The sequence below is a fragment of the Rhodococcoides corynebacterioides genome (assembly GCF_019834675.1).
In the GTDB taxonomy this organism is placed as follows: Bacteria; Actinomycetota; Actinomycetes; order Mycobacteriales; family Mycobacteriaceae; genus Rhodococcoides; species Rhodococcoides corynebacterioides_A.
On record NZ_JABUBU010000006.1, the window covers coordinates 1 to 57671 of the forward strand.

Here is a 57671-nt window from a genome sequence, read left to right on the forward strand (position 1 = left end):
TCCCCCTCGCCGCCCCGCTCCGCCGGCCTCGGTCGGTCCCCCGCCCCGCGCGCGACGTCGCCCCCGCTGGGGACGACGCATCGGCCTGGCGCTGGGACTCGTCGTGGTGCTGCTGCTCGGCGGCCTGATCTGGGCCGACACGTCGCTGAATCGGGTGCCCGCCCTCGCGAACTACGACGGCCGTCCGGCCGCGACGCCCGGCACCACCTGGCTGCTGGTGGGTTCGGACAGCCGCACCGGCCTCACGCCGGAGCAGGAGGCGCAGCTGGCCACCGGCGGTGACATCGGGACCGGCCGCACCGACACGATCCTTCTGATCCACGTGCCGTCGTCGGGACCGACCACCATGGTCTCGCTGCCCCGCGACTGGTACGTGCCGATCCCCGGCTACGGCAGCGACAAGCTGAACGCGTCGTTCTCCCTCGGCGGCGCACCATTGCTGACGCGCACGGTCGAGGAGGTCACGGGCCTGCGCATCGACCACTACGCCGAGGTCGGCTTCGGCGGGTTCGCCGACATGGTCGACGGCCTGGGCGGCGTCGACCTGTGCGTGCCGTACGACATCGACGATCCCCTGGCGGGGCTCACCGTCTCCGCGGGCTGTCAGGAGCTGACCGGGTCGCAGGCCCTCGGCTTCGTGCGCACCCGCGCCACCCCGCTCGGCGACCTCGACCGGATGAACAACCAGCGACTGTTCCTGTCGTCGCTGCTGTCGAAGGCGACGAGCCCGACGACGTTCCTCAACCCGTTCCGCCTGGTACCGCTGACGCGGGCGCTGGTCTCGTCGCTGCAGGTGGACGAGGGCGACCACATCTGGAACCTCGCGTCGCTGGGCTGGGCGCTGCGCGGCGAGACGGTGACCACGACGATTCCCATCGCCGGGTTCGAGGACGTCGACGGCTCGGGGAACGTGGTGCTCACCGACCGCGAGCGGGCGAGCCGGTTCTTCGACCTGGTCGCGCAGGATCAGCCGCTGCCCCCGGACCTGCTCAGCGGAGGGTGACCTGCCGGCTGCGCAGTCCGTCGCGGGCGCGTCGCTGATCGGGCGTGAGGTCGGAGGTGTCGGCAAGAGTCTCGTCGAGACGGCGGCCGAGCTCGGCAGTGGCCTCGGCCCACTCGTCGGGATGACGCTCCGGATCGAGGTCGAACACGGGCACCAGCAGGCCGTGGGTGCGGAACGATCCGGCGAACCGCGAGCCCTCACCGACGTGCAGGTCCCCGCGCGCCGACAACCGCGCGAGGGCGATCATCAGGGCGTCCTCGTCTTCTGGGCGGACCCAGCGGATGTGGGCCTTGTCGCCCGCGTCGACCCACCAGGCGGCGGACACGCCGTCGGCCGCCAGCCGCGCCGACGGCAGGATCGCGCCGTTCGCGCGCTCGATGGTGGCGGCCACCTCGGCGTCGGGCTCGACACCCTCGGGAACCCACCAGGAGAAATCCTTGTGGACGGTGATCTCGAGGGGCCGGTCGGCGACGAGGTCGCGCAGAGCCGGAGTCTCCTCGCTCGGCGACGACGCCTGCAGCGACGTGCCCGGCTCGGCCGTGCGGGTCCACTCCACAGACGCCGCGAGGTCCGCGGACAGATCGGCGGAGAACGTCTGCACCTGCATCGCGACGAACGCGTGGCGCGCCTCGTCGTCCCGGACGAGCGCACCGACGGCGCCCGGCAGGACGGTGGCGATCGTGGTGGGCCGGTCGCCGTCGGTCAGCGGCAGCGGCGCGGTGGCCGACGCGACGAACTCGCGCATCGCCACCAGATCGCACTCGAACGCCACGCCCTCGAACGGCCGCGTCGGCGTCGCCGCCAGCGCCTCCCGCTCGGCCTGGCGCTGCGCCGTCAGTTCCGCGCGGCGGCTGTTCGGCTTCGGTCCACTGTTCCTCTTGCTCTTGCCCACAGCCGCAGAACCTACCGTGTCTCCGGGTCACCGGAGGCCAGGCACCGGGCTCTCGTCGAGCCAGGCCAGCACCTGGCCGGGATGATCGGTCGCGATCCACCGCACCCCCAGGTCCTGGCACAGGTGCGCGTCCTCGGCGGTGTTGACCGTCCAGCAGTACGTGGCCCGACCCGCCGCGGCCGCGCGGTCGACCATGGCGGGCCGCTCGCGGAGGGTGCGGATCGACGGGCCGATCGCCGTCGCCCCCACGGTGGTCGCCGCACCGCCGCCAATGTACCGAGAAGCGTTGCCCAACAACACCGTCGGCAGCATCGGCGCCGCTCGGCGAACCCGCCACACCGCCGTCGGCGCGAAGGACATGACCACCGCCCGCGACAGCGACGCCGACGGCGGCCGGCCGATGCCGAACCGGTGCAGTTCTGCCAACACCGCGTTCTCGATGAGTCCGCCGTAGCGCACCGGGTGCTTCGTCTCGACGAAGATCCGCGCCGGCTTGGCCTTCCACTGCAGCACCAGATCCACCAGATCGGAGAACAGCAGGACGTTCGCCGGGTCGTCGGCCGTGCCGTAGTCGTGGCCCGCCATCGCCTCGTAGGTCAGGGTGCTGACGATCCCCGAGCCGCTCGACGTGCGATCGATGCGGCGGTCGTGCACGCACACCACCCGGCCGTCGCGCGTCAGGCGGACGTCGCATTCCACGCCGTCGGCACCCTCGCGCAGGGCCTGCTCGTAGGCGACGAGGGTATGTTCCGGCCGCATGCCCGACGCCCCCCGATGCGCCACCACCAGCGGTGCCAGGCTCATCCCACCGCCTCCGCTTTCTCCGTCGTCTCGGTCGGGTCGGTCTGCTCGGCCCGGTCGGCCTGTTCGGTCGGGTCGGCCCTCTCGGACCGGGGCGGCGCGACGACCCACCGGGTGGGGACGCGGTGCTCGCCGCCGGCGGTGCGGTCCTCCGCACGGCGCAGCAGGACCACGGTCGTCGCCGCCAGCGCGGCCCCGACGACGTCGGTCACCATCGCGGCGACGACGCCGTTGGCCTGCGCCTGGATCCCGTCGCCGAAGCGGAAAGCGGTGGCGATCGCCAGCATCGCCCAGTTGATCACCCACAGCGCCCACCACCACGGGAGGACCGGACTCATCCGCGTGCCGTGCCGGGAGACGCGGGCCAGCTCGGTGAGGAACACCCCCGGCATCACGAGGTTCACGATCGGCACGAGCGATCCCAGGTACAGGGTCCGGGACCGGCGGGGGTCGGTGGCCCCGACCGCGGCGTAGGCCTCGGACCGCGCCCGACACAGCCACGCGACCGACGCGACGGCGGCCGCGACCCCGAAACCGACGGCGAGGGCCCCGAAACACCACACGGCGGCGTCGGACAGTGCGAGCACCACGGGCTCGACGAGGCGTTGGCGGTTGACGAGCAGCACGGCATAGCGCCCCAGCTCGGCCAGTGCGGCGGCGAGCAGAACGACGACGGCGAGGCCGAGCAGGCGTGGCGCGCGATCGGCCCAGCGGTCTGCGCGTCCGACCACCGGCGTCGGGGACGCGACGACCGTGGGCAGACCCCAGCGCGGCATCTCGGCGTAGGACGGAGTCGGTCCCGCGGCGACGCGGCGCGCCGGTCGACGGCCCCCCGGCGAGGTGGCGACCCAGCGGAAGTTCCGACGCACCGACCCGGGCTGCGCGCCCACGGGCACCGGGGACAGCAGGACGCCCCGGCACCGCGGGCACCACTGCAACGGTCGAGGTCCGACGTCGATGCGGTGCCGACAGCGCGCGCAGATCTGGGAGTAGATCATCGGGACGACCGGTCGCGGGTCAGTAGACGGTGGCGGGTCGGCCGGCGTCGTCGACCACCGGAAGCTTAGCCTGCTGCCAGGCCACCATGCCGCCGTCGACGTTCACCGCGTCGATCCCCGCGCGCTGCAGGTACTCGACGACGCGCGCCGAACGCCCGCCCTGGCGGCACACGACGTACAACTCGCCGTCGACGCTGATCTCGGCGAGTCGCGACGGGACGTCACCCATCGGAACGTGGACGGCGCCGGGGGCGTGGCCCTGCTGCCACTCGTCGTCCTCACGGACGTCGAGCAACGTGGCCTCGGCACGCTCGGGCACCTCGGCGACCGACACGGACGGAATGGACGGACCGAACCCCTGGCTCACACCGTCGATCCTGTCACGCCGCGCTGGGCTGTGCCACGGTCCGTCGTAGGGCCGGCCGCTGCGGCGTACGCGGTGAGCTCAAGGGTGGTGATGATGTGGTCGATGCCGTGCAGCGTCTTCCGCCGGAAGCGGTCCCCGGCCGCCCGGTCACTGTCGGCGATGGTCTGCAAGTCGTAACGTTGCGCTCGGCCGACCCACCGCACGCCGCGGGCGAGGTCGTGGCCGTCGCGTTTGTTCGAGGTGAAGAGAGCAGGCCCGGGGGCCGAGACAGGGCGTTAGTCGCCAACGCCGCCGTCTTACCCAAGCTAGGGCCGGCGACGGCGAGCAGGACGTCCTCCCAGGACATGAACACGTCCTTGCGGCCGACGACCGTGCGCCCCACCACGACTCCGATGTCGCGAGTCTCGAAATTTCGGTCGGTGACCTCGGCCAGCTCGGGCCGCAGCCGCCGCGCCTTGTCGCGGGCCTGTTTGCCGGTCACCCCTGTCAACTGCGAGGGCGAGGCCATCAGCTTGGCTCGGGCGTCGATCGACGCGCTCGGCCCGCGCCGCTGCCGCCGCAGGTACCCGACGAGGAACACCAGAGCGAGGACGGCCAGAGCGCCGAGAACCAGCAGCACTGTGGACACGGTCGGCCACACCAGTTTCCCGGTAGCGACCTCGATAAGCGCCTGGAACGGGTTGCCGGGGGTCGATGCACCGGTGCCGGTGAGGGCGTGACCGGCGCGCAATGCGCCGTAGGCGGCGGCGACCAGAGCGATGAAGCCGAGGACGAGGGCCAACTGGATCGCCGACGCACCGCCGGAGGTTCCGGCACCCTTCGAGGTGGGGGTGCGGGTGGCGCTCACAGCGACACCTCCTGGTCGAGGGTGGTGGCCTGTGCGAGCGCCGGGGCAGGGCGGGACGGGCCGTAGTCCGCGTCCACCGCGGGTGCGGAGAGGGCGACCGGCCCGGGGGATGCGAGCTCGGCGGTGGTGACGTCGGTACCGGGACGCACTCCGGCGACGGTGTCGGCTTGGGCGTCGGCCATCACTGCCGCTTCCTGCTCGGCGTCGACGGCGGGGTCGGAGACGAATGCATCGACGCCGGGATCGTCGACGGTCTCGAGGTCGAGTTCCTCCTGCAGCTCGTCGAGGTCGATGCCGGCGTCCTCAAGAACCGAGTTCCAGGCATCGGCGTGCGCGATCGCGGTGGTCCAGGCGTGCATGGCCTCGCCGGTGCCCTCCGCGTTGTAGTGGGCTGTGGCGGCGGCGGACACCTCGCTGGCGATGCCGGCCCGGATCGCGGCATGCAGCAGACGATCCGAATCAAGGTCGCTCTCGCGAGCCACGTCTCGACGAGCGCGTCGGTAGGCGGCAGCGGGACGTTCGGTGCGGTGTGCGGCATCGCGGTCGGTCTCGGCGGCGCGGGCCTGTGCGAGGCGGTCACCGATGTCGCGGCGTGTCAGTGCGTCGATCGCAGCCTGCACACCGATGCGGTAGCCGACCCGAGTCAGGGTGTGGCGCTGCGCCGCCGACAAGCGGGACGAGGACGAAGGACGGTCGAGAAAGGGGAGCTTCATGGGACGGAGGGCCTTGTCTGGGAGCGTCGGCCAGCCCGCGACACCACACTGCACGCGCAGCCCACGATGAACCCCGTGGGCGGCGACGGTGATCGCTGCTGGGTGGACGCTCGACCGTGACCCTCATCGACGGTCGAACGATCACATCGTAACGCCGTTCGTTCTTATGTCCACGGGAGCAGCAGCCGGTGACCCGAGTATGACCGAGGTCACAGTGATTTGGTTGTCGGTTCTGTCCTTACGGATGAGGGTGACGTCGGCGGTGTAGGTGGTGTCCCATCGAGCTCGACTAGGCGCATGGACCCTAAGCACTGTGCTTCTTGGACCGTGAGTCTTCCCGGGCGCGCCCGGGACACTGCCTGCAGGCTCCGCCGTCCACCTCGACAGGAGCACACACCGAACGTTTGAGAGGCAGCAGTCCATGCAGTCACGCGCGATCGACTTCGCCGCAGCAGTAATTCGTTGGTCCCCACAGAACGGCACCGCCTTCACGGGTGCGGACGGCGCCCTCCTGACTTTGCTACGGAAACGCAACGTCGGGGAGGGCCCTCTGTGGGTCATTCACGAGGACGACGCGACCATCACCGGTGCTGTGGGCCTGCTCAAGTCCCTGTCGGCCGGCGGCCGCTCGGAGGTAATGAGGAAGGGGATGTCACTCGGCCATCGCGAAGGATGTGTCGTGTTGGCGTTCCCAAGAATTGCACGCCTCTCGGAAGTCTCCCGCGGCCTGCAACCAGGCGGAACAGTGGTGGTGTTCGAGTACGGTGCCCCACCCGCGATCGACGGTCGGATGGCGGCGACGGGCGCCTACGACTTGCGGACCGGGGAGACTACACCATTGCTTGACGAGGAATTGCGGGAAACCTTCACGTCCATGCTGATGTGGAAAAGAGAGATCGGGGAGGGTGCGAGACGTGGACGGCAGAGGCACCTCGTGCAGAGACCTCTCGCGCGAATCAAGCAGGCTGGTCTCGACGAAGACTTCGTCGTCACCTACTGTGCCGCATTGGGCCTGTACGACCAATATTTCGATCGGCTTCGCGAGCACTACAGACAAGCGTGAACGCCCGTCGTTCAGCGGCGTGATCCACACGCCCGGCCGACTCGTTGCCACTCAGACGCTCCTGCTCAAGTGTCCTGAACTTCGAGTTTACCGTGTGCAACCATCCGCTGAGAGTGAGCATCCGACTCCTTGAGAGAAGCAGCACCAGCAATGGGGGGGCACTGGGTTGGTCGCATGAGAGCCCACGCCCGCCGCCGAGTCCTACACCTGACGGGACGAGAAACTTACGACTACGGATGTCTGTCTCCCGAGGCGGAACGAATGCGGTTTGCCGTGCTGACGCATCCGCGCCGTGCCCGGCTAAGGTCGCTGGGCCTGTGCTGTCAGGCATAATGCGTTGACGGGCAGGTAACCAGGAGGGAACGCTATGGCGGCGCAGGGCGGCTCAACGCAAAGTACAGCTGGATACGCAGCCTTCGAAAGCCGCGACGACCTGCAGGCTTACGGCGACAACGCACTTCTGCTCTTCGTGGCTCAGATGCGACTCGGTTTCGACGACGTAGACACTTTTGCGTCGAATAGCTTGACGGACGGCAACAACGACAAGAAGTGTGACCTCGTCGCCGTCTCCGCCGACAAACAGCGCATTGTTCTTGCTCAGGGCTACATGACTTCTAAGGTCCCGCTAGGAGCGGCGCCTGCGAACAAAGCTAGCGACTTGAACACGGGAGTTAGTTGGCTGCTGGATGGCGACCTCGACAAGCTTCCGGAAACGTTGCGCGGTGCGGCGGAGGAAGTTCGAGACGCGCTGCACGGTGGAGAAATCCGCGAACTTCAGCTATGGTACGTGCACAACTGCGTCGAATCCAGCAACGTCGGTACAGAATTGGCGCAGGCGATAAAGACGGCCAACAGGGTTATCAAAGCGACGTTCCCGGACCTCGACATCGACGTATCGGCAACTGAAATCGGTCGAAGCGCATTAGAGGATGAGTACGCACGCATGCAGGCACCCATCCTCGTTTCCGAAGAATACACCTTCAAGGTCCCTGGCGGTTTTGAATTGTCCGCTCAGGATTGGAGCGCATTTTCGACCGCAGTAGCAGTTGCTGACTTGCGAGCCCTCTGGGCCGACCACAAGGCTAGCCTCATGTCACCGAACCTTCGAGACTATTTGGGCGTGGTCCGGTCGAGTGGAAATATAAATTTTGGAATCAAAGAGACGGCAAAAGGGCAGCCAGACAACTTTGCGATTTATAACAACGGCATCACCGTGTTGGTGAATGATTACGTGCACGTCGTCGACGACGACGGCAAGCACACTCTTCGAGTAAAGGGTGTGGGGATTGTGAACGGGGGTCAAACCACTGGGGCTTTGGGAAGCCTAGATGCAACGGAAGCCGGAACAGCCCATGGGGCCAGGGTGATGGCCCGTTTTGTCAAATGCACGAATGAGTCCGTGCTGGGAGACATTGTCAAATACAACAACACGCAGAACAAAGTAGAAGCGACTGACTTTCGTAGCAAAGATGCCGTGCAGGATAGGCTGCGAAAGGAGTTCTCGCGGATACCTGAAGCCGACTACCGAGGTGGCCGTCGAGGAGGCACGACCGACGCTATCCTCCGCATGAAGACGCTCGTTCCGGACTCGTCCGTGGCCCAGTCTCTTGCGGCCTTCCACGGCGAGCCCAACCTTGCTTATAACGAAACGCGGAGTATCTGGGACAATGACGCCGTGTATTCGTCTGTCTTTCGCGATACAGTCACCGCGTCTCACATCGTCTACGCTTACGGTCTACTAAAGGCGATCGAAAAGACAAAGAAAGACATGCTTGCCATCCCGGAAAATTCCCGAACGCGCGCTCAGAAACAGCACGCTGCTTATTTTAGCGCCCGGGGTTCGAACTACTTGTTAATGGCGGCGCTTGGTTCGTGCATCGAAACGGTTCTCGGTGTGGCCATCGCAGATCGATACGCACTGAGTTTCAAGAAGAATCTGTCGCCGGCGGATGCGACTAAGGCCTGGCAGCCCGTCGTGGAGTTGGCAACAGCTTTATCGTCAATGTTGTCGCCGGCAACAGACCGTGGTTTAAAGTCCCAGGATCGGGTCAGAAAAGCGATTGAAGATTTTAGTGCGATGTTAGAGGTAGCCAGGTCTGCTAATCCTGGTCCCTTCGATGCGCTGGCGGATATGACCTATACGGGCGTTTGACCAACGCTTGCTGCACTAGTCCGTTGTCGGCCACGCCACGAACACCGCCAGTTCGCCCCGCCGACGGTACGGGGGCACCGTATAGGCCACGGGCGCAGGTTGCGTAGACCAATCTTCGCAGCCAGAGAGAATATTCTTCATGTCTGCCCAAAATCTCGTACCAAAGCAAAATTGCAATCAAAATTGCTAAAAACCGACGAACCACGGACGTCGGCTGCTTTCTCCAGCGCGACTCAAAATCCGGCTTGTCTGGCTCGTGTACGTCGAAAAAGAGAACGTAATCACGTCGGTGCCATGCGCAGGGATGTTGGGCTTACCTTTGGCGTCCGGTTTCGCTGTTTCGGGTCATTAACTTTTCACGCTGTCGACTAATTAGGGGTCGAGCCTTCCGTTCCCACAACAGTCCGGCGTCGCGCATTGCCTCTGCGCGTTTACTCTCAAGGGCTTGTCGACCCTTTTCTTTCCACAGCCTCTCTGCATGAGGCCTCGCCTCCACCATCAAGTCCTTGGCTACGCCTTTCACTATTTCAGCTAGGAGCATGGTGGCTTCTGCTTGGATGCCGGTTCGCAGCTTCTGGGGGGCTTCCCACTGCTGGCGGTCCTTGCCGCTTGTTTCGGCTGGCTCATCGGCAGCAGAACGCTCGGGCTCATGCTCCGGGATGAACCTGGCACTTCCCTTGAGCCTGCCGTCGCTGTCGTAGAGGTTGTTGTGATATCCACCCTCTTTCTTGTTGCCAGGGGTGAGATTTTCGTCGTCCCACTCGAGTCGACCTGTCATGCTAGTTGTCACGCGACACCTCGGGCGTCAAGGCGTGCGGCGTCGTGCGCCTTGGGGGATTCATGCATTCGATTCTACTGGCGGAACACGTCACAGCGCAGCAGTTGGTTTAGCAAGGGAGGGGCGTCCATGATCCGACGCGAGATCAAGATTGAGCTGGAGTTCGAAGACACCGATGCCCATGCTGATGATCGATATGCCGACACCGCGAATGCTATCTGGATGCTCGTGAAGGCGATCGCCGAGCCCGATCGGTTCAACTTCTTTGTCGATCACGATGGGTCGAGGGCGGGCCGAGAGGTAGGCAATAACCTCAACGCTCGTTGGGACGAGTACGGGAAGAAGGCACGGTGGGGCTAAGAGTAGTGCGTGTGCAGCCTTCCTGGGGACGAGGGAAGGTCGCATGCCTGCGGTCGGGGCCGTGCCCCAATTGTCGCGCGGTTCGAAACAAGCGCGTTGCTCAGCCGGAATAATTGGTCGTGTACCAGTGGATATGTCATAATCTCTAATATCGGCAACATTTTCGTTATCCACCTGTGGGTGTATCGGCCTCGAACGGCATGGCGCACCGTGGCCGGCGTCACCGGTTTAGTCCTCGTGAGTCACGTGTCCGTCTTCGATGCGCGTTGAGCAGCTTTCCGGGCTCTCCCTGCTTCGGTGCGCCCCTGAGGAGGACGTAGAACTCCCGCCTCCAGAACGTACTTGCGCACAGATGCGAGCGAGGTCCGGCCGATCTTTGTCAACTCGTCCCAGGTCCAGCCTTCCAGGTAGCACGCAACAAGAACCTTCCCCCGCTCAACCCGGGCAACTCTCAGCCGTTCTTCGAGTTCGACGACCTGGTCGCCCAACTCGGCGAGAGCGTCGATATTCTTTCGCGTCAGACCCACCCTCTAATGGTATATCAACGCTTTAGGTGCGTGCCGTCCTGGAACGGCATAGAAGTGCTGGTCAAGCTGGTTGGGTCGCGCGGCCACATCGGCTCTCGACCATCTTGTACATGGCATTGATGCGTAGCGCATACCGTCGTCAACGTCCTACACGTTATTCTCCGGGTGGTCGGAGGCGGCTTTATCCGCCGTCCGCATCCTGCGCGACTGATAGAGGTACTGCCCAATCAGCCGGATGAAGTCGTCGGTCCGTTCGTTCTCGCCAGCCAGTGCTCCGGTGAGTTTGCCGAATGCGCCCTCATCCAGCACAGCGGCGTCGGTCAGGGTCTCTCGTAGTTCCCGCGATGCCAAGAACTGGTCGACGGCGTTGTGGTCGATCTGGTCGGCGATGCGTTGATCCTCTTCGGCCAAGCCTGCGGCCGCAATGACGAAGCCGGCGATCTGCGGGTGGCGAACTCTGCGCCGAACAGCGAGTTGATTCGCGCGACGACGTCCGACAGCAATGCCTGTTGCGGGCCGGACCCGACGCCGGAAATGCCGGACAACCCCGGCGTGTCCTGATCGCCGTGGAGGCCGATGTCGGAGCTGCCCTGGTCGACCTGGCGAACGCGGCGCAGTTCGAGCCCCGAGATCTCGGTGTCCGCTCCCGTCTGGTCGGAAGGAAGGAGTCGCACGAGCTGACGGAGGAACTCCGCCAACTTCTCCAAATCGCTGGTGGCGTAGTCGACGACGTCGGACATGAAGTCGTACAGGCGTACGTAGGTTCAACAGTCCTCGCGGAAGGCCCGCAGCTCATCAAGGGTCTGGCTGTCCTGCTGATCCTCGGCCTCGGCCCAGCGCTGGGCGAACTCGTCGCGGGCGGGGGTCACGGCAGCCGCCAGCGCCGCGTGCGACTGTGTCGGCGTCCACCAGGCCTTTGCGTAGTGCTCGACATCTCTGGGTGTGAAGAGCCGTGCGTGGGCCAGCTTGGTTGCGAGTTGGTGTACCAGGTTTGGGTCGGTGGTCGTCTCGACATGTGCTTCGAGGAAGTACGTCAAGAACGCCTTGCGTATCTCGGCGGGATCCTTGACGAAGTCGAGCACGAAGGTGCCGTCCTTCAGTTCCCCCGACGGAGCGCGGTAGGTGCGGTTAGCTATTGCTTTATTTTTCAGAGGCCCGAATGTCCGGGGGGCAAGGGGGTGGCGCGGCAGACCTCGGAGGCCACTGGGCTGCTCCTGCGGTAGCGCACCTAATGCCCTTTACCTCACCTATGGCATCTCTGCCATAGAGGCCGATAATCGCCTGAACTGACCATAAGGACCCCGCCCTGAACCCGTTCAAGCCCCGCTCCGGTCTCCGCCCACCCGCCCTGGAGGGGCGCACACGGCAACGCGAGGAGTTCGATCTGCTCGTCGCGCGCAGCATGAACCGCATCCACGACCGAGGGATGGTGTTGTCCGGGCTACGCGGGGTCGGCAAGACCACTCTGCTCAACAGTCTGGGCGAGCACGCCGAGCGTCAGGGGTGGCTCGCGATCGGCATCGAAGCGCCACCGAACGAAGCAGGTTTCGCGTCGCCCCGAGAGCACCCTTCGACGACGAGGACGCCCACATCGCCGTCGACCGACGAAGGTCGGCGCGCGCTCGACGACGGCTTCTTCCCCCCGATGGGACCGCTCCAGCGAAGCGAACGCCGCTACCTGCGCACCGTCGCCGACACCGGCGGGGGCACCGCCCGTCGGTGCGCGGCCTGCTTCATTGGCGCGCTCGCACGCCGCGCAGGGCTGTGCCACGGTCCGTCGTACCTCCGACCGCACGACCGACCCGGCCGACGAGTTATCCACATTGTCCACAGAAAAATCCACAGAAACCGGCCTCGAACCCGTTCCGGTCCGGGTTTCGGACCGGAGAACGCGCCCCGGCATCGTGCGCCGTCCAACCCCGACGTCTCTAGAGTCGAGTCATGGACCTTCGCATCTTCACCGAACCGCAGCAGGGCGCGACGTACGACGACCTCCTCCGGGTCGCCCGTGCGTCGGAAGACCTGGGTTTCGACGCGTTCTTCCGCTCCGACCACTACCTCCCGATGAACGTGGACGGCCGGCCCGGGCCCACGGACGCGTGGGTCACCCTGGCCGGACTGGCCCGCGAGACGTCGACCATCCGCCTGGGAACGCTGGTCACCTCGGCGACCTTCCGCTACCCCGGCCCCCTCGCGGTCTCGGTGGCCCAGGTCGACGCGATGAGCGGTGGCCGCGTCGAACTCGGGCTCGGCGCCGGGTGGTACGCGGAGGAGCATGCGGCGGGCGCCATCCCGTTCCCGCCGGTCGGCGAGCGGTTCGACCGCTTCGAGGACACCCTCGCCATCGTGACCGGCATGTGGGCCACGCCCGAGGGCGAGACCTTCGATCACCAGGGACACCACTTCTCGGTCACCGGGTCGCCCGGTCTGCCGAAGCCCGTGCAGGACTCGGTGCCCATCGTCATCGGCGGCGGCGGGAAGAAGCGGACGCCGGCGCTGGCCGCGCGGTACGCCACCGAGTTCAACCTGCCCTTCGCCGACGCCGAGACCACCGCGACGCAGTTCGACCGCGTCCGGGCGGCCTGCACCGAGGCCGGGCGCGACCCGTCGTCGATGACCTTCTCCAACGCCCTCGTCCTGTGCTGCGGGTCGTCCGATGCCGAGGTGGCCCGACGGGCCGGGGCGATCGGGCGCGAGGTCGACGAGGTGACACGGAACGGGGCGGCCGGATCGCCCAGCCAGGTCGTGGACACCCTCGGCCGGTTCGCCGAACTCGGCTCGACGCGTGTCTACCTGCAGGTGCTCGACCTGCACGACCTCGACCACCTGGCACTGGTGGCCGAGCAGGTCATGCCGCAGGTGGCGTGACCTTCGGGTCGGCGCCGGGAGACCCGCTGCCGGCGAATCGCTTGGCGATCCACGCCGACGCCGGCGTCTCGACGTAGCGGTACACCAGGTCGGACAGGATGCCGACGACGAGTGCGAAGACCGCGACGGCGACGGTGGGGCCGAGGTGCGGCTCCACCCACTCGTAGATGCGGTAGAGCACCAGCGTGTGCACCAGATAGATGGTGTAGCTGCGCGTCGCCAACCAGTGCACGACGCGACTGCGGCCGAACGCGGTGTCGGTGGGTGCGATCAGGACGACCGCGACGATGAGCACCAGCACCGTCCACAGGTGGCCGCGCTGGCCGACGTGGAACGCGTCGACCGTCATCGCGAACTGGATCACGGCGAACTGCGCCAACGCCGCCGCCACCAGGACCCGCCACGACGCGGCACGGGCGAACGCGAAGTACGCGATCTGACCCAGGAACACCGTGGGCAACGTCGCGGCGATCTTGTCCAGCATCGGCACGGTCCAGTCGTACGGAACCAGATCGGTGTAGAGCAGGACCAGCCAGCAGAGAACCGCGCCGATCGTCGGGACCAGGACCGGACGCGTCGTCAGCACCCGCCGCAGCGCGACGGCGTAGCCGTAGAAGACGAACTGCACGATCAGCGTCCACGTGACCCCGAGGACGACCACCTCGGGTCGCAGGAAGAACCCGCCGAGCACGAAGCTCATCGCGGCCTCGGCGTTGCTGATGCCGACGGTCTGGGAGAACATGCCGTTCACACCGAGTCGAACCAGCACGACGGCCGCGAAGATGGAGAGCCAGAAGACCGGCAGCAGCCGCGCCGCGCGACCGACCAGGAACGAGCGAGGCGAGTGGCGCGCCACCGACGCCGTCGACACCAGCCCGGTCAGCATCATGAAGAACGCCACCCCGACGAACGAGAGGTGGTGGTTGAGCCCACCGTGATCGACGAGTGTCGTGGTCACCAGGTCGATCACCCACCAGGTCCCGCCCACGTCGTCGACCAGGTAGTACGAGATGTGGGAGTACACGACGGCGAGGACCGCGACCGCGCGCAACACGTCCAGACCGGGGAAGCGAATGCTCCGTAGGCGCGGCGGCCGGGCGGGCGCCGTCACCTCGTCGGAGTCGCGGGCCGGGGACATAGCACCCGATCGTAAGGTTCCGTTCACGTGCGGGTCGAATTCGCGGACGTGCCCCTCGGCCATCTGGTAACGGGCCCTTCGGCGCCCGAGCCGGGGCGAGGTGTACGAATGACGGGGTCCGGGTAGGCCAGACCCCGACGGGTCCGTCCGACCGACGGGCCGAAACCCATCGTCGGCTCCGACGTGCGAGTCGACGGACAGCAGGAGAAGGGAACATTCGTGTCCGAGTACACATTGCCCGACCTCGACTACGACTACGCCGCTCTCGAGCCCCACATCTCGGGTGAGATCAACGAGCTGCATCACTCGAAGCACCACGCCACCTACGTCGCCGGGGTGAACACCGCCCTCGAGAAGCTGGCCGACGCGCGGGACAAGGACGACCACGGCTCGATCTTCCTGCTCGAGAAGAACCTGGCCTTCCACCTCGGCGGCCACGTGAACCACTCCATCTGGTGGAAGAACCTCTCCCCCAATGGTGGCGACAAGCCCGAGGGCGAGCTCGCCGCGGCCATCGACGACCAGTTCGGGTCGTTCGACAAGTTCCGCGCGCAGTTCACCGCGGCCGCCAACGGCCTGCAGGGCTCCGGCTGGGCCGTTCTCGGCTGGGACACCCTGGGCAAGAAGCTGCTCACCTTCCAGCTGTACGACCAGCAGGCCAACGTGCCGCTCGGCATCATCCCGCTGCTGCAGGTCGACATGTGGGAGCACGCCTTCTACCTGCAGTACAAGAACGTCAAGGCCGACTACGTGAAGGCGTTCTGGAACGTCGTCAACTGGGCCGATGTCCAGCAGCGCTTCGCCGCCGCCACCTCGCAGACCTCGGGCCTGATCTTCCCCTGATCGCCCCCCGTCGAGGGTCACTCGAAACGCCGTCTCCGCACTCGCGGAGGCGGCGTTCTCGCGTCGTGGGGGGGTCGACGGTCCGAGGGTCGACCGCCGGGCCTGGCACTCGGTCCCTCTTGTGTGCCAGATGGGGCGCGTGGTGTTCTTCCCTCCCCGGACCGGAGGTGCAGTCATGGACGTACATCGCGGGCCCATCGCCGTCGCGCCGTTCCAGGCGGGCGGCACGCTGCGCGGCTTCGTCGTCTCGGGCCGCTGGCCCGACACCACCAAGGAATGGGCGCAGCTGCTCGCGTTCACGGTGCGGGTGGCGTCCACGCCCGGACTGCTCGGTACCACCACGGTCTTCGGCGTGCGGGAGGAGCTGCCCGACGATCCCGCCGAGGGCACGGTGGGCCTGGTCGTCGCCGAGGGCCCGGTGGTCGGTGACGCCGCGGTCACCCCGGAACGCTTCGCCCACCATTCGCCGGCCGCGCTGATGATGCTGCACCCGCCGTCCGAAACCATGCCCACGCTGCCCGAATGCGCCGGCGCCGCCTCCGGGTGCGTGCTGCTGCCCGGTCTGCCGCACCTCGGCCTCGACCACCGCGCCGCGTGGGTCGAAGCGGAGGCCGACGGCACCGTGACGTCGTTGATCAGCCGAGTGGGCCTGGACCCGGGCAGCGATCCCGACACCGCCGTCCTGGCGATGTTGCTGGCCGCCTGAGCCGGTCGGAGACGACGGATACAGTCGAGGTCACCCGCCTCCGCCGGAAGGATCCGTCTCGATGACCGACAACCGCTCCGCCCTCGACCTCGCCGGGATCGACGACCTGCTCTCCGCCGACGAGAAGGCGGTGCGCGACTCGGTGCGCGCACTCTGCGAACGCCGGGTCGAGCCCTACGTCGGCGACTGGTTCGAGCGCGGAGAGATCGACGACATCCGCGGACTGGCGAAGGAACTCGGTGCGCTCGGCGTTCTCGGCATGCACCTCACCGGGTACGGCTGCGCCGGCATGAGCGCGACGGAGTACGGACTGGCGTGCCTCGAACTGGAAGCGACCGACTCGGGGCTGCGGTCGCTGGTCTCGGTCCAGGGCTCGCTCGCGATGTACTCGATCTGGAAGTACGGCTCCGAGGAGCAGAAGACCGAGTGGCTCCCGCGGATGGCCGCCGGCGAGGCCCTGGGCTGCTTCGGCCTCACCGAGCCCGACGCAGGATCGGACCCGTCGTCGATGCTGACCCGCGCGCGTCGGGACGGCGACGACTGGATTCTCGACGGACGCAAGATGTGGATCACCAACGGCAGCGTCGCCGACGTGGCCGTGGTGTGGGCGAAGACCGAGGACGGGGTGAACGGCTTCGTCGTCCCGACGTCGACACCGGGCTTCTCCGCGCCGCGCATCGAACACAAGATGTCGCTACGCGCGTCGGTGACCAGCGAACTCGTGCTCGAGGGAGTGCGGTTGCCGGCGTCGGCCGTGCTGCCCGAGGCGCGCGGGCTCAAGGCTCCGCTGGGCGCGCTGAACGAAGCGCGGTACGGCATCGTCTGGGGTTCCCTGGGCGCCGCGCGGGCCTCCCTACAGGCCGCGCTGAGCTACGCCTCCGAGCGCACCCAGTTCGGTCGACCACTTTCCGGGTTCCAGCTGACCCAGCAGAAGTTGGTGGACATGAACCTCGAGCTGACCAAGGGCCTGCTGCTCGCGCTGCACCTCGGCCGGCGCAAGGATGCGGGCACCCTGCGCACCGAGGAGATCAGCCTGGGCAAGCTCAACAACGTCCGTGAGGCGCTCGACATCTGCCGCACGTCCCGCACGATTCTGGGCGCCAACGGAATCTCGCTCGAGTATCCGGTGATCCGGCACATGAACAACCTCGAGTCGGTGCTCACCTACGAGGGCACCGTGGAGATGCACACCCTCATCCTGGGACAGGCGATGACCGGGCAGAACGCCTTCCGCTGACGGGCCCCCGGAGCACTGCGGGGCGGGTTCCGACACGTGTTTCTTCGGCCTCCCGAACTGCGATTTCCGAAGTTGCACACTCCTGACCAGCACTTTAGCGTGGTGTGCAGCGAAGGGGAGTAGCCCCCAATCGTCGAGTCGACATACTGGCGCGGTGCCCGCACGGGCCGCTCCCGGCTCGGCGAACCGGCCGATCGGCGGGTGGGCGAGACCTTCGGTCCGATGACCGTACGGTGCCGCACCCCGGCACCGAGCGCCGGCCGATCTCTCCCCTCGCGGAGGCCGACGCGCCTGCCCACGGAGGTATCAGTGCTCGCCGCCCTGCTGCTCAGCTTCGGCGTCATCTTCGTCGCCGAGCTCGGTGACAAGTCCCAGCTGATGGCGATGACGTTCGCCCTCAAGTACCGCTGGTGGGTCGTGGTCGGCGGCATCACCCTCGCCACCACGGTCGTGCACCTGGTGTCGGTGGCCGTCGGTCACTCGCTCGGCGTGGCGCTGCCCACCCACCTCATCGGCATCGTCGGCGGTGTCGCGTTCCTCGTGTTCGGCCTGTGGACCCTGCGCGGGGACAGCCTCGACGAGGACGAGAAGGGCAAGGCCGACCGCGTCACCAAGTCCGCGTTCATCGCCGTCGCGTCGGCGTTCTTCCTGGCCGAGCTCGGCGACAAGACGATGCTCGCCACGGTCACGCTCGCGGCGGACAACGACTGGGTGGGCGTCTGGATCGGCTCGACCCTCGGCATGGTCGCCGCCGACGCGCTGGCCATCGTCGTCGGCGCCACGCTCGGCAAGCGCCTCCCGGAGCGGCTCATCACGCTGGGCGCCGCCACCCTATTCTTCGTCTTCGGTGTCTGGCTGATCCTCGAGGGCGTCTTCCCGACGTCGTCCATCGGCATCGTCGCCGCCGTGGTGGTCCTGGCCCTGGGCAGCGCGTTCACCACCTGGCGGATGCGCACGCCGGTCGCGGCCGAGACGGCGGACTCAGCGGAGTCCCGTTCCCGCTGACGCTGCACGCGCTCACGGACAGTGCACCGTCGGCACACGCAGGAGCCGTCAGCGGGACCCGGTCCGGCGGTGCAGCTCCCGCATGACCGGGACCAGCTCGTCGGCCGGACCGTCCACCTCGAGGCCCGGGGCGACCTGCTGGATCGACAGCGGCGCCACCGGCCCGGCGGGCACACCCCACTCGCGCTGCCAGGCGCCGAGCTGCGCTCCCGACACGGCGTACACGATGCGCCCCAGACCCACCCAGGCGTGCGCGGCCGAACACATCGCGCAGTGCTCCCCCGAGGTGTAGACGGTCGAGGCGGCGCGCTCGGCCGGCGTCAGGTGCTCCGTCGCCCACTGCGTGATGGTGAACTCGGGATGCAGGGTGCGGTTGCCCCCGCTCACCCGGTTCCGGTCCTCGAACAGCACGGTGCCGTCGGCGCCGACCAGCACGGAGCCGAACGGCTCGTCGCCCGCCTCGAGCGCCTCCTCGGCCAGGGCGACGCAGCGGCGCAGGAGGACCAGATCGTCGGCAGTCGGGGTCATGACCCGAGTGTGCCCCAACCGACTAGGGTGCATTTCGGTAAGTCGTCACTAACTCGGGTGGCGGCTGCACGACGAGAGGATCGACTCATGGAGATGGCAGGATCCGCAGCACTGGTCACCGGCGGCGCATCGGGACTGGGCGCCGCCACCGCGAAGCGCTTCGCCGAGAACGGGGTCACCGTCTTCGGTCTGGACCTGCAGTCCTCCATCGACAAGGCCGGCGACTCCGTGCCCGACGGCGTCACGCTGATCGCCGCCGACGTCACCAGCGACGAGGAGGTTCGCGCGGCCCTGAAGACCATCGGCGAGGCCGGGGTGCCGCTGCGCATCGTCGTCAACTGCGCCGGTGTGGGCTGGGCCGGTCGCATCCTGTCGAAGAAGGGTGCGCACGACCTCGAGCTGTTCCGCACCGTCATCACCATCAACCTGCTCGGCACGTTCAACGTCATGCGCCTGGCCGCCGAGCACATGCAGTCCCTCCCCACCGTCGACGACGCCGGTCAGCGCGGCGTGGTCATCAACACCGCGTCGGTTGCGGCGTTCGAGGGCCAGATCGGCCAGATCGCGTACTCGGCATCCAAGGGCGGCGTGCACGGCATGACCGTTCCCGCGGCGCGTGACCTCGCGCAGGTGGGCATCCGCGTGAACACCATCGCGCCCGGCATCGTCGACACCCCGATGCTCGCCGGCGTCACCGAGGAGTACCGCCACGGCCTCGAGGCCGGCGTGCCCTTCCCGTCGCGCCTGGCCCAGCCGGCCGAATACGCACAGCTCGCGCAGATGATCGTCGAGCACGACTACCTCAACGGCGAGACCATCCGCATGGACGGTGCGCTCCGCATGGCCCCGCGCTGACCCTCCCGAAAAGCTTTTTTCTCGCCGCCACCCATCCACGGGTGCAGTAGGCCCGAAGACACCCTGAGGCGTCCCCTCGCTGCCGACCCCCGACTCGCAGCGAGGGGACGCCTCTCTCGTGTGCCGACACTCAGCGATACGTGCGGGCCAGCTCCGCCGCCGTCGGGAGGCGGAGCACGTCCTCCCCGTCCATCCACACCCGCAGAGCGTGGGTGGCGCGGACGTCGTCCTCGTTGTACTCGAGCAGCCGCTCGCGCTGGGACAGGTCGGTCTCCGTGGGGGCGCCGCCCTCGGACCCGGGCGCGTCGTCGTACCCCACGGCCGCGCGGTACCAGGCCATCGACGCCTCGCCGCCCGCCTCGTCGTCACGCCAGGTGAACCCGGCGACGGGCGCGACCTTCTTCAATCCCTTGCCATCCGGACACACGAAGTTCTGCGACACAGCGATGTACATGTCGACCCACTCGGGGCCGTCGATGAACTCCCGCACCTGCGCCTCGGTGGGCACGCCGTCCATCCCGGCGAACCGACGCGCGGACCCGATGAGCCACTTGTCCTCCGCGGCGCGGGAATAGCAGTAGGCGGCGAAGGTCCGGCCCGACTCGTGCGCCTCGGCCCGAACGCCCATGAGCCACGTCCAGAACTCGGCGAACGAGCGGGCCTCGTCCATGGTCGGCACCGGCTCCCACGTGGTGAACGCCCGGTACCGCGGGGCGGACCCGTCCCGCCGATCGAGCAACGTGCCCCACATGTAGGCGCCGTGCTCCTGGAAGCTCTCCATGTCGACGTCCACCTCGACGTCGGCCCGCTGCACCGCGACGGTCTCCGTGCGGCGCACCAGCGGGGCCTGCGCCACCCACGCCTGCGCGACGACGACGGCTTCCGCGAAGTCCCCGTGCGGCCACTCCTCGGGCGGTGCGTCGGACGTCCACGCGGCGAGTTCGTCGATGGTGTGAATCCCCGCGGCGTACAACGCCTCCGCGCGCGACCCCGCGGCGACGAGGCTGACGTCGCGGGTGCGGCGGAGGGTCTCCCCGCATTCCGACCACCAGGGACAGGACCGGCATTCCGACACCTTGACGGGGGCGGTGACGGCCTCGCCCCGGGCGACGGCGACGCGGTCGGCGAACCGCGCGTCGTACGTCGGGCCGACGGCGAGCAGATCGTGCACCAGGACGACGTCTCCCCCGAACCCTATGACGCCGCCGACCGCCGACCGCCCGTCCTGCCCGAGCGAGGCCAACATGCGGTGCACGTGGACCGCGCCGAGCTGGTCCCGCAGCTGCGGACGGACCTTGCGCGCCGCGTCGACGCCGGGCTCCCACCGGCCGAAAGGACTGGTCACGGCGCCGGACCCGGGGTCGGTCACCTTGTGGTTGACCACCAGCACGGGGATGTAGCCCCCGCTGGGGTCGGCGAGCAACAGATCGCACCGCCCGCGACGGCCGGCCGCGGCGTCGTCGGCGAACGTGGCGTTCCAGACGTACCGCGCACCGTCGGTGAGCGCCCGAGTGGTCCGCCGCACCCGCTCGGCGTGCGAGACGTCCGCCGGCACGACGGCCCAGCCCTCCGGATCGGCCGCCACGAGCATGTCCTTGACGACCAGCCGGTGCACCGCCGCGGCCTCCCGCCGCATCTGCACCCCCGTGTCCTCCGGAACGTCGGCGATCAACGGCCGGTACGCGGTGTCGAGATACACCCGGTGCCGACAACGCGTGAGCGTGGCGGCGTCGATCATCGCGGAAGTGGGCACTCACGCAGCGTAGATCCACCCGCCGACACGACCACCCCGACCGATAGGCTGGTGCGCACGAGGCGCCGTCGCGGCGCCGCAGGTGGGCGCCCGGCGCGCCGTCGGAGACGAAGGAGCAGGAACGACCATGGGTCTGCTGACAGGAAAGTCACGACGCGCCACCCGGAAGGCCACCCGCAAAGCGGAGGCCAAGGCTCTCCGGCACAAGGCCGGGCTGGAGGCCAAGTACTCCGCCCGCAACGAGCGCAAGCATCTGAAGAAGCTCGCGAAGAACGACGCCAAGGCCCTCGCCAGCCAGCAGAAGACCGACGAGGCCTACCGCAAGGCCCTCGCCGCCCGCGAGCAGCGCGCCCGCGAGGGCAAGGTGAACGCGGCCAAGGTGCGCAAGTGGGTCGGTATCGGCCGCGTCCTCGCGCCCGTGCTGGTCCCCATCGCGTACCGGGCGGCGACGGCGATCCGCGGCCAGCTCGACCAGTCGCGGGCGTCACGCCTGGGTGTCGACGTCACCGAGCTCGGCCGGTACACCGGGCACGGCGCGAAGCTGAGCGCCCGCATCGTCGGCGCCGAGAAGTCGCTGAAGGAACTCGAGACCACCCACCGCGACACGGAGACCGGCCGCTTCGTCGAGGCGTCCCGCGCCCGGCTGGGCGACCTCACCACCGCCGTGCACGCCGCCGAGCAGATGCCGCCGAAGCGGCGCAGCCTCGCCCACGGCGCCATCTCCGACGAGATCGACGGCATCGAGGCCGACATCCTCGCGCGCCTCGGCGTCCGCTAGGACCTCTCGTGACCGAGCGACGACGCGCGTTCCGGGGGGCCGCCGTCGGCGCTCTCACCGGGGCGCTCGCCGTCGCCGCCCACGCCACCGCGGACGGCGAAGACCCCGACTCGACGTCGCTGACGCTGGTGGCCCTGGTGTCCGTCGGGCTCGGGCTGACGGCGTCGACCGTCGGGACCCGGCGCGACGGCCGGATGCCGGTCGCGGGCTGGCTCGCCGCCGGGCAGGTGATCGCCCACCTCGTCCTGGTCCTGGCCACGGGGCACGCCCACCCGGTGAGTGCCCCCATGCTGACGGCGCACGCGGCCGCGGTCGCGGTCGGTGCCGTCCTCGTCGCAGCGGCGGATCGCCTGGCCGCCGTGGTGGGCTCGGTGCTGCGGTCCGTCCGCTTCGTCCCGCGGATTCCGGCTCCGGCCGCCGGCCCACCGCTCCCCGGTCACCTCTCCGCCGTGGTGCCGGTGCCCCTGCTGCCCGCTCTCTCGAGGCGAGGACCGCCGAGCGCCTGACCGCTCCCGGCATCCCGTCACTCCTCGTCTCGAAAGACAACCTCATGAATCGCACTGTCACGCGTGCCCTCGGCACGGGTGTTCTCTCCGCCGCCGCCCTGATCGCCGCCGCGGGGGTCGCGTCCGCCCACGTCACCGTGGTCGCCCCCGGCGCGGCGCAGGGTGGGTACACCGTTCTCACCGTCCGGGTCCCCACGGAGTCGGACACCGCCTCGACGACGTCGGTGTCCGTCGACCTCCCCGACCTCACCTCCGCCCGCACCGAGCCCATGCCCGGCTGGACCGCCACCGTCGAGCGCTCCGCCGACGACAAGGCCACCGGCGTCACCTGGACGGCCGACCCCGGCAACCCCGGTGTGGGACCGGGCCAGTTCCAGCAGTTCGTCCTGTCGGCCGGCCCGCTGCCCGAGGAGGACACCGTCTCCTTCCCGGCACGGCAGACCTACAGCGACGGGAAGGTCGTCGCGTGGGATCAACCCACCACCGACGGCGCCGAGCCCGAGTACCCCGCGCCCACACTGGAACTCGCCGCGGCGAGTGCCGACGAGCACGCCGGTCACGGCGGGCATGCGGCCGGTGCGTCCGACACCACGACGACGGCGACGACCACCGCGGCCGCGTCGGAGTCCTCCGACGACACCGCGCTGTGGGTCGCCGGCGTGGCGCTGGTCCTCGGGGCGCTCGGTGCGGCCCTGGGACTCGGCAGCGTGCTGCGGGGTCGACGCTCGTGAGCCGGCTCCGCACGGTGCTCCTGCTCCTCGCCGCGATCGCTCTGGTCGGAATGCCCACGGCCTCGGCACATTCCGTGGTGATCGGCAGTTCCCCGGAGGACGGCAGCACCGTCGACACCGCCCCGACGACGGCGTCGGTGACGTTCAACGAGGCCGTGCAGGAGCAGTTCGCCTCGCTGACGGTGGTGGGCCCGGACGGCAACCTGTGGTCCGAGGGCGATCCCCGCGTCGAGGGGCCGACGGTGACCGTCGACCTGCGCGAGCTCGGTCCGGCCGGGACGTACACCATCGCGTACCGCGTCACCTCGGCCGACGGCCACCCGGTGAGCGGCACCCGCACGTTCGAGACGACGACGGCGGGGTCCGGCACCCCCGGACCGGCCGCGAACGCGTCGGCGTCGTCGGAGTCCGGCGGCGGAATCCCGTTGTGGCCGTTCCTCGTCGCGGCGGGCGTGGTGTTCGTCGGCGCGCTCGGGTTCTCGCTCCGCTCGCGGCGGTGACCCGAGCATGACCGGAGCCGGGACGACGGAGGGCGTCCGCGAGCGGTGGTCGCCCCTCGCCGTCGTTCCGGCTGCGGCACTCGGGGTCCTGGTCGCCGTGCTGCTCGCCGGCGGGGACACCGATTCCGTGGACAGCGCGGTGCGCGCGGTGGCCGACCTGGCCGCCGCGACCACCCTGGGCCTCGGCGTGGTGCTGCTCGCCGGCGCCACCTCCCGGCACGTCGACGACGCCCGCGCGTGGCGCGCCGTGGCGGTCACGGCGGGAACGTGGTTCCTCGCCGAGATCGCGTTGCTGCTGTTCGGCGCGGCGCGGTCGCGGAACGTCGCCGCCGACGACCTCACGACGACGGTGTTCGCCGACTACCTCGGCGGCGTCGTCGGGGGCCGGCTCGGCGTCGCCGTCGTCCTGATCGCGGGTCTGCTCGCCGTGGGGGCGGTGGTCGTGGTGCGGACCGGTGCCGACGTCTCGGGCGTCCTGGTGGTGGTGCCGGTGGGGGTCGCCGTGGTGATGCGCCCGATCACGGGCCACCTCGGGCAGCAGGCGTTCGGGGCGCCGACGATCGCCCTGCACGTCCTGGCCGCATCGGTCTGGCTGGGCGTCCTGCTCGCCCTCGCCCTGACCCTGCGGAGCCGCGGCGGGTGGGCGGAGATGCTGCCGCGCTACTCACGGGCCGCCGGATGGTGCGTGGGCGTCGTCGTCATCACCGGGGTGGTGGCCGCCACCGGCCGACTCGGCTCGGTCTCCGCGCTGATCGACGACGGCTACGGGCGGCTGGTGCTGGCCAAGGCTGCGCTGGCGATCCTGCTGGTCGCGGGCGGGTGGTGGCGTCGTCGCACGTGGGTGTCCACCATCGGCGATCACCGGACGGCGGCGTCGGTCTCCGTGGGCCGCGCGGTCGTCGAATGCGCGCTCATGGCCGTCGCGTTCGGGGTCGCCTCGACCCTGGCGACCACGGGCTGACCGAAGACCCGGCTCACCGAACGGCACCCCGGTTCCGCGACGGCACCCCCGATCGGGGGCGCAGGAACGGATCCGGGGTGCCGGTGGGCGTCAGGCGCGGGCGGGTTCCACAGACGGCTCCGCGCTGGGCAGCAGTCGCACGAGCACGTCGGACAGCGTGATCACGCCGAGCACCGCCCCGGCCGACCCGCGCACCACCGCGAGGTGGTTGCGCGTCGACCGCATCTCCGCGAGCGCCGTGTAGACGGTGCGATCGGCCGCGAGCTCGAATGCCGGGCGCACGAACTCGTCGATCGGCCGAGTGTCCTCCGCCTGCAACGTGTCTCGCACGTGCACCACGCCCACGACGTCGTCCTGCGCGCGCACCAGTATCCGTAGGTGACCCGTTCGGAGCGACGCGGCACGGACGTCCGCGACCGTGGCACCGACGGACACCGCGGTGGGGTCACCGCCGCGCAGCAGGTCCGCGACCGTCAGGCTCTCGAGCTCGAGGGCGCTGGTGATCTGATCCGAGTACTCCCGGTTCAGCGACCCCACGCTCACGGAGTGCGCCACCAGCTGCGCCAGATCGTCGGGGTTCTGACCCGACACCACCTGGTTGGCCGGCTCCACGCCCGCCTTGACCAGCAGCCAGTTCGCCATGTTGTTCAGCGACACCAGAATCGGGCGGGTGAACCACATGAAGACGCGCATCGGCACCGCCAACAGCGTGGCCGACCGCTCGGGGTGCGCGATGGCCCAGGACTTCGGGGCCATCTCACCCACCACGAGGTGCAGGAACGTGATGATCACCAGCGCGAACACGAACCCCAGCACGTCCGCCGCCCAGTAGGGCAGGCCGGTCGAGGTGAAAAGCGGCCGCAGCCAGTAGTGCACCGTCGGCTTGGAGAACGCACCGAGAGCCAACGCGCACAGCGTGATACCGAGCTGCGAACCCGCCAGCAGCACCGTCAGTTCCGCCGAGCTGCGCAGCGCGGCGCGGGCCGAGCGGCTGGTGGCGGCCGCGTCCTCGAGCCGGTGACGCTTGGCCGCCAACAGCGCGAACTCGACGGCCACGAAGAACGCGCTGAGCGCGACGAGCGCCGTGGTGACCACGAGGAAGACCAAGGGATTGCTCATCGGTTGTGCTCCGTTCCGGCGGCCTCGATCGCGACCTCGTCGGCGCTGCGCTCGCCGAGTTCGAGCGTCACCTGCGAGGGCACGTGGTTGTCGATGTCGCGCACCGTGGCCACGAGGTAGCGGCTGGGCGGCTCGTCGTCGCCCGCCAGCTCGCCGTGGTCCATGGGCAGGTCGATCTCGACGGTGTCGCCCACCTCGGGCAGGGACCCGAACTCGGCGATGACCAGGCCCGCGACCGTCTCGTAGTCACCGGACGGCAGATCCCGGCCCAGGGAGCGCTCCACCTCGTCGAGGTGGACGTCGCCCGCCACCGTCCACACGCCGTCGGCGTCCTGGACGGGGTCGATCGTCAGCTCGTCGTCGTGCTCGTCGGTGATCTCGCCGACGAGTTCCTCGGCGAGGTCCTCGATGGTGACGACGCCGGTGAACGAGCCGTACTCGTCCACCACGCAGGCCATCTGGTTCTTCGACGTCCGCAGCTCACCCATCGCGTCGGGCAGGAGCTGCGATTCCGGCAGCACCAGCGCGGGACGCACCAGGTCGGTCACCGGGGTGTGTCCCGGCAGGTCGGTCTGCATCACGTCGCGCAGGTGGACGATGCCGAGAATCGAATCGTCCGCGGCCATGACCGGGTACCGCGAGTGCTCGACGCTCATCAGCGCCCGCACCTCGGCGATCGTCGCGTCGTCCCGCACGGTGGCGACGCGGGACCGCGGGATCATCGCGTGACCCGCTGTGCGCGTGGGGAAGTCGAGAATGCGGTCGAGCAGGGTGGAGAGCTCCTCGGGGAGGTCGCCGGTGTCGCGGCTCTCGGCCACGATGTGCTCGAGGTCGCGCGCCGTGGCGGAGTGCTCGACGTCGTGGACCGGCTCGATCTTCAGCGCGCGCAGGAGAGCGTTCGACGACGCGTCGAAGATGCGGATGAGCCAACCGAACAGCTTGAGGTAGATCGTGGTCGACAGCGAGAGCCGGCGCGCGACCGGTTCCGGACGGGCGATGGAGTAGTTCTTGGGGAACAGCTCGCCGAAGAGCATCTGCACGAACGTCGAGACCACCAGGGCCGTGATCGCGCCGACGGCGATGCCGATTCCGCCGGGGACACCGACGCCGCCGAGCAGCGTGCCCAGGGACTGTCCGATCAGCGGCTCGGCGAAGTTACCGACCAGCAGGGCGGTGACGGTGATGCCGAGCTGCGCGCCCGAGAGCATGAACGACGTCCGCCGGGTCACCCCGAGCGTGCGTTCCGCGGTGGCGTCACCGGCCTTGGCGCGCGCCTCGAGCCGTGACCGGTCCACGGTCATGTACGAGAATTCCTGCGCCACGAAATAGCCGGTGGCGGCAGTGATGCCGACGACCACGACGATGCCCAGCAGCAGAGTCAGGAACGCTTCGATCATGTGCCGGTCACCTCCCTGGTCGCATCCGTCGATACGCGGGGAGCCGTGACCGGCCCGGGTCTGTCGCTGTCCATTCGTCCTCTGTCGGTTCGGGTGTTTCGCCCGAATCTACCGGACACCACGGCAGGACTGCATGGCGCGGATCGACTCCGCGCCGTGCGGTCACCGTCCGGGGTAGTACTTCATGGCGCGGATGAACACCGGCAGGGCCTTCGCCCACAGCTTCGGCGGCAGCCGTCGACCACCGAGGTTGATCAGCCGGGTGGTGGACACGGTCTGCGATTCGGTGAACTTGAGGATGCCGTCGACACCGTGGCGTCGGCCCACGCCGGAGACGCCCATGCCGCCCATCGGGGCGCCCGTGCTGCCCCAGGTCGGGGCGTAGCCCTCGTCGACGTTGACCGTGCCGGCGCGCAGGCGGGCCGCGATGGCCTCGCCCTCGGCCTTGGTACGGGCCCACACGCTGGCGTTCAGGCCGTATTCGGTGGCGTTCGCGCGCTCGACGGCCTCGTCCACGGAGTCCACCGGGTAGATCGACACCAGCGGGCCGAAGGTCTCGGCGGCGCAGCAGTCCATGTCCTCGGTGACGCCGGTGAGCACGGTGGGCTCGTAGAACATCGGGCCGATGTCGGGCCGCGCCCGGCCACCCGCGAGCACGGTCGCGCCCTTGACCTTGGCGTCGTCGACGTGGCGGGAGATGGCCTTGACCTGGTCCTCGGAGATGAGGCTGCCCATCTCGACGCCGAACTCGTAGGAGGCGGCCAGCGTCATCTTCTTCACGCGCTCGGCGAACGCCGCGGAGAACTTCTCGGCGATGGCCTTCTCGACGTAGATGCGCTCGATCGAGATGCACAGCTGACCCGAGTTGGAGAAGCACGCGCGCACGGCGGCGTCGACCACCTCGGGGATCTTGACGCCCTTAGTCACCACCATCGCGTTCTTGCCGCCCAGCTCGGCGGAGAACCCGATGAGCCGGCGGCCGGTCTGCTCGGCGAGCAGCTGGCCCGTGGCCGTGGAGCCCGTGAACATGAGGTAGTCGGTGGTGTCGACGATCGCGGTGCCGACGACGGACCCGGGGCCGGGCACGACGGCGAAAAGGTCGCGCGGCAGGCCGGCCTCGAACAGCAACTCCACGCAGGCCAGGGCACAGTACGGCGTCTGGCTGTCGGGCTTGAGCACCACGCCGTTGCCGGCGAGCAGGGCGGGAATGGCGTCCGACACGGCGAGCGTCATCGGGTAGTTCCACGGGGAGATGATGCCGATGACGCCCTTGGGCTGATAGTTGATGCGCGTCTTGGTCAGCACCGGCAGCATGCCGGGAACCCGCTTGCTCTTCAGCAGGTCACCCGCCGTGCGGGCGTAGTGCCGCGACGTCATCGCGATGTCGAGCACTTCCTCCTGGGCCGCGGACCGGGACTTGCCCGTCTCGGCCTGCGCCATGTCGATGAGCGACGCGCGATGCTTCAGCACCAGGTCGCGGTACTTGTGGAAGATCTTGGCCCGCTCGGCGACGGGCGTCGCGGCCCACGACTTCTGCGCGGCGCGCACGGTCTCGACGGCCGACAGCACGTCGTCCCGCGTCCCGACGGGCACGGTGGCCATCTCACGGCCGGTGAAGACCTCGACGACGGGCCGGGTCTCACGCCCGGGGGCGACGGAGGCGAGGGCGACCAGACGGTCGAAGGTGGCAGCGGTCGGCGCAGACATCGAACTCCCCGGGAGACTGGGTGCACGGCTCCGAGACCGGAGCTGTGTGTGACGGGCGTTGACAAGTACCCGACCACGGTACTCCACCAGTGCGTCACGTCACAGCCCCCGCGTACGCGCTCGGGCTTGACCCTCACGCGACGGGAGGAATCACAGTGAACAGCGTGAACGATGCACACGGATTCCGTTCCGTCGGTGCGGACGCCCGAGAGTTCCGTACCGTCGGCGCGGTCGCCCGACTCGCCGACGTCAGTGTCCGCACGCTCCACCATTACGACGCGGTGGGGCTGGTGGTGCCGTCCGGTCGCACCGGCGCGGGGTACCGGACCTACTCCGACGACGACGTCGAGCGGCTGTTCGCGGTGCTCGCCTACCGCGAACTCGGCTTTCCGCTGGACGAGATCCGGACGCTTCTCGACGATCCGGCCGCCGACGCCCTGACGCACCTGCGGCGGCAACGGGACGCGCTCGCCGACCGCATCGATCACCTGCAGGCGATGGCGACCGCCGTCGACACTCTGATCGAGGAGAGAACCATGGGACAGCAGCCCACACCCGAACAGCTACGCGAGATCTGGGGCGACGACTGGACGGGCGAGAAGTACGAGGACGAGGCCCGCGAGCGGTGGGGTGAGACGGAGGCGTGGGCGCAGAGCCGCGAGCGCACCGCGCGATTCACCACCGACGACTGGACGACGATCAAGGCCGAGACCGAGGCGCTGGAGGCGGACTGCGCCGCGGCAATGGCGGCCGGGGTGCGACCCGGCGAGCCCGCCGCGAACGCACTTGCCGAACGGCACCGTCTGTCCATCGACCGGTTCTACGACTGCGATCACGCGATGCAGGTGTGCGTGTCGGGCATGTACGTCGCCGACGAGCGGTTCCGCGCACACTACGACGCGCGGGCCGAGGGCCTGGCGCAGTGGTTGGTGGAGGTCATCGCGGCGAACGCGGCCGAGCACGGCGGGTGAACGGCTGGGATTTCTGCTCCTGTCGCGTTCTCGGTGGGCGGGATCCTGCTCCTCGACGGCGCGAGGGGAGCAGGAATCCCGCGCCGCACTACCCGAAGAATCCGGCGATCCGGCCGATCAGGCCGAGGGCCACGAGCACGACGATGATGCCGACGACGGCCAGGAAGATCACGGCCGGTGTGCGGGTGCGTTGCGGCGGTTCGTGATTCGGCCCGCCTGCCGACGTGGAGACGGGTGGGGTGTCGCCGGGAGCGACTCCTCCGCCCTTCTCGAGTCCTGCGACTTCGGTGGGATCGGGGTTCTGGCCGGACATCGGTGATTCTCCTCCGGGCTGCCGGCGCGTTCCGTCGTCGCCGCTGCTTTCCTGACTCGTTGTCATCGGTCACGTATTCCCCCGCTGCGGCAGGTCCAACCGAGCGACACGTCTCACACCCGAGCCCACACCCGGCCGCCCTATCCTGTGCAGCCATGAGCACCTTCATCGCCACGGCCGATCTGGCCGACGCCATCGGTCCGGACATCCGCAGCTGCGACACCCAATTCCGCCAGCTCGGCGCCGTCACCGAGTTCTGCGGTCCGATCACCACGATCCGGTGCTTCCAGGACAACCTGCTGGTCAAGCAGACCCTGTCGGAACCGGGTCACGGCGGCGTCCTCGTGGTCGACGGCGATGCGTCGATCCACACGGCCCTGGTCGGCGACATCATCGCCGGCCGCGGCGTCGAGAACGGGTGGGCCGGCGTGATCGTCCACGGCGCGGTCCGCGACTCCGCCATCCTGCGCACGCTGTCCATCGGGGTGAAGGCCCTCGGCACCAACCCCCGGAAGAGCACGCAGACGGGATCGGGCGAGAAGAACGTGCCCGTCGAGATCGGCGGGGTCACCTTCACGCCCGGCGAGTTCGTCTACAGCGACGACGACGGCGTGGTCGTCACCGCGGAGCCGTTGCCGGCGCAGGACTGACGAACACCGCGGGTGACGCGCGGCGGGTGACTACGCCTCCGCGGTGACGCGCGCCGACTGCCCGCCGACGGTCACGACGTCGTCGGCGCGCAGTTGGCGTCCGCGTCGGGTCTCCACCTCGCCGTTGACCTGCACCAGCCCGTCGGCGATCACCGCCTTGGCCTCCGAGCCGGAGTCGATGAGGTTCGCGAGCTTGAGGAACTGACCGAGGCGGATGACGTCGTCGCGGATCGGGACGACCATCACCCGAACGTCACCCCCTGCGCGAGGGGGAGTTCGGAGCTGTAGTTGACGGTGTTGGTGGTGCGGCGCATGTAGGCCTTCCAGGCGTCCGAGCCGGATTCGCGGCCGCCGCCGGTCTCCTTCTCGCCGCCGAACGCCCCGCCGATCTCGGCGCCGGACGGTCCGATGTTGACGTTGGCGATGCCGCAGTCCGATCCGGACGGCGAGAGGAAGCGTTCCGCTTCGCGCAGGTTGGTGGTGAAGATCGACGACGACAGGCCCTGCGGGACGTCGTTGTGGACGGCGATGGCGTCGCCGAGGTCGGTGTAGGTCACGACGTACAGGATGGGCCCGAACGTTTCCCGACGCATCACCGCGGTCTGCGACGGCATGCGGACGACGGCCGGGCGCACGTAGACGCCGCCGGCGCTGCCGCCGGGACCGTCGACGCGCTCGCCTCCCGTGACGACGACGCCGCCGTCCGCGCGGGCCTCGTCGAGGGCGGCGGCGAACGCGGTGTAGGCGTCCTCGTCGATCAGGGGTCCGACGAGGGTGTCGGGGTCGAGCGGGGAGCCGATGGGCAGCGTCGCGTAGGCGGCGGCGAGGCGGTCGACGAGCTCGTCGGCCACGGACTCGTGCACGATCGCGCGTCGCAGCGAGGTGCAGCGCTGGCCCGCGGTGCCGACCGCGGAGAACACGATGCCGCGGACCGTCAGGTCGAGATCCGCACTGGGACAGACGATGGCGGCGTTGTTGCCGCCGAGCTCGAGCAGGACGCGGCCGAATCGCGCGGCGACGCGGGGCGCGACCTCGCGGCCCATGCGGGTGGAGCCGGTGGCCGAGACGAGCGCAACTCGCGGATCGTCGACCAGCGCCTCGCCCGCCTCGCGTTCACCGAGGACGAGCTGGGTGACGGGGAGGTCGACGCCGGCGCGTCGGGCGGCCTCGTCGGCCAGGGCCTGGACGGCGATGGCCGTGACCGGTGTCTTCTCCGACGGCTTCCACACCACCGTGTCCCCCGCGACCAGGGCCAGCACGGTGTTCCAGGACCACACGGCCACCGGGAAGTTGAAGGCCGTGATCACGGCGACCACGCCCAGCGGGTGCCACTGCTCCATCATTCGGTGGCCGGGTCGCTCGGTGGCGATGGTCGCTCCGTGCAGTTGACGGGACAGTCCGACGCCGAAGTCGCAGATGTCGATCATCTCCTGGACCTCGCCGAGACCCTCGCTGACGATCTTGCCGGCCTCGATGCTGACGAGCTCGCCGAGGGCGGACTTGTGCTCGCGCAACAGTTCTCCGAGTTCCCGCACCACGGCGCCGCGCACCGGGGCCGGGACCGACGACCACTCGGTGAACGCGGCGGCGGCGGCCGTCACGGCGTCGGCTGCGGAGACGGTGGTGGGGAGGTGGCCCAGCGTCTCGCCCGTCACGGGACTCCGCGTGGCCGGCCCGTCACCGTCCGCCTCGAGCGGCGCGGCTCCGAGACTGCGCAGCAGGTCGGCGGTGCGGCTGGCCAGGGTGGCGGTGGCGGTCATACGTCGAGTCTCCCTCACGGCACGGACAGGATATTTTCCGTCTCAAGCGGTTGTTTACGGGATTTTATCGCATAGACTCGCGTTCATGACCCAGGTGCTGCCGATCTCTTCACCACCCGGTGACCCGTCGACCGTGCACGAGTCCCTGTCCCGCCATCTCCTCGTCGACGGGTTCGACCTCGTGCTCGATCTCCACCGCTCGTCCGGCGCGACGATCGTCGACGCCCGCACCGGCACCGCGTATCTCGACATGTTCACGTTCTTCGCCTCCAACGCCCTGGGCATGAACCACCCCGCCCTGGTCGAGGACGCCGAGTTCCGCGACGATCTCCTCACCGCGGCCCTGCACAAGCCGAGCAACTCCGACGTCTACACCGAACCGATGGCGCGCTTCGTCGACACCTTCGCCCGCGTGCTCGGCGTCCCGGAACTGCCGCACCTGTTCTTCGTGGAGGGCGGCGCACTCGCCGTCGAGAACGCGCTCAAGGTGGCGTTCGACTGGAAGAGCCGGCGCAACGAGGACGCCGGTCGCGATCCCCGGCTCGGCACCCGAATCATGCACCTGGAGCACGCTTTCCACGGTCGATCCGGCTACACGATGTCGCTGACCAACACCGACCCGATCAAGGTGGCGCGCTACCCCGCGTTCGACTGGCCGCGCATCCCGTCGGCGTACGTCCGGGAGGGCGCGGACATGGACGCCCTCGAGCGACGCTCGCTCGCCGCCGCGCGCGAGCACTTCGACCGTCACCCCCACGACATCGCCGCCCTCGTCCTCGAGCCGATCCAGGGCGAGGGCGGCGATCACCACTTCCGGCCGGCGTACCTCCGTGCCCTGCAGGATCTCTGTCACGAGTACGACGCCCTGTTCGTCGTCGACGAGGTCCAGACGGGCGTCGGCATCACCGGAACCGCCTGGGCGCACACCCAACTCGGCCTCGAGCCGGACGTCGTGGCGTTCGGCAAGAAGACCCAGGTCTGCGGCATCATGGCCGGACGTCGAGTCGACCTGGTGCGCGACAACGTCTTTCGGGTCGGATCGCGCATCAACTCGACGTGGGGCGGCGGGTTGGCCGACATGGTGCGCGCGCGGCGCATCCTCGAGGTGATCGAGCGGGACGGCCTCGTCGAGCGTGCCGCGCAGCTGGGCGAGGTCCTGGGCGATGCGCTCACGGAACTGGCCGTGCATCATCCCGGGGTGTCCGAGGTGCGCGGTCGCGGCCTCATGCGGGCGATCTCGTTGCCCGACAGCGAGACCAGGGACGCCGTGCTCACCGACCTGCGCGAGCGCGAGCACGTCCTCATGCTCGGATGCGGCTCGCGGAGCATTCGATTCCGCCCGGCCCTCACCGTCACCGAGGGCGAACTCCGCGGCGCCGTCGACGCCCTGGACCGCGTTCTCTCGGGGCAGCACACCCGGCACCCCTGACCGTGCGGGACGCGCGTCGGTGTGTGACCGTGGGTCCGGTGACGCCCACTGCGCCTCCCACCACGACGACGCCGCCCACCCTCGCCGACGACCACGTCTCCGACATCGACGCCCGGCACGTCTGGCACCCGTACAGCGGGTTCGACGTGCCCGGCCGCCCCGTCGCCCGTCCGTGGGTCGTGCGGGAAGCGTCCGGCGTCCGCCTCCATCTCGCCGACGGCCGCTCCCTGATCGACGGCATGAGTTCCTGGTGGGCGGCGGTGCACGGCTACCGCCACCCGGTGCTGGATGCGGCGGTCACGGACCAGCTCGGCCGCATGAGCCACGTGATGTTCGGCGGTCTGACACACGAGCCCGCAGCACGGTTGGCCGAGCTCCTCGTGACCGTCACCCCCGACGGCCTGGACCGCGTGTTCTTCTGCGACTCCGGTTCCGTCTCCGTCGAGGTGGCCGTCAAGATGTGCCTGCAGTACTGGCGTGCCCGCGGTCGGCCGGAGAAACGGCGGCTGTTGACGTGGCGGGGTGGGTACCACGGCGACACGTTCACCCCGATGAGCGTGTGCGATCCCGAGGGTGGGATGCACGCGGCGTGGTCGGGCGTGCTGACCGAGCAGATCTTCGTCGACGCTCCACCACCCCACCGCGACGACACCTACGCCGACCTTCTCACTCGCGCCGTCCACGACCACCGTGACGAGATCGCCGCGGTGATCGTCGAACCCGTGGTGCAGGGCGCGGGCGGCATGAGGTTCCACGACCCGTCGTACCTCGCCACGCTCCGACGGGCCTGCGACGACGCCGGCGTCCTGCTGATCTTCGACGAGATCGCCACCGGATTCGGCCGGACGGGGACACTGTTCGCGGCCGACGCGGCCGGCGTGACTCCCGACGTCCTGTGCGTCGGCAAGGCTCTCACCGGCGGGTACCTGTCCCTGGCCGCGACGCTGTGCACCGCCGAGGTGGCGACGACGATCAGCGCGGGCCCGGCCGGCGGCCTGATGCACGGGCCGACGTTCATGGCCAACCCGCTCGCGTGCGCGGTGGCGGTCGCATCCACCGAGCTGCTGCTGAGCCGTGACTGGCGGTCGGAGGTGGCGCTCGTCGAGTCCGAGCTGCGGACCGGGCTCGAACCCGCGCGCGCCCTCGCCGGGGTGCGCGACGTCCGGGTACAGGGTGCCATCGCGGTCGTCGAGATGGAGACGGCCGTCGACGTCGGGCGGGCTGCCGCGGCCGCTGCCGCGGACGGGGTGTGGCTGCGGCCGTTCCGCAACCTGGTGTACGCGATGCCGCCGTACGTCTGCACACGCCCCGAGGTCCGGGCGATCGCCGGCGCCATGGTGCGGGCAGCGGCGGTGGAATCGGAGGCTGCGGAGAGCTGACCCGGACGCGCACTTGAACACTGTTCAAGTCGGTGCGTAAGCTGCGTCGACGTGGCCGCTTCCGTACACACCTCCTCGGCGCTGTCGTGGTTGGACGACGACGCGCAGCGCCGACGCGATGTCGGTCTGCACCGCGTGATCCGGCCGCGGACGGACACCACGGCGCTCCTCGACGTCGCGTCGAACGACTATCTGGGGCTTGCCCACCACCCGGCGGTGCGCGCCGGCGCCCATGCCGCGATCGACGGGTGGGGGTGCGGAAGCACGGGCTCACGGTTGGTGACGGGAACGACCACCGATCACGAGGCCCTCGAGGACGAGCTCGCCGAGTTCGTCGGCGCCCGGTCCGGGTTGGTGTTCTCCAGCGGTTACACGGCCAATCTCGGCGCGGTGATCGCGCTGGCCGGCGCCGGGTCGCTGATCGTCTCGGACGCCCTCGTCCACGCCTCGATCGTCGACGCCGCCCGGCTGTCCCGCGCGCGGGTCAGCGTGGCTCCGCACCGGGACGTCGCCGCGGTGGTCGACGCGCTCGCGAGCAGGAGCGAAGCCAGGGCACTCGTGGTCGTCGATTCGGTGTTCAGCGCCGACGGCGACCTCGCCCCCCTGCGGGAGTTGTACGCCGCCGCTCGACGGTTCGGCGCCGTCCTCCTCGTCGACGAGGCGCACGGCCTCGGGGTTCGCGGCCGAGGCGGCCGCGGCCTCGTCGAGGAATGCGGCCTGGCCGGCGCCTCCGACCTGGTGGTGACCGCGACGCTCTCGAAGGCCCTGGGCTCCCAGGGCGGCGTGGTCCTCGCCGAACCTGCTGTGCGCGAGCACCTTCTGCACGCCGCGCGGACCTTCGTCTTCGACACCGCACTGGCACCCGCCGCCGTCGGCGCCGCGCGCGCCGCCCTCCGCGTCCTGCGTGCGGAACCCGACCGGGCGCACGCCGTGCTGCGCCACGCCGACCGTCTGGCCCGCGCCCTCGGTCGGAGCGAGGTGCCCGAGTCCGCCGTCGTTCCCGTCGTGCTCGGTGATCCCGATGCCGCCGTGCGCGCGGCCGAGCGCTGCCGGGCGAACGGAGTGCTGGTCGGCTGCTTCCGCCCGCCGTCCGTTCCGCGGGGTGAGTCGCGATTGCGCCTGACCGCACGCGCCGACCTCACGGACGACGACATCGCCACGGTGGGGGACGTCGTCACGTCGGCGATCGCGGCCGCATGACCGTCATCGTGGTGACCGGCACCTCGACCGACGTGGGGAAGACCGTGGTGACCGCCGCCCTCGCCGTCGGATACGAGCGAGCGGGCGCGAGCGTCGCGGTGTGCAAGCCGGCCCAGACGGGGGTGGCCGCCGACGAGGACGGCGATCTCGCCGTCGTCGCCCGACTGTCGGACCCGCAGCGCCGCAGAGAGTATCGAGAATGCGCCCGCTACCCCGACCCCCTGGCACCGTCGGTCGCCGCCCGTCGCTCCGGACGGGCGTCCGTCACCGTCGCGGAGGTCGTGGACGCGGTCGACGATCTCCGGTCGCGCTCCGACGTCGTGCTGGTGGAAGGCGCGGGCGGAGTGGCGGTCCCGTTCGACGACGTCGGCACCACCCTGCTGGACGTCGTGACCGCGCTGACGGCGTCGGTCGTCGTCGTCACCCACCCCGGCCTGGGTGCGCTGAACCACGCCGCGCTCACCATCAACGCTCTGCAGCAACGGAATTCGCGTGTTCTCGGTCTCGTCCTCGGATCGTGGCCCGACGCGCCGGATCTCGCGGCCGCCACCAATCGAACGGAGCTACCGGCGGTCACGGGCGTGCCGATCATCGGCGCGGTGCCGTGCGGTGCCGGCACCCTCGACGCCGCGATGTTCGTCGACCGTGCGCCCGACTGGATCGACCACTCGTTCCTGCCCCTCGATCCCACCCCCGACCTCAGGAGTGCCTCGTGACCATCCTCGACGACGTCGACCGCATCGTGCTGCAGAACGGTGACCCACTCACCGCTGAGCAGGTTCTGGCCGTGCTCGAACTCCCCGACGAGGCCGTGGCCGACGCGCTCGACCTCGCGCATCGCGTCCGATTGCGTTGGTGTGGCGAGGAAGTCGAGGTCGAGAGCATCATCAGCGTCAAGACCGGTGGCTGCCCGGAGGACTGTCACTTCTGCTCGCAGTCCGGGTTGTTCGCCTCCCCGGTACGCGCGGCGCGCCTCGACATTCCCCAGCTCGTGGCAGCGGCCAAGGACACCGCCCGCTCCGGCGCGAGCGAGTTCTGCATCGTCGCCGCGGTCCGCGGACCCGACGCGCGCCTGATGGAGCAGATCCGACTCGGCATCGACGCGATCCGCGCCGAGGTCGACATCGACATCGCCTGTTCCCTCGGCATGCTCACTCGCGACCAGGCGGCGACGTTGGCGGGCTGGGGCGTGCACCGCTACAACCACAATCTCGAGACGGCGCGGTCCTACTTTCCGCAGGTGGTCACCACGCACACCTGGGAGGAGCGGGTGCAGACTCTGCGGCTGGTCTCCGAGTTCGGCATGGAGGTGTGCTGCGGAGGCATTCTGGGGATGGGCGAAAGTCTGCGCCAGCGAGCGGAATTCGCGGTGGAACTGGCCGCCGTGGCGCCGCACGAGGTGCCGCTGAACTTCTTCGACCCCCGTCCGGGCACCCCGTTCGCCCATCTCGACGTCCTGCCCGCGGTGGACGCCCTGCGCGCGATCGCCGCCTTCCGCTTCGCCCTGCCGCGCACGGTCCTCCGCTACGCCGGCGGTCGGGAGATCACCCTGGGCGATCTCGGTGCACGACAGGGCATTCTGGGTGGAATCAACGCGATCATCGTCGGCAACTACCTGACCACGCTGGGTCGACCGGTTGCGTCGGACCTCGACATGCTGAAGGACCTGTCGATGCCGATGAAGGCGCTCGATGCCGCGATCTGAGACCGCTTGCTTCGATCACCGGACCGGCGCACCCGTCGGTGCAGAGACGGTGAGGGCGCCGCTCGGGTACGAGCCACCGCGGTTCTGCGCGCTGTGCGGTCGGCGCATGGTGGTGCAGGTCTTCCCGACGGGGTGGACGGCGGCGTGCTCGCGACACCCGCTGCTCCGAGGGTGACCCCGACATCCTGTGACCACCCGTCACAGGAATTGTTCGCGTCCGTCTACCATCACCAGCCATGACGCTGAAGTACGACGTGGCCGGCCGCGGCCCCACCTTGGTTCTGGTCCACGGAGTGGTCCACCGGCGCCAGGCGTGGGACGCGGTTCTCGACCGCCTGACTCCGCACCGACGCGTCATCACCGTCGACCTGCCCGGTCACGGCGAGTCGGATCCCCTGCCGGAGGACGGCGGGGACGCGATCGAGGTCATGGTGTCCGAGCTCGTCGCCTTCGTCCGCGAGGTCGAGGAGCCCGGGCAGCAGGTGCACATCGCGGGCAACTCGCTGGGCGGCTACCTGTCGTTGGTGCTGGCGGCGCTAGGCGAGGTGGCGTCCGCCACGGCGCTCTCCCCGGCCGGGTTCTTCCTGAACCGCACCGACCAGGCGCGCACCATCAACACCTTCAAGGCGGTCCGGCGGGTCGCGCGCACTTTCGGTGATCGCGCCCCGGCCGCGATGCGCTACCGCGCCGTGCGCTACCCGTCACTGCTGCCGTTCTTCGCCCACCCCTCGCACGTGGCGTACGAGTCGGCGGTGCACGACGTGCACTCGCTCACCACGAACCCCATGATCGACGCGGGCATCGAAGCCGACTTCACCTTCCCGCCGGCCACCGAGCCGCGGGTGCCGGTGACCGTTGCCTGGGGAACGCGGGACCTGATCCTCCCCTACTACCAGTCCCGACGCGTCCACTCGGTGTTCCCGGACGCCACGCTGATCCCCGTGCCCGGCGTGGGCCACGTCCCGATGACCGACAACCCCGCGTTGATCGCGTCGATCCTGCTCGCGGGCAGCGAACTGCCGAGCTGAGCGAGCGGTCGGGCCGTCAGGCCGTCTCCATCTCCGCCACCACGCGGCGCACGATGTCCCCGGCGGGGGCGGCGGTGACGGCCCGCCAGCCGGTTCCGGCCCACAGGTTGGGGACGTCGGCGCGGCCGGCTCTCGTGGCGGCGGCCCGCAGCGGCCCGGTCAGCGCGTTGACCTCCGGATACCCCGCCGGTGCGCTCGCCGTGTGCTGCGCGGCGAACTCGTTCTCCAGGCCGCGCGCGGGACGGCCGGAGAAGGACCGCGTGACGACGGTTCGCGTGTAGGTCCGGTCGAGCAGCGCGCGTCGGTGCACGTCGGACGTGCCGGCCTCGTCGGCGCAGAGGAACGCGGTCCCCATCTGCGCGGCGACGGCGCCGAGCCCCAGCGCGGCGACCACCCCGGAGCCATCCATGATGCCGCCGGCGGCGATGAGCGGGACGTCGACGGAGAGCCCGACGGCCACGAGCAGCGACGGCAGGGACATCGCCTCGCCGCCGCGGGGCGACGCCGGATCGTCGGCGAAGACGCCGCGGTGACCGCCGGCTTCGCTGCCCTGGACCACCAGCAGGTCGGCCCCGTCCTCCGCTGCCATCTCGGCCTCGGCCACCGAGGTGACGGTGCCGATCATCAGGGCCCCGATGTCGTGGACGCGGTCGGTCAGCTCCCGCCCCGGCCGGCCGAAGGTCACCGACACGGCAGCAGGACGGTGTCGCAGGACGATCTCGACCTTCTGCTCGATCGCGTCGTCGCCGTGGACGGGATCGCCGAGGTCCACACCGAGCTCCGCTGCGAGCGGCGCCAGGTCGCGGGCGTAGTCGGCGAGGACCGACTCCGACGCGATCCGCGCCGACGGCAGGAACAGGTTCACGCCCCACGGCCGGTCGGTGCGGCGCTCGACCTCGATGAGGTTCGCCTCCAGCGCGTCGCGAGTGGAGACGGCACCGGCGAGCATGCCCAGCCCGCCGGCCTCGCTGACCGCGGCGGTCAGGGCGGGGGTCGACGGGCCGCCCGCCATCGGGGCGCAGACGACGGGGAGCGAGGCGGGGAAGACGGCCATGACCCGAGCGTATCGACCGGTCGTGCAAGTGGGTCCGGTTGTCACAGGAGCAGGTTCACAGTTGCGCAGGTTCCGGTCACCCTCACCGGTTGCAACCCGTGCGGGTGGCGGGAACCCGTGCACCTGGCGGGAACGCGCGCAGGTGGCGGAAACCTGCGCAGATCGAGGCGCGCTGCGCAGCCGGAAGTTGCTCTCGTTTCCGCAACCTGCTCCGGCTGTAACAGGAGCACCTTGCTGGAGGGGGAGCAGGTTCGCAGTTGCGCAGGTTCCGGTCACCCTCACCGGTTGCAACCCGCGCGGGTGGCGGAAACCTGCGCAGGGCGCGGCGCAGCCCGAAGTTGCTTCGGTTCCCGCAACCTGCTCCGGCTGTAACAGGAGCAACTTGCTGGAAGGGGAGCAGGTTCGCAGTTGCGCAGGTTCCGGTCACCCTCACCGGTTGCAACCCGCGCGGGTGGCGGGAAGCAGAGCAGATCGAGGCGCGCTGCGCAGCCGGACGCAGCTCCCGCGCACGTTCCACCCCGACCTGCGCAGATCACCGGCCGCAGCCGACACCGGCCCCGCCCACTGGGACGGGAACCGACGACAGGTCCGGTTACTCGGGACGAAACACCACGAGAGCCGGTTATCATGGGCGCACACGAGTACACGACGGCGTCGGGGCCGTACGGGACGACGGCGTACGCCGAATCCCGGAGCACACCGAGTCCTGGAGCGCACCCATGCACGTCGATCACCCCGAAGTCTCGCGTCGGGCTCTCCGCGCGTGAGCCCATCCGACCATCGGCAGCGGTCCTCCACACCGTTCCACGACGGCCGGAGCCATCGTGATCGGCGGGCGGACGGGCCGGGGCGCCATTCGTCGCCGGAACAGCGCATCGCGACCGCTCGCCGCGGCCGCCGGGTACCGGCGTTCGGTGGCCGCATCGCGACGGGACCCGTCGCCGTCTTCCGGCGGTGGCTGACCACTCCGCACGACTTCGACTGGATCTTCGTCCACCGCTCCACCCGGCCGCTGCACGGTCTGATCAAGGGCGTGGTGGTGTTCGGGGTCGGACTGAACGCGCTCGTGTCGATGCTCATGCTCGGCTCGCCCTACGGGCCGTCGGGAACCGCCGAGGTCACCTGGGTGATGATTGTGCTCGCCGCGCAGATCGCGGTGATCGCGTGGGTCACCTTCGCGCCCACCCCCACCAGGAAGGCGCAGTTCCTGGGGCTGCTGCTCTTCGGCGATCTGGGCATCACGTCGGTGATCCTGCTGGACACCCCGACCAGCGCCCTGATCGGCACGTTCCTGTTCGCGCTCAACGGCGCCCTCTGCACGTTCTTCCTCAGTGCGCGCATCCTGCTCGCGCACCTCGCCTTCGTGAACGTCGTCATCGCCTGGATCGGCCTGCAGGCGTACCTGCAGGGGCTCTGGGGGATCAACGACGCGGTGGCCGCCGTGCTGGTCGCGAGCGGATCGGTCAGCGGCGTCCCCGTCTTCGCCCACATCGCCTGGTCCCTGGTCTCAGCGGACGCCCGGGCGTCGGAGTTCGACGAACTCACCGGCGTCGCGAACCGCCGGGGCCTGCAGAACGCGGTCGACGAGCTGTGGGACGTCGCCCGCTCGCGCGGCGTGTCCGTCGCGGTCCTCCTGGTCGACATCGACCGGTTCAAGGCGGTCAACGATCGGTTCGGCCACGACCGCGGCGACGCCGTGATCCGGACCGTCGCCTCCCGGCTTCACGCGCTGCTCGGTGCTCGGTGCTCGCGGGATCCTGGCCCGCACCGGCGGCGAGGAGTTCGTCGGTGTCGTCGTCGACACGGACGGCGACCTGCCCGACCTCGTGAGTCGCGTCACCGCGACGGTTCACGACCCGGCCGACGACGTGCCCGTCACGGCCAGTGTCGGCGTCGCCGTCATGACGCCCGATTCCCCGTCGTGGCAGGTCGGACCGGCCGCGGTCACCCGCGCGACCCGCGCGGCCGACTCCATGATGTATCGAGCGAAGGCCGCCGGCGGCGACCGCGTGCTCACGACGAGGGTCTGACGGAGGCACGGGCCGCCGCCCCCCGGACGGGACACCGGGCACACTCGATTCCCATGACCTCCGTGTTCCATGGCCTCGTCGCGATGAATTCGCTCTTCGCGGCGTCGGCGTGGTGCCTCGCGCGCCCCACGCGCCTGTCCGCAGCCGCCACCGCCGTCGCGTCGGTGGGTTGGCTGTTCTTCAACGGCCCGATCGAGGGGCGCGTCCTGGTCGTGTTCTCCCCCCAGCACGGCATCACCGAGTCGGATCTGCTGTCCGTGGTCGGCGTCGCGATCGCCGTGACCGGGTGGTGGCGGTGGCGGCGTGCGCGGGACCGCGCCCTCCCCGTCCGCTGATCCCCCGGGCGCGCGCACAATCCGCGCGCGAACTGCGTGGACGGCGCATAGTGTTCCCATGTCGATCCAGGAACACCGGCGCCCGACGACGTCGTCGGTGACGCGAGAGGTGCCGTCCGACACGTCGTCGCCCGGGGGCCGATCAGGGGGCCGATCCGCGGCCTCGACGGGATTCCGCCACGAGGTTCCGCACTATCTCGGCCTCGCGGTCGGCATCTACTCGGCGCTGGCCTTCCTGTGGTCGCTCTCCCCCGCCGTGCGTGCGCTCACGCACCATCCGCGGGAATGGATCGACGACTACGTCCTCGACGCGCCCGACACCAGCCTGTCCTTCGCGCTCGTCGTCGCGTTGCTGGCGGCGGCGCTGTCGACCCGCAAACGGGTGGCGTGGTGGATCGCGACGCTGTACGTCGCGGCGTCGATCGTCGTCAACGCCGCGATCCTCGTCGACGATCCCGGCACGGTCGGGTCGTGGATCGGCGGTGCCCTGCAGGTCGCGGTGCTGGTCCTGCTGCTGTGGTCGCGTCGGGAATTCGACACGCGTGTCCGGCCCGGCGCGGTGTGGAAGGCCCTCGGCGTGCTGCTCCTCGGCCTCACCGTCGGCGTCGTCGCGGGGTGGGGTCTGCTCGAGGCCTTCCCCGGCACGTTGGACCGCAGCGAGACGGTCTTCTGGTCGCTCAACCGCGTCGCCGGCCTCGCCGTCGTCGACAACGAGCAGTTCGACGGCCGCCCCCACGGCTTCGTCAATTTCCTGCTGGGCCTGTTCGCCTTCCTCGCACTCGCCGCGGCGGTGTTCACGCTGTTCCGGTCCCAGCGCGCCGTCAACGCCCTGACCGGCACCGACGAGTCCGCCCTCCGCGGCCTGGTGGCGGCGTCGCCCGACGATTCGCTGGCCTACTTCGCCACGCGACGCGACAAGGCCGTCGTCTTCGCCCCGTCGGGCAAGGCCGCGGTGACGTACCGCGTCGAGATCGGGGTGTGCCTGGCCAGCGGCGATCCCGTCGGGGTGCGGTCGGCGTGGCCGCAGGCCATCGAGGCGTGGCTCGACATGGCGTCGCGCTACGGCTGGGCGCCGGCGGTCATGGGGGCGAGCGAGGCCGGGGCCGCCGCCTACCGCGCGGCGGGGCTCGGGGTGCTCGAACTCGGCGACGAGGCCGTGCTGCCGACGCGGTCCTTCGGACTCGGCGGGCCGGACATGCGTCCGGTTCGGCAGGCGGTCAACCGGGCGAAGGCCAAGGGGCTGTCCGTCCGGATCCGTCGGCACCGCGACATCGGCGCCGACGAGTGGCCCGCCGTGGAGAAGCGCGCCGACGACTGGCGGGACACCGAGACCGAACGCGGTTTCTCGATGGCCCTGGGCCGACTCGGCGACCCGTTGGACGGCGACTGCCTGCTGGTCGAGGCGGTTCACGACGAGACCGGAACCGTGGTCGGGATGCTCTCGCTGGTGCCGTGGGGACCGGCGGCGGCGTCGCTGGACCTGATGCGCCGCGCACGGACCGCGCCGAACGGCACCGTCGAACTGATGGTCTCCGAACTGGCCGCCCGGTCCGACACGGTGGGCATCACCAAGATCTCGCTGAACTTCGCGGTGTTCCGATCCGTCTTCGAGGAGGGCGGCCGGATCGGCGCCGGGCCGGTGCTGCGACTGTGGCGGGCCCTGCTGGTGTTCTTCTCCCGGTGGTGGCAGCTCGAGGCGCTGTATCGGTCGAACCTCAAGTACCAGCCCGAGTGGGTGCCGCGGTACCTGTGCTTCGGCGACGGACGGGAGCTGCCGAAGGTGGGTGCCGCCTCGGCCATCGCGGAGGGCTTCCTGACCCTGCCCGGCCGACGGGCCGTCACCGGTCACACCGGCACGCACACCGCGGTGCCGGCGTCCGTCGCCGCCCACGGTCTGCTGCACGACGACGGGAGCGAGCCCGACGACCTCGTCGCCTCGACGGCGCCGTCGGTGCGTCGACCGGAGCAGGTGCGCGTTCGCCTGGCCAAGCTCGACCGGCTGGCCGCCGAGGGCGTGGACCCCTACCCCGTCGCCCACCCGCCGACGCACACGGTGGCCGAGGCGGCGGCGTCGCCCGACGGGACGACGGTTCGCGTGTCCGGCCGCGTCCTGCGGATACGCGACTACGGCGGCGTCGTGTTCTGCCTGCTCCGCGACTGGAGCGGGGACCTGCAGATCCTGCTCGAGCGGGATCGGGTGGGCCGGGACCCGCTGTCCCGCTTCGGAACCGACGTCGATCTCGGTGACCTGGTGTCGTGCAGCGGTCCGATGGGGCGATCCCGTGCCGGGGTGCAGGCGCTGCTGGTGGCGGACTGGCGGCTGAACGCGAAGTCGCTGCACCCCCTGCCGGACAAGTACCGGGGCCTCACCGATCCCGAGGCGCGGGTGCGCCAGCGTTACGTCGACATGGAGATCAACCCGCAGGCGCGGGCGCTCATGCGGGCCCGCAGCGCGGTGGTGAAGTCCCTGCGCGACACCCTCGGCGAGCGCGGGTACCTCGAGGTGGAGACGCCGATCCTGCAGCAGGTGCACGGCGGCGCCAACGCGGCGCCGTTCCTCACCCACATCAACGCGTACGACCTCGACCTGTATCTGCGCATCGCACCGGAGCTCTACCTCAAACGTCTGTGCGTCGGCGGTATGGAGAAGGTGTTCGAGATCGGCCGGGTGTTCCGCAACGAGGGGGCGGACTTCAAGCACAATCCGGAGTTCACGATTCTCGAGGCCTACGAGGCGCACAGCGACTACGAGCGCTGCATGGTGCTGTGCCGCGAGCTGATCCAGAAGGCCGCGGTGGCCGCGCACGGCCGCGAGATCATTCACCGGCCGGACGAGAACGGCACCCTCGTCGAGATCGACATCTCCGGCGAGTGGCCGGTCAAGACCATGCACGCCGCCGTCGCCGAGAAGATCGGCGCGGACGTCTCCCCCGCGACGCCCCTGGCGGAACTGCAGCGGCTCTGCGACCTGCACGACGTGCCGTACCAGTCCACCTGGGACGCCGGCGCCGTCGCGCAGGAGATGTACGAGCACCTGGTCGAGGACTTCACCGAGTTCCCGACGTTCTACACCGACTTCCCGACGTCGATGTCGCCGCTGACAAGGCCGCACCGGTCGATCCCCGGCGTGGCCGAGAAGTGGGACCTGGTGGCGTGGGGCGTGGAGCTGGGGACCGCGTACAGCGAACTGACCGACCCCGTGGACCAGCGTCGGCGCCTCACCGAGCAGTCGATGCTGGCGGCCGGCGGCGACCCCGAGGCCATGGAACTCGACGAGGACTTCCTCCAGGCCCTCGAGCACGGCATGCCCCCGACGGGTGGTCTCGGCATGGGTGTGGACCGCGTGGTCATGCTCATCACCGGCGGCAGCATCCGCGAGACCTTGGCGTTTCCGCTGGCGAAGCCGCGCGGAGAATGAGCGAGAGCACTGTTTCACATGAAACCGTGACGGTGCTCGGCAGCGCGGTGCACGTCGCGCGGGTCCACGGTCGGTCCGCGCCGGTGGTCCTGTGCGGCGGACTGGGCAGCTCCTGGCACGACTGGGTGGACGTCCTGACCCTGCTCGGCGAGGCCGGCCGCACCGCGTTCGCGCTGGACCGGCCCGGTTTCGGTGACAGCGAACCACGGCGGGGCGAGGTGCCGACCGTCGCCGGGGAGGCCCGCCGCATCGTCGCGGTGCTCGACGCCCTGGGTCTGCAGGAGCCGGCCGTCCTGGTCGGTCATTCGATGGCCGGCTTCTACGTGGAGGGTGCCGCGCGGCTCGACCCCGAGCGCGTCGGCGGCCTGATCCTGCTCGACTCCAGCGTGGAGAAGTCCCCCGGCGCCCTGATCCCCCGCCGTCTCCGCATGCCGGCCGCGCGCATCCTTGCCCGCGCGTCCTCGGCGGTGGGACTTCAGACGATCGGCGCCGACGCCGTACGCCACCTGGTGGTCCGCGCGGTCCCCCCCGACGGCTACCCGCCCGAACGCATCGACGAGCTCCGGCGCCTCTACCGCGAACCCGACTACCTCGAGGCGGCGACGGTCGAGTACTTCGTCTACGCCGACCTCGCCGTCGAGCTGAACCGGCTCCGGCGACGGACGCCGACCCCCGACGTTCCCGTCGTCGTCGCGGCCGCCCACACCTCCCACCCGACCCCGTGGGGTGCCCGGTGGATTCGCAAACAGCAGCGGCTCGCGTCGTACCTCGGGGGGCGGTTCACGGTGATCGCCCCCTCGCACCACCACGTGATGATCGATCAGCCGGTCGTGGTCGCGCAGGCGATCGACGAGGTCCTCGAGGAGGCCCGGCGGCGAAAATAGTCCGGCAACCGGGAAAACCGGACATTTTCGTGCGCCGTCCAGGACGGGGGCCCCTCGGGTGGGGTCGACAACGACGCCGCCACGACAATGCGGGTGAAACGTCGATCCCGAATGAACAACACGCAAACATATTGTGAACCTGCCGGCATTTGCGTGCATTCTGTTCGCGCCGACCGAACCGTCCGTATGTGATCGATTTCTCCAAATATTGCGCAACCGGTGGTTCTCCGGAAGATCGAATGCATGACGTCCCCGCTGTCGATCAGCCGAGAAACCGCCGTCGGATCCGAGGCCCGGTTGTCCTGGATTCTCTCCGGACTCGCCGGCATGGTCGGCGCGGTCGCCTTCCTGCATTCGGCGGGATACTTCGTCACCTTCATGACCGGCAACACCGAGCGCGCGGTCGTCGGCTGGTTCGGCCATCCCGAGGGCAAGGAAGTCGCCCCTGGCGCAACACCTTTGGTGGCCGTCACCCTCATCGCGTCCTTCGTCGCGGGCGTCGTGCTGGCGTCGTACTGCCGTCGCCACTACTGGGACAATCACCCGCACGGCGCCACCGTCGTCACCACGATCGCGCTCGGCCTGGCCGGATTCATCGATATCGGTGTGTCCGGATGGTCGTCGGCCGACGTCAATTTCTATCCGATTCTTCTGGTCGCGTTCGCCCTCGGCGCGCTGAACACCGCATTCACCAAGAACGAGGAGACGTACATTCCGCTCAGTTACGTCACCGGCACCATCGTGAAACTCGGGCAGGGAATCGAACGGCACCTGACCGGCGGCGGGACCAAGTACGACTGGCTCTGCTATCTCCTCCTGCTCGGCTCTTTCTCGCTGGGCGGCGCCGTGGGTGCGGCCATGGGCGTGCTCATCACGGGCCCGCAGGTTCTCCTGCTCGCCGCCCTGGTCAGCCTGGGCGCCACCGTCTTCACCTTCACCCACACCGAACGGCGGTCCGTCTTCGGCTGACCCGCGTCCCCGCGCGCCCCGCCGCGTCCCCCTGGCACGATGGCGTCGGTGAAGCGCATCGTCTCGGCCGACCTCGACGTCACCGTCAGCGACCCGAGCACCCTCGAGTTCCAGATCGCCGCCGCCCGCATGCCGGGCCTGGTGATCGACGAGCGCCTCACCGTCGAGCTCGACGGACGCGCACTCGCCCCGGCCGAGATCACCGCCGAGCACGGCAGCCGCATCCACACCTTCGACTGCGATCGCGGCCGACTCGTCGTCCGCTACCGCGCGACCGTCGACGGGCACGCCGAGCCCCCGGACGTCGTCGATCGGGATCTGTCGGTGTACCTGCGCCCGTCGCGCTACGCGGAGTCCGACACGCTGACCGGTTTCGCCGCCACCGAATTCGGCCACCTGGACTCCGACGCCGAGGTGCTCGCCGCCGTGACCGGGTGGGTCGCGCGACGGTTGAAGTACGTTCCCGGCAGCAGCGACCCCATCGACGGCGCGTCGGACACCCTTCTCGCGGGCGCCGGGGTCTGCCGGGACTACACGCACCTGGTGGTCGCCCTCCTCCGCGCCCGACAGATTCCCGCCCGACTCGTCGCCGTCTACGCCCCCGGCTGCGACCCGATGGACTTCCACGCCGTCGCCGAGGCCTGCGTCGACGGGGTGTGGCGCGTCGTCGACGCGACCCGCCTGGCACCGCGCGGGTCGCTGGTCCGCATCGCCACCGGTCGCGACGCCGCGGACACCGCCTTCCTCGACAACCACGACGGCTACCTCACCCTGGACCGGTTGCAGGTCGGCGCGATCGTCGACGGCGACCTCCCCGTCGACGACATCACCCGTGAAGTCTCGATTTCCTGACGCGGCGGGGCTACCTTCTGCCGGTATGACCCACCCCGTGCGGTTCGACGACGACGACCCGATGCTGCGGCAGGTGCGGGAGCTGGCGCTGGCGTTCCCGGGCGCCGCGGAGAAGGTGAGCCACGGCCGACCGCAGTTCGTCACCACCAAGGTGTTCGCCGTGTACGGCGCGACGGTGAAGGGCGACCACCACTCGACGCGATGGGCCCGGTCGCTGCAGTTCCTGCCCGACGCGGACGAACACGAGGCACTGCTCGGCGACGCGCGGTTCTTCGTTCCCGCCTACTGGGGTCCCGCCGGGTGGCTCGGCCTCGACCTCACGGCCGGCGACCCCGACTGGGACGAGGCGCGCGAACTGCTCGACATGTCGTACCGACGCACGGCCACGGCGCGCCTGGTCGCGGAGCTCGACGCCCGCTCGTGACAGCATCGATCCCGTGCAGCTGCTCCTGATCCGTCACGCGCTTCCGCTCGCGTCCACCGACGGCGCCGACCCCCACCTGGCCGACCTCGGCCGCGAACAGGCCGCACGTCTTCCCGACGCCCTCGCGCCGCACGGCGTGGTCCGGATCGTCTCGAGTCCGCAGCGGCGTGCCGTGGAGACCGCCGGCCCGCTCGCGGACGCGCGCGCACTCGGCGTCGACATCCTGGACGGACTGGCGGAGTACGACCGCGATCACGCCGGCTACCTGCCCATCGAGCAGGCGCGCGAGCAGTTCCCCGAGCAGTACGCCCGCATCAAGGCCGGTCACCTGCCCGACGACGTCGACCTCGACGCGTTCGTCGGTCGCGTCGAGGCCGCCCTCGCGCAGGTGATCGCGGAGACCGACGCCGACGCGTCCGTCGCCGTCGTCGCGCACGGCGGCGTCGTCAACGCGGTGCTGCACCGCCTGCTGAACACGGTTGCGCCCCTGACGTTTCCGATCGACTACTGTTCGATCACGCGGGTGCTCGTCTCCCGCAGCGGCCATCGCACCGTGGCGTCGGTCAACGAGACGCAGCACGTGCTCGATCTGCTCCCCCGCTACCGGATGCGATCCTCATCGACTTCTCAATGAGCCTGCTCAGGGCCCGTTTTCGGCCGGTTACGGACCGCGGCGCGTCCGGCGGGGTCCGTCGGGGCCGTTAGCCTGAGCCCTACTATGTCTGCTCCCTCCGCGCCGGCGTCCTCCGGCCCGCTCGCCGTGCTCTCCCGGCCGCTCGTGGCGCTTCTCGCGATCGCACTCCCGCTGCTCGTCGTCGGCGGGTACGCCGTGGCCACCGGGCACGACGTCGACCCCGTTGCCTCCACTGCCTCCACCAGCACCTCCACGACGGACGCGGGAGCGGGCGGCGAGACCGAGCCCGGGCAGCCGACCGCCGATCCGCTGGCCAAGACGCGCTCGGCCCTCACGCAGACCCAGCTGCCGCTCAGCCTTCTCTCGGGTGGACTGACCCAGCTGACCGACGGCGCCCCGCTGCTCTCCGGCGGCGTGAACCAACTCTCGGACGGGCTGGGGCAGGCCCGCGACGGCGCGCAGCAGCTCGCCGACGGCAACGGTCAGCTCGCCGGCGGCCTGGGACAGCTGCAGGGCGGTGTCACCCAGCTCGGCGACGGCGCCACGCAGATCAGCGGCGGCGTGAAGCAGCTGACGACGCCGCTGCTCGCGCTCGGCGAGAAGCAGGCCTCCGCCACCTCGGCCATCGCCGACGTCGCGAATCGCATCGAGACCCTGAACAACCCGATCACCACCGACGCGGCCCGTCAGCTCCGCGAGCTGATCGACACCCTGAACGCCCAGGGCCTCGGCCCGGACACGGTCTCGCAGATCAACCAGCTGCGCGACGGCGCCGACCTGCTCGCCTACCAGCTCAGCGACCCGTCCAGCGAGTTCGTCACCGGCGTCGCCACCGCGGTCGACGGCTCGAACCAGCTGGCCACCGGCTCGGCGCAGCTGCGCGACGGCCTGGTGCAGCTCGACGACGGCGGCAAGCAGCTTCGCGCGGGAACCGACCAGCTCTCGTCGGGCATCGAGCCCATCGAGGGCGTCGTCACCAGCCTGCAGAACGGTGTCCGCAACGCCTCGTCGTCGCTGCCCGGCGCCACCAACGTCACGGCCACGACCACGACGTCCGACGACGGCACCGTCTCCACCACCGTCGTCGCCTCGAGTCGCGACACCGCCACCTACTACGCGATCGCCGCCCTGGTCGGCGTCGCCGCGGTCGCCGCGGTGAGCCTGCTCCGTCGTCTCCGCCCGGGTGCGCGGGTGGTCCCCGTCGTGGCCGTCGTCGGCATCGCCGCGGCCGCCTCGCTCGTCTACTGGGTGGTCGGTGACGGCCGCACCGTGGGCACTCTCGTCGGCGGAGTCGCGTTCCTTCTGCTGTCCTCGGCGGCGTTCGTCGCGGCCGCCGGTGCGGTGCAGATGGCATTCGGGCGCGTGGTCGGCCAGTCGGTCAACCTGGTGCTCCTGCTGGTGCAGCTCGCCGTCGCCGGCGCTGCACTCGTCGCGGCACCCGACAGCCCGGTCTTCGGCCGGTTGGCGTCCTTCACGCCCGTCGGGTGGCTGGCGACCGGACTCGACCGCATCGGGGCCGACGCGATGGATTCCACCGGGTGGCTGGCCGTCGTCGTGACGGTGGCGCTGCTCGGGGTCGCCGGCGTCGTCTACTCGGTGGTCGCCCGGTCGCATCCCGGAGATACCACCGACACCGCCGGCCACCGGGCGTACGCCGGGGCCTGACCGGGCTCGCTCCGTCCGGGTTACCCGGTGGGCGGTGCGAACGCGTCGATCACGGACGCCATGTCGTCCGCGCCGTGACCGCGGGTGCTCGCGTCGGCGAACGCCGACCGCACCGCGGTGAGCAGGCGCCCGGCGGTGTCCGCGGTGTCGGCGGTCGCGTCGATCATGAGATCGAGGTCCTTGACCACACCGTCCACGCCGAACGACGGCGTGAACTCGCGGTCGATCATCGCGGTCCCCTTCAGCTGGGTGTACGGGGCGCCGATGGGACCGCCGTCGAGTGCCTGCAGGAACAGCGACGGGTCGACGCCGAGGTGACGTGCGATGGCCACCGACTGCGCGGTGGCCGCCGTCAGCGTGGCGACCATGGCGTTGCAGGCGAGCTTGAGCGCACTGGCGGCGCCCGGTTCCGTGCCCGCCACCACCGTCTTCACCGCGATCGCCTCGAGGACGGGCCGGACCGTCTCGTGCAGCGAGTCCGGACCGGAGATCAGCGCGGTGAGCGTGCCCTGCTCGGCCGGCGCCTTGGTCCCGAGGACGGGTGCGTCGAGCGTGGCGACGTCGTGCTGCGCGGCGAGCTGCGCCAGCCGCCCCGCCCCGGCCGGACCCACCGTCGCGCTCTGCATCCACACCGCGCCGTCCCGCACGGCCGGGAGGAAGGTCGTCGCGGCCTCGGTCGTGGCGGTCTCGTCGTAGAGCATGGTGACGACCACGTCGGCGTCCCGCACGCAGTCCGCCGGGTCGGTCGCGGCCCGCGCTCCGGACTCCACGAGAGCGGCCGTGCGGTCCGCGGTACGGTTCCAGACGGACAGGTCGTGGCCCGCCCGCAGGATCGATGCGGCCATGCCTGCGCCCATGGTGCCGGTTCCGATCACTGCCACTCGCACGTGCGACCTCCCTCACGATGACGGCGACGCATTTCGTCCCGTCCGGGTGACTGTGTTCCCATCGAGGGTCGGAACCAATCGTTACGTCGAGTAAGGACCTGTCATGACCAGCCCCCACGCCGTCGCATCACCCCGAGCCGGGCTCCGGGAGTGGGTGGGACTGGCCGTGCTGGTGATGCCCATCCTCGTGGTGTCGATGGACATGTCGGTCCTCTACCTCGCTCTGCCGTCCCTCACGCTGGACCTGCAACCCAGCAGCGCCGAACAGCTGTGGATTCTCGACATCTACGGCTTCATGCTCGCCGGATTGCTGGTCACCATGGGCTCGCTGGGCGACCGCATCGGGACCCGCCGCCTGCTGATGATCGGCTCGGTGGTCTTCGGCGCCGCGTCCGTCCTGGCGGCGTTCTCGCAGACCCCGGAGACCCTCATCGCCTCGCGCGTCCTGCTCGGCATCGGTGGAGCGACCCTCGCCCCCTCCACCCTGTCGCTCCTGCGCAAGTTGTTCGCCGACCCCGTCCAGCGCGGGTTGGCGGTGGGCGTGTGGACCGCGGGCTTCGCCGGCGGCGGCTCGTTCGGACCCGTCGTGGCGGGCTTCCTGCTCGAGCACTTCTGGTGGGGCTCGGTCTTCCTGATCAACCTCCCCATCATGGCCGTCCTGCTCGTCGCGGCGCCCCTGCTGCTGCCCGAGGCGAAGAACCCCGACCCGGGCCGCTTCGATCTCCTCGCCGTCGCGGCATCGATCGTCACGATGCTCTCCCTCGTCTTCGCCCTCAAGCACACCGCCCAGGACGGCGCCGACTGGCAGGCCGGTGTCGCGCTGCTGATCGCCGTCGCCGTCGGAACCTGGTTCGTCCGTCGCCAGCGCGCCAGCAGCCACCCCATCATCGACTTCCCGCTGTTCCGGAACCCGGCCTTCTCGGTGGCCGTCGTCGTCATCATGGTGTCGGTCTTCGTCATCGCCGGCTTCAACCTGCTGCTCTCGCAGTTCCTGCAGCTGGTCATGGGGTACAGCACCCTCGAGGCCGGACTGTGGTCGCTGATCCCGGCCGTGGCCACCGCCGCGGCGTCCCTCACCGCGCCGTTCGTGATGAAGCGCCGCGCGCCGTCGGTGTTCCTGCTCGGGTCGATCTGCGTCGCCGCGATCGGCGCCGCCGTGGTCGGGCTGGTCGGCCTCCCCGGATCCGTCACCACCGGCACCACCCTCGCGATCCTGTTGTGCGGCATGGTGATCGCGTCCCTCGGCGTCGGCACCGGAACGACGCTCGGCTCCGATCGGGTGCTCGCCACCGCGGCACCCGAGAAGGCCGGTGCGGCCGGCGCCGTCTCGGAGACCGGGGCGGAACTCGGCGGCGCCCTGGGCATCGCCGTCCTCGGCTCGATCAACCTCGCGACCTACCGCCTGGCACTCGGCGGGGACGTCGCGCCCGACAGCACCCTCGCCGGCGTGCTCGGTGATCCCGCGACCGGGTCCGACGTGGCCGACCGCGCTCGCGACGCCTACGTGGACGGCATGGTCGCCGCCGCCGGCGCCACGGTGGGCATGCTCGTGGTGGCGGGGCTGGCGTCGGCCTTCCTGTTCCGTCGGGCCCGGACCGCTGCTCCCGACCCGGAGCGCGTGAGCGCCGCCTGACCCCGCGCGACTTCCTCCACCGAAGACCCCCGAATACACGTCAGCACCCCCTCCCATGACGGGAGGGGGTGCTGACGGGGGTGATTCCTGTTAGCGCTGCGCCATCTGCGTCGGCGTGATCGGTGCCGGCAGGGCGGTCTTGCCCATGAGGAAGCTGTCCACGGCCGAGGCGGCGGAGCGGCCCTCGGCGATGGCCCACACGATCAGGGACTGGCCGCGGCCCATGTCTCCGGCCACGAACACGCCCTCGACGTTGGTGTTCCACTTGTCCGTGCGCGCGACGTTGCCGCGCTCGTTGAGGTTCACACCGAGGTCGGTGAGCAGGCCGGGCTTCTCCGGGCCGGTGAAGCCCATGGCGAGCAGCACGAGGTCGGCCTCGAGGTGGAAGTCGGAGCCCTCCACCTTGTGGAAGCGGCCGTCCTTGAACTCGACCTCGTGCGCGTCGAGTCCGGTGACGATGCCGTTCTCGCCGGTGAACTTCTCGGTGTTGACCGAGAACACCCGCTCGCCGCCCTCCTCGTGTGCGGACGACACGCGGTACACCAGCGGGTACGTCGGCCACGGCGTGGAGTCGGCGCGCTCCTCGGGCGGGCGCGGCATGATCTCGAACTGGTGGACGCTCGCCGCACCCTGACGGTGCGACGTGCCCAGGCAGTCCGCGCCGGTGTCGCCGCCGCCGATGATGACGACCTTCTTGCCCCGCGCGGTGATCGGCGGCTGGCCGTTGGCGTCGGTGACGTCGTCGCCGAGCTGCACCCGGTTGGCCCACGGCAGGAACTCCATGGCCTGATGGATGCCGCCGTACTCGCGGCCCGGCACCTCGAGATCGCGGGCCTTCGTGGCACCGCCGGAGAGAACGACGGCGTCGAACTGCGCCCGCAGGTCCGCGGCCGTGATGTCGACACCGACGTTCACGCCGGTGCGGAAGATGGTGCCCTCGGCCTCCATCTGCGCGATGCGGCGATCGATGTGCCGCTTCTCCATCTTGAACTCGGGGATGCCGTAGCGGAGCAGACCGCCGATGCGGTCGGCGCGCTCGAAGACCGTGACCGTGTGGCCGGCCCGCGTGAGCTGCTGCGCCGCTGCGAGTCCCGCCGGACCCGAGCCGACCACCGCCACCGTCTTGCCGGTGAGGTACGTCGGGTAGACGGGCTGGACCCACCCCTCGTCGAAGGCGCGGTCGATGATCTCGACCTCGACCTGCTTGATGGTCACCGGATCCTGGTTGATGCCCAGGACGCACGACGCCTCGCACGGCGCCGGGCACAGCCGCCCGGTGAACTCCGGGAAGTTGTTGGTGGCGTGCAGCCGGTCGATGGACTCGCGCCACCGGTCCTTGTACACCAGGTCGTTCCACTCGGGAATGAGATTCCCCAACGGACATCCGTTATGGCAGAACGGGATACCACAGTCCATGCAGCGGCTGGCCTGCGTCCGCAGCGTGTCCGTCGAGAAGTCCTCGTAGACCTCTTTCCAGTCCATCAGACGCAGGTCGACGGGACGGCGCTTCGGCAGTTCCCTGGACGTGTTCTTCAGAAATCCCTGCGGGTCACCCACGAGCTGCCTCCATGATCGCCTCGTCCACGTCGGCGCCGTTCTTCTCGGCTTCGGAAATGGCGAGCAGTACCTTCTTGTAATCCCGCGGCATCACCTTCACGAAGTGATTCACCTGCTGCGACCAGTCCGCGAGGATGCGCTCGGCGACCTCGGATCCGGTCTGGTCGCGGTGGCGGGTGACCGCGTCCTTGAGCCACGCGAACTCGTCGCCCTCGAGGGCTTCGATGTCCACCAGCTCGGTGTTGAGATTGGCCTCGAACGTCGAGTTCGGATCGAACACGAACGCCACGCCGCCGGACATGCCGGCACCGAAGTTGCGTCCGGTCTCGCCGAGAATGACCACCTTGCCACCGGTCATGTACTCGCAGCCGTGGTCGCCCACACCCTCGACGACGGCGGTGGCGCCGGAGTTGCGCACCGCGAACCGCTCGCCGACGACACCGCGGATCAGCGCCTCTCCTTCGGTGGCACCGAAGAGGATGACGTTGCCGGCGATGATGTTGTTCTCGGCGACGAAGTCCGGGTTGGCGTCGCGCGACGGGCGCACGACGATCCGACCGCCGGACAGTCCCTTGCCGACGAAGTCGTTGGCGTCACCCTCGAGCCGCAGCGTCATGCCCTTGGGCACGAACGCGCCGAAGCTGTTGCCGGCGGACCCGGTGAAGGTGATGTCGATGGTGTCGTCGGGAAGGCCGTCGGCACCGTACTTCTTGGTCAGCTCGTGGCCGAGCATGGTGCCCACCGTGCGGTTCACGTTGGTGATGCGGGTGGTGAACTGCACCTTCTCGCCCGAGTCCAGCGCCTCACGGCTCTGGGTGATGAGCTGCTGATCCAGCGCCTTGTCCAGCGAATGATCCTGGGTGCCCGTGCAGTACAGGTCCTGGTTCATGAACGCCGACTCGGGCTGGTCCAGGATCGGCGACAGGTCGAGCTTCGACGCCTTCCAGTGCTCCTTGGCCGCGGTGGTGTCGAGCAGGCCGACCTGGCCGACGGCCTCGTCGAGCGTGCGGAAACCGAACTCGGCCAGGTACTCCCGGACCTCCTCGGCGATGTAGAGGAAGAAGTTCTCCACGAACTCCGGCTGACCCGCGAACCGCTTGCGCAGCACCGGGTTCTGCGTCGCGACGCCCACCGGGCAGGTGTCCAGGTGGCAGACGCGCATCATGATGCAGCCGGAGACCACCAGCGGTGCGGTGGCGAAGCCGAACTCCTCGCCGCCGAGCAGGGCGGCGACCATGACGTCGCGGCCGGTCTTGAGCTGACCGTCGACCTGCACCACGATGCGATCGCGAAGTCCGTTGAGCAGCAACGTCTGCTGGGTCTCGGCCAGGCCGAGCTCCCACGGCGCACCCGCGTGCTTGACGGAAGTGAGCGGCGTCGCGCCCGTGCCGCCGTCGTGACCCGAGATGAGGACGACGTCCGCGTGCGCCTTCGAGACGCCGGCGGCGACCGTGCCCACACCGATCTCACTGACCAGCTTGACGTGGATGCGGGCCGACGGGTTCGCGTTCTTCAGGTCGTGGATCAGCTGCGCGAGATCCTCGATCGAGTAGATGTCGTGGTGCGGGGGCGGCGAGATCAGACCCACGCCCGGCGTGGAGTGCCGAACCTCGGCCACCCACGGGTACACCTTGTGCGCCGGAAGCTGGCCGCCCTCACCGGGCTTGGCTCCCTGCGCCATCTTGATCTGGATGTCGGTGCAGTTGGTCAGGTAGTTCGACGTGACGCCGAAGCGGCCCGACGCGACCTGCTTGATGGCCG

At 69.7% G+C, this 57671-nt stretch carries 57 protein-coding genes (1 of these 57 running past the window's edge); 32 read left to right on the plus strand and 25 right to left on the minus strand.

The features are described 5' to 3' along the window. The coding region (locus HQ603_RS09460) for an LCP family protein (protein WP_261773635.1) at positions 1–1003 on the plus strand (1003 nt) is incomplete at its 5' end. Here HQ603_RS09460 and HQ603_RS09465 read toward each other — a convergent pair. From HQ603_RS09465 to HQ603_RS09490, 6 genes are read right to left on the minus strand one after another with little or no spacing between them, the layout of a single operon-like run. After that, entirely contained in the window at positions 990–1895 is a 906-nt protein-coding gene (locus HQ603_RS09465) for a DUF5926 family protein (protein WP_222684301.1), read from the minus strand. The two genes, HQ603_RS09460 and HQ603_RS09465, sit on opposite strands and share 14 nt — an antisense overlap. Positions 1896–1922: 27 nt before the next feature. Further along, positions 1923–2699: a glycerophosphodiester phosphodiesterase family protein gene (locus HQ603_RS09470; protein ID WP_222684302.1), complete on the minus strand. Its 777-nt coding sequence runs from the start codon at positions 2697–2699 to the stop codon at positions 1923–1925. Next, on the minus strand, positions 2696–3694 hold the full coding sequence (locus tag HQ603_RS09475; RefSeq protein ID WP_222684303.1) for a DUF4328 domain-containing protein: 999 nt from the start codon (positions 3692–3694) through the stop codon (positions 2696–2698). Before HQ603_RS09475 ends, HQ603_RS09470 begins: the two co-directional genes overlap by 4 nt. A 19-nt stretch (positions 3695–3713) precedes the next feature. After that, positions 3714–4037: a rhodanese-like domain-containing protein gene (locus HQ603_RS09480; RefSeq protein WP_222684403.1), complete on the minus strand. Its 324-nt coding sequence runs from the start codon at positions 4035–4037 to the stop codon at positions 3714–3716. 37 nt (positions 4038–4074) lie between these two features. Beyond that, on the minus strand, positions 4075–4908 hold the full coding sequence (locus HQ603_RS09485) for a hypothetical protein (RefSeq protein ID WP_222684304.1): 834 nt from the start codon (positions 4906–4908) through the stop codon (positions 4075–4077). Next, entirely contained in the window at positions 4905–5621 is a 717-nt protein-coding gene (locus tag HQ603_RS09490; RefSeq protein WP_222684305.1) for a hypothetical protein, read from the minus strand. The genes HQ603_RS09485 and HQ603_RS09490 overlap by 4 nt, the downstream gene beginning before the upstream one ends. A 421-nt stretch (positions 5622–6042) precedes the next feature. Between HQ603_RS09490 and HQ603_RS09495 the strand changes: the two genes are divergently transcribed. Together HQ603_RS09495 and HQ603_RS09500 are read left to right on the plus strand one after the other, a co-directional pair. Next, a complete protein-coding gene (locus HQ603_RS09495) occupies positions 6043–6684 on the plus strand; it encodes a hypothetical protein (protein WP_222684306.1) in 642 nt (213 codons plus the stop codon). A 367-nt stretch (positions 6685–7051) separates the two neighbouring features. Continuing rightward, a complete protein-coding gene (locus HQ603_RS09500; protein WP_222684307.1) occupies positions 7052–8836 on the plus strand; it encodes an AIPR family protein in 1785 nt (594 codons plus the stop codon). Between the two features lie 313 nt (positions 8837–9149). On the opposite strand, the gene HQ603_RS09505 is transcribed toward HQ603_RS09500, so the two are convergent. From HQ603_RS09505 to HQ603_RS09530, 6 genes are all read right to left on the minus strand, one after another. Then, positions 9150–9626 (minus strand): hypothetical protein, encoded by a 477-nt coding sequence (locus HQ603_RS09505; RefSeq protein ID WP_222684416.1) that lies wholly within the window; start codon positions 9624–9626, stop codon positions 9150–9152. A 78-nt stretch (positions 9627–9704) separates the two neighbouring features. Continuing rightward, a complete protein-coding gene (locus tag HQ603_RS09510; RefSeq protein ID WP_222684308.1) occupies positions 9705–9890 on the minus strand; it encodes a hypothetical protein in 186 nt (61 codons plus the stop codon). Positions 9891–10216: 326 nt separating this feature from the next. Further along, positions 10217–10501: a hypothetical protein gene (locus HQ603_RS09515; protein ID WP_222684309.1), complete on the minus strand. Its 285-nt coding sequence runs from the start codon at positions 10499–10501 to the stop codon at positions 10217–10219. 147 nt (positions 10502–10648) lie between these two features. Beyond that, complete coding sequence (locus HQ603_RS09520; RefSeq protein WP_222684310.1) at positions 10649–10810, minus strand: hypothetical protein; 162 nt, start codon at positions 10808–10810, stop codon at positions 10649–10651. Positions 10811–10821: 11 nt separating this feature from the next. Beyond that, positions 10822–11241: a hypothetical protein gene (locus HQ603_RS09525; protein ID WP_222684311.1), complete on the minus strand. Its 420-nt coding sequence runs from the start codon at positions 11239–11241 to the stop codon at positions 10822–10824. 24 nt (positions 11242–11265) lie between these two features. Next, on the minus strand, positions 11266–11583 hold the full coding sequence (locus HQ603_RS09530; RefSeq protein ID WP_222684312.1) for a hypothetical protein: 318 nt from the start codon (positions 11581–11583) through the stop codon (positions 11266–11268). Positions 11584–12442: 859 nt separating this feature from the next. Between HQ603_RS09530 and HQ603_RS09535 the strand changes: the two genes are divergently transcribed. Then, entirely contained in the window at positions 12443–13369 is a 927-nt protein-coding gene (locus tag HQ603_RS09535) for an LLM class F420-dependent oxidoreductase (protein WP_222684313.1), read from the plus strand. Here HQ603_RS09535 and HQ603_RS09540 read toward each other — a convergent pair. Then, the gene (locus HQ603_RS09540) at positions 13350–14444 is read right to left on the minus strand and encodes an acyltransferase family protein (protein WP_371831035.1); all 1095 of its coding nucleotides are present in this window, start codon (positions 14442–14444) and stop codon (positions 13350–13352) included. The two genes, HQ603_RS09535 and HQ603_RS09540, sit on opposite strands and share 20 nt — an antisense overlap. Positions 14445–14726: 282 nt before the next feature. On the opposite strand from HQ603_RS09540, the gene HQ603_RS09545 reads away from it, so the two are divergent. The 4 genes from HQ603_RS09545 (at position 14727) to HQ603_RS09560 (ending at position 18298) form a co-directional block, all read left to right on the plus strand. Then, positions 14727–15350, plus strand: coding sequence for a superoxide dismutase (locus HQ603_RS09545; RefSeq protein WP_222684315.1), 624 nt, complete (start codon positions 14727–14729; stop codon positions 15348–15350). Between the two features lie 175 nt (positions 15351–15525). Further along, on the plus strand, positions 15526–16056 hold the full coding sequence (locus HQ603_RS09550) for a peptidase (RefSeq protein ID WP_068106619.1): 531 nt from the start codon (positions 15526–15528) through the stop codon (positions 16054–16056). A gap of 61 nt (positions 16057–16117) precedes the next feature. Then, a complete protein-coding gene (locus tag HQ603_RS09555; protein ID WP_222684316.1) occupies positions 16118–17293 on the plus strand; it encodes an acyl-CoA dehydrogenase family protein in 1176 nt (391 codons plus the stop codon). A gap of 309 nt (positions 17294–17602) precedes the next feature. Further along, a complete protein-coding gene (locus HQ603_RS09560) occupies positions 17603–18298 on the plus strand; it encodes a TMEM165/GDT1 family protein (RefSeq protein WP_222684317.1) in 696 nt (231 codons plus the stop codon). A gap of 48 nt (positions 18299–18346) precedes the next feature. Here HQ603_RS09560 and HQ603_RS09565 read toward each other — a convergent pair whose 3' ends face one another. Beyond that, positions 18347–18826 carry a nucleoside deaminase gene (locus tag HQ603_RS09565; RefSeq protein WP_222684318.1) on the minus strand — a complete coding sequence of 160 codons (480 nt, stop codon included), beginning with the start codon at positions 18824–18826 and terminating at the stop codon, positions 18347–18349. An 87-nt stretch (positions 18827–18913) separates the two neighbouring features. Between HQ603_RS09565 and HQ603_RS09570 the strand changes: the two genes are divergently transcribed. Then, entirely contained in the window at positions 18914–19681 is a 768-nt protein-coding gene (locus HQ603_RS09570) for an SDR family NAD(P)-dependent oxidoreductase (RefSeq protein ID WP_222684319.1), read from the plus strand. Between the two features lie 130 nt (positions 19682–19811). On the opposite strand, the gene HQ603_RS09575 is transcribed toward HQ603_RS09570, so the two are convergent. Next, positions 19812–21419, minus strand: a complete 1608-nt coding sequence (locus HQ603_RS09575) for a TM0106 family RecB-like putative nuclease (protein ID WP_222684404.1) — start codon at positions 21417–21419, stop codon at positions 19812–19814. A gap of 142 nt (positions 21420–21561) precedes the next feature. Between HQ603_RS09575 and HQ603_RS09580 the strand changes: the two genes are divergently transcribed. From HQ603_RS09580 to HQ603_RS09600, 5 genes are read left to right on the plus strand one after another with little or no spacing between them, the layout of a single operon-like run. Further along, positions 21562–22212, plus strand: coding sequence for a DUF6474 family protein (locus HQ603_RS09580; RefSeq protein WP_222684320.1), 651 nt, complete (start codon positions 21562–21564; stop codon positions 22210–22212). A gap of 8 nt (positions 22213–22220) precedes the next feature. Further along, the gene (locus HQ603_RS09585; protein ID WP_222684321.1) at positions 22221–22718 is read left to right on the plus strand and encodes a hypothetical protein; all 498 of its coding nucleotides are present in this window, start codon (positions 22221–22223) and stop codon (positions 22716–22718) included. Between the two features lie 44 nt (positions 22719–22762). Next, entirely contained in the window at positions 22763–23449 is a 687-nt protein-coding gene (locus HQ603_RS09590; protein ID WP_222684322.1) for a YcnI family copper-binding membrane protein, read from the plus strand. A 50-nt stretch (positions 23450–23499) separates the two neighbouring features. Beyond that, positions 23500–23949, plus strand: a complete 450-nt coding sequence (locus HQ603_RS09595; protein WP_222684405.1) for a copper resistance CopC family protein — start codon at positions 23500–23502, stop codon at positions 23947–23949. 7 nt (positions 23950–23956) lie between these two features. Beyond that, positions 23957–24910, plus strand: coding sequence for a CopD family protein (locus HQ603_RS09600; protein ID WP_222684323.1), 954 nt, complete (start codon positions 23957–23959; stop codon positions 24908–24910). Positions 24911–25000: 90 nt separating this feature from the next. Here HQ603_RS09600 and HQ603_RS09605 read toward each other — a convergent pair whose 3' ends face one another. From HQ603_RS09605 to HQ603_RS09615, 3 genes are all read right to left on the minus strand, one after another. Next, complete coding sequence (locus HQ603_RS09605; RefSeq protein WP_222684324.1) at positions 25001–26029, minus strand: hemolysin family protein; 1029 nt, start codon at positions 26027–26029, stop codon at positions 25001–25003. Then, the gene (locus HQ603_RS09610; protein ID WP_261773636.1) at positions 26026–27426 is read right to left on the minus strand and encodes a hemolysin family protein; all 1401 of its coding nucleotides are present in this window, start codon (positions 27424–27426) and stop codon (positions 26026–26028) included. The genes HQ603_RS09605 and HQ603_RS09610 overlap by 4 nt, the downstream gene beginning before the upstream one ends. Before the next feature lie 162 nt (positions 27427–27588). Further along, on the minus strand, positions 27589–29133 hold the full coding sequence (locus HQ603_RS09615) for a succinic semialdehyde dehydrogenase (RefSeq protein ID WP_222684325.1): 1545 nt from the start codon (positions 29131–29133) through the stop codon (positions 27589–27591). A gap of 164 nt (positions 29134–29297) precedes the next feature. Here HQ603_RS09615 and HQ603_RS09620 point away from each other — a divergent pair, with 164 nt between their 5' ends. Beyond that, positions 29298–30104, plus strand: coding sequence for a MerR family transcriptional regulator (locus HQ603_RS09620; RefSeq protein WP_308126439.1), 807 nt, complete (start codon positions 29298–29300; stop codon positions 30102–30104). Positions 30105–30192: 88 nt separating this feature from the next. On the opposite strand, the gene HQ603_RS09625 is transcribed toward HQ603_RS09620, so the two are convergent. Then, positions 30193–30417 carry a DUF6480 family protein gene (locus tag HQ603_RS09625; protein WP_222684327.1) on the minus strand — a complete coding sequence of 75 codons (225 nt, stop codon included), beginning with the start codon at positions 30415–30417 and terminating at the stop codon, positions 30193–30195. Positions 30418–30572: 155 nt separating this feature from the next. Here HQ603_RS09625 and rraA point away from each other — a divergent pair, with 155 nt between their 5' ends. Next, entirely contained in the window at positions 30573–31067 is a 495-nt protein-coding gene (rraA, locus tag HQ603_RS09630) for a ribonuclease E activity regulator RraA (RefSeq protein ID WP_068364089.1), read from the plus strand. Between the two features lie 30 nt (positions 31068–31097). Here the strand turns inward: rraA and HQ603_RS09635 are convergent, their stop codons facing one another. Beyond that, complete coding sequence (locus HQ603_RS09635) at positions 31098–31310, minus strand: RNA-binding S4 domain-containing protein (RefSeq protein ID WP_222684328.1); 213 nt, start codon at positions 31308–31310, stop codon at positions 31098–31100. Next, positions 31310–32827 (minus strand): L-piperidine-6-carboxylate dehydrogenase, encoded by a 1518-nt coding sequence (gene amaB, locus HQ603_RS09640; protein ID WP_222684329.1) that lies wholly within the window; start codon positions 32825–32827, stop codon positions 31310–31312. The genes HQ603_RS09635 and amaB overlap by 1 nt, the downstream gene beginning before the upstream one ends. 85 nt (positions 32828–32912) lie before the next feature. Here amaB and lat point away from each other — a divergent pair, with 85 nt between their 5' ends. From lat to HQ603_RS09670, 7 genes are all read left to right on the plus strand, one after another. After that, on the plus strand, positions 32913–34256 hold the full coding sequence (lat, locus tag HQ603_RS09645; RefSeq protein ID WP_222684330.1) for an L-lysine 6-transaminase: 1344 nt from the start codon (positions 32913–32915) through the stop codon (positions 34254–34256). Positions 34257–34294: 38 nt separating this feature from the next. Continuing rightward, on the plus strand, positions 34295–35635 hold the full coding sequence (locus HQ603_RS09650) for an adenosylmethionine--8-amino-7-oxononanoate transaminase (protein WP_308126440.1): 1341 nt from the start codon (positions 34295–34297) through the stop codon (positions 35633–35635). A 51-nt stretch (positions 35636–35686) separates the two neighbouring features. Beyond that, positions 35687–36835: an 8-amino-7-oxononanoate synthase gene (locus HQ603_RS09655; protein WP_222684332.1), complete on the plus strand. Its 1149-nt coding sequence runs from the start codon at positions 35687–35689 to the stop codon at positions 36833–36835. Continuing rightward, on the plus strand, positions 36832–37551 hold the full coding sequence (gene bioD, locus HQ603_RS09660; RefSeq protein ID WP_222684333.1) for a dethiobiotin synthase: 720 nt from the start codon (positions 36832–36834) through the stop codon (positions 37549–37551). The genes HQ603_RS09655 and bioD overlap by 4 nt, the downstream gene beginning before the upstream one ends. Then, positions 37548–38540: a biotin synthase BioB gene (gene bioB / locus HQ603_RS09665; RefSeq protein WP_222684334.1), complete on the plus strand. Its 993-nt coding sequence runs from the start codon at positions 37548–37550 to the stop codon at positions 38538–38540. Before bioD ends, bioB begins: the two co-directional genes overlap by 4 nt. After that, entirely contained in the window at positions 38527–38715 is a 189-nt protein-coding gene (gene bsaP / locus HQ603_RS19280) for a biotin synthase auxiliary protein BsaP (protein WP_261773637.1), read from the plus strand. Before bioB ends, bsaP begins: the two co-directional genes overlap by 14 nt. A gap of 61 nt (positions 38716–38776) precedes the next feature. After that, complete coding sequence (locus HQ603_RS09670) at positions 38777–39568, plus strand: alpha/beta fold hydrolase (RefSeq protein WP_222684335.1); 792 nt, start codon at positions 38777–38779, stop codon at positions 39566–39568. A gap of 16 nt (positions 39569–39584) precedes the next feature. Here the strand turns inward: HQ603_RS09670 and HQ603_RS09675 are convergent, their stop codons facing one another. After that, a complete protein-coding gene (locus HQ603_RS09675; protein WP_222684336.1) occupies positions 39585–40622 on the minus strand; it encodes a nitronate monooxygenase in 1038 nt (345 codons plus the stop codon). A 763-nt stretch (positions 40623–41385) separates the two neighbouring features. Between HQ603_RS09675 and HQ603_RS19285 the strand changes: the two genes are divergently transcribed. The 8 genes from HQ603_RS19285 to HQ603_RS09715 all read left to right on the plus strand — a co-directional run bounded on the left by HQ603_RS19285 (position 41386) and on the right by HQ603_RS09715 (position 51833). Beyond that, on the plus strand, positions 41386–42987 hold the full coding sequence (locus tag HQ603_RS19285) for a GGDEF domain-containing protein (RefSeq protein WP_222684337.1): 1602 nt from the start codon (positions 41386–41388) through the stop codon (positions 42985–42987). A 58-nt stretch (positions 42988–43045) separates the two neighbouring features. Beyond that, positions 43046–46405: a bifunctional lysylphosphatidylglycerol synthetase/lysine--tRNA ligase LysX gene (gene lysX, locus HQ603_RS09685; protein WP_222684338.1), complete on the plus strand. Its 3360-nt coding sequence runs from the start codon at positions 43046–43048 to the stop codon at positions 46403–46405. A gap of 26 nt (positions 46406–46431) precedes the next feature. Next, positions 46432–47289, plus strand: coding sequence for an alpha/beta fold hydrolase (locus HQ603_RS09690; RefSeq protein WP_308126441.1), 858 nt, complete (start codon positions 46432–46434; stop codon positions 47287–47289). A 243-nt stretch (positions 47290–47532) separates the two neighbouring features. Continuing rightward, the gene (locus HQ603_RS09695; RefSeq protein ID WP_222684340.1) at positions 47533–48258 is read left to right on the plus strand and encodes a YoaK family protein; all 726 of its coding nucleotides are present in this window, start codon (positions 47533–47535) and stop codon (positions 48256–48258) included. A 48-nt stretch (positions 48259–48306) separates the two neighbouring features. Then, positions 48307–49110 carry a transglutaminase-like domain-containing protein gene (locus HQ603_RS09700; protein WP_222684341.1) on the plus strand — a complete coding sequence of 268 codons (804 nt, stop codon included), beginning with the start codon at positions 48307–48309 and terminating at the stop codon, positions 49108–49110. Between the two features lie 25 nt (positions 49111–49135). Then, positions 49136–49534 carry an MmcQ/YjbR family DNA-binding protein gene (locus tag HQ603_RS09705; protein WP_222684342.1) on the plus strand — a complete coding sequence of 133 codons (399 nt, stop codon included), beginning with the start codon at positions 49136–49138 and terminating at the stop codon, positions 49532–49534. Positions 49535–49547: 13 nt separating this feature from the next. Then, a complete protein-coding gene (locus HQ603_RS09710) occupies positions 49548–50168 on the plus strand; it encodes a histidine phosphatase family protein (protein ID WP_222684343.1) in 621 nt (206 codons plus the stop codon). A gap of 84 nt (positions 50169–50252) precedes the next feature. Then, on the plus strand, positions 50253–51833 hold the full coding sequence (locus HQ603_RS09715) for a phage infection protein (RefSeq protein ID WP_222684344.1): 1581 nt from the start codon (positions 50253–50255) through the stop codon (positions 51831–51833). A 20-nt stretch (positions 51834–51853) separates the two neighbouring features. Here HQ603_RS09715 and HQ603_RS09720 read toward each other — a convergent pair whose 3' ends face one another. Beyond that, a complete protein-coding gene (locus HQ603_RS09720) occupies positions 51854–52714 on the minus strand; it encodes an NAD(P)-dependent oxidoreductase (protein WP_308126442.1) in 861 nt (286 codons plus the stop codon). Between the two features lie 109 nt (positions 52715–52823). Here HQ603_RS09720 and HQ603_RS09725 point away from each other — a divergent pair, with 109 nt between their 5' ends. Continuing rightward, positions 52824–54353 (plus strand): MFS transporter, encoded by a 1530-nt coding sequence (locus tag HQ603_RS09725; RefSeq protein WP_222684345.1) that lies wholly within the window; start codon positions 52824–52826, stop codon positions 54351–54353. 90 nt (positions 54354–54443) lie between these two features. Here the strand turns inward: HQ603_RS09725 and HQ603_RS09730 are convergent, their stop codons facing one another. Together HQ603_RS09730 and gltB are read right to left on the minus strand one after the other, a co-directional pair. Continuing rightward, entirely contained in the window at positions 54444–55910 is a 1467-nt protein-coding gene (locus HQ603_RS09730; RefSeq protein WP_222684346.1) for a glutamate synthase subunit beta, read from the minus strand. After that, positions 55903–57671: the 3' portion of a glutamate synthase large subunit gene (gltB, locus tag HQ603_RS09735; RefSeq protein ID WP_222684347.1), read on the minus strand. The gene runs 2833 nt beyond the window's last position; 1769 of the gene's 4602 nt are visible here — the last part of the coding sequence; its start codon lies beyond the right edge, outside the window; it ends in the stop codon at positions 55903–55905. The genes HQ603_RS09730 and gltB overlap by 8 nt, the downstream gene beginning before the upstream one ends.

Excerpts from the sequence above, each read along its gene's own strand:
- HQ603_RS09470 (WP_222684302.1), bottom strand. The coding sequence starts at position 2,699 with ATGAGCCTGGCACCGCTGGTGGTGGCGCATCGGGGGGCGTCGGGCATG.
- HQ603_RS09475 (WP_222684303.1), bottom strand. The coding sequence starts at position 3,694 with ATGATCTACTCCCAGATCTGCGCGCGCTGTCGGCACCGCATCGACGTC.
- HQ603_RS09490 (WP_222684305.1), bottom strand. The coding sequence starts at position 5,621 with ATGAAGCTCCCCTTTCTCGACCGTCCTTCGTCCTCGTCCCGCTTGTCG.
- HQ603_RS09495 (WP_222684306.1), top strand. The coding sequence starts at position 6,043 with ATGCAGTCACGCGCGATCGACTTCGCCGCAGCAGTAATTCGTTGGTCC.
- HQ603_RS09500 (WP_222684307.1), top strand. The coding sequence starts at position 7,052 with ATGGCGGCGCAGGGCGGCTCAACGCAAAGTACAGCTGGATACGCAGCC.
- HQ603_RS09525 (WP_222684311.1), bottom strand. The coding sequence starts at position 11,241 with ATGTCCGACGTCGTCGACTACGCCACCAGCGATTTGGAGAAGTTGGCG.
- HQ603_RS09535 (WP_222684313.1), top strand. The coding sequence starts at position 12,443 with ATGGACCTTCGCATCTTCACCGAACCGCAGCAGGGCGCGACGTACGAC.
- HQ603_RS09550 (WP_068106619.1), top strand. The coding sequence starts at position 15,526 with ATGGACGTACATCGCGGGCCCATCGCCGTCGCGCCGTTCCAGGCGGGC.
- HQ603_RS09555 (WP_222684316.1), top strand. The coding sequence starts at position 16,118 with ATGACCGACAACCGCTCCGCCCTCGACCTCGCCGGGATCGACGACCTG.
- HQ603_RS09565 (WP_222684318.1), bottom strand. The coding sequence starts at position 18,826 with ATGACCCCGACTGCCGACGATCTGGTCCTCCTGCGCCGCTGCGTCGCC.
- HQ603_RS09570 (WP_222684319.1), top strand. The coding sequence starts at position 18,914 with ATGGAGATGGCAGGATCCGCAGCACTGGTCACCGGCGGCGCATCGGGA.
- HQ603_RS09575 (WP_222684404.1), bottom strand. The coding sequence starts at position 21,419 with ATGATCGACGCCGCCACGCTCACGCGTTGTCGGCACCGGGTGTATCTC.
- HQ603_RS09580 (WP_222684320.1), top strand. The coding sequence starts at position 21,562 with ATGGGTCTGCTGACAGGAAAGTCACGACGCGCCACCCGGAAGGCCACC.
- HQ603_RS09590 (WP_222684322.1), top strand. The coding sequence starts at position 22,763 with ATGAATCGCACTGTCACGCGTGCCCTCGGCACGGGTGTTCTCTCCGCC.
- HQ603_RS09595 (WP_222684405.1), top strand. The coding sequence starts at position 23,500 with ATGCCCACGGCCTCGGCACATTCCGTGGTGATCGGCAGTTCCCCGGAG.
- HQ603_RS09600 (WP_222684323.1), top strand. The coding sequence starts at position 23,957 with ATGACCGGAGCCGGGACGACGGAGGGCGTCCGCGAGCGGTGGTCGCCC.
- HQ603_RS09605 (WP_222684324.1), bottom strand. The coding sequence starts at position 26,029 with ATGAGCAATCCCTTGGTCTTCCTCGTGGTCACCACGGCGCTCGTCGCG.
- HQ603_RS09610 (WP_261773636.1), bottom strand. The coding sequence starts at position 27,426 with ATGATCGAAGCGTTCCTGACTCTGCTGCTGGGCATCGTCGTGGTCGTC.
- HQ603_RS09615 (WP_222684325.1), bottom strand. The coding sequence starts at position 29,133 with ATGTCTGCGCCGACCGCTGCCACCTTCGACCGTCTGGTCGCCCTCGCC.
- HQ603_RS09625 (WP_222684327.1), bottom strand. The coding sequence starts at position 30,417 with ATGTCCGGCCAGAACCCCGATCCCACCGAAGTCGCAGGACTCGAGAAG.
- rraA (WP_068364089.1), top strand. The coding sequence starts at position 30,573 with ATGAGCACCTTCATCGCCACGGCCGATCTGGCCGACGCCATCGGTCCG.
- HQ603_RS09635 (WP_222684328.1), bottom strand. The coding sequence starts at position 31,310 with ATGGTCGTCCCGATCCGCGACGACGTCATCCGCCTCGGTCAGTTCCTC.
- amaB (WP_222684329.1), bottom strand. The coding sequence starts at position 32,827 with ATGACCGCCACCGCCACCCTGGCCAGCCGCACCGCCGACCTGCTGCGC.
- lat (WP_222684330.1), top strand. The coding sequence starts at position 32,913 with ATGACCCAGGTGCTGCCGATCTCTTCACCACCCGGTGACCCGTCGACC.
- bioD (WP_222684333.1), top strand. The coding sequence starts at position 36,832 with ATGACCGTCATCGTGGTGACCGGCACCTCGACCGACGTGGGGAAGACC.
- bsaP (WP_261773637.1), top strand. The coding sequence starts at position 38,527 with ATGCCGCGATCTGAGACCGCTTGCTTCGATCACCGGACCGGCGCACCC.
- HQ603_RS09670 (WP_222684335.1), top strand. The coding sequence starts at position 38,777 with ATGACGCTGAAGTACGACGTGGCCGGCCGCGGCCCCACCTTGGTTCTG.
- HQ603_RS09675 (WP_222684336.1), bottom strand. The coding sequence starts at position 40,622 with ATGGCCGTCTTCCCCGCCTCGCTCCCCGTCGTCTGCGCCCCGATGGCG.
- lysX (WP_222684338.1), top strand. The coding sequence starts at position 43,046 with ATGTCGATCCAGGAACACCGGCGCCCGACGACGTCGTCGGTGACGCGA.
- HQ603_RS09695 (WP_222684340.1), top strand. The coding sequence starts at position 47,533 with ATGACGTCCCCGCTGTCGATCAGCCGAGAAACCGCCGTCGGATCCGAG.
- HQ603_RS09705 (WP_222684342.1), top strand. The coding sequence starts at position 49,136 with ATGACCCACCCCGTGCGGTTCGACGACGACGACCCGATGCTGCGGCAG.
- HQ603_RS09715 (WP_222684344.1), top strand. The coding sequence starts at position 50,253 with ATGTCTGCTCCCTCCGCGCCGGCGTCCTCCGGCCCGCTCGCCGTGCTC.
- HQ603_RS09725 (WP_222684345.1), top strand. The coding sequence starts at position 52,824 with ATGACCAGCCCCCACGCCGTCGCATCACCCCGAGCCGGGCTCCGGGAG.